The following is a 54982-nucleotide window of genomic DNA, read 5'->3' as shown; positions in this document are numbered from 1 at the left end:
GTCCGCCGGTGCCGGTGCGTCCCCCGGGGCCGAGCCCTGGAGCAGCGCCAACACGGCCGTGGACAGCGGTCCGCGCGGTCGTGGCAACGGTGGTGCGGAGGCGGGGTGGTTCATGCCGGTCCGCCTTCGCCGGAGTGCCGTTCGCGGCGGCGGTGGCTGGTGTCGCACCAGGGGAAGGTACGGCTGCGGCGGCAGGTGCACAGGGCGACCATGAACCGGTCGGAGACCGTCACCTCGCCGTCCTCGCCCACGACTTCGACGGGACCCTCGACCAGCAGCGGCCCGTCGCGCTGGACCCGGGCACGGCGCGGGCGTTCAGGCGAGTTCACCACGGATCACCACCAGTTCTTCCGTCGTGTCGGCGTCGGCGAGGTGCTGTTCGCGCAGCCAGCCGAGCCGCGAGCGCAGCACCGGCCCGTACGGCAGCGAGGTCCGGTCGACGACCCTTGCGCGCAGCCCGGCCCGTTCCAGCCGGGTGAGGGTGGTGTCGATTCCGCACAGGTGCGAGTGGACCATCAGCAGCGTGCCGTCGGGGCGCAGCAGGGTGGGCGCGGTGTCGCAGATACGGTCGATGAACCGGCGGCCGTTGTCACCGGCGTCCCAGGCTCTCGCCGGGCCCTTGGGCGGGACGGGGCCGGGGGCGGGCACGTAGGGCGGGTTGGAGATGACCAGGTCGAAGCGGCGGCCCGGCACGGCCGCTGCCAGGTCGCCGTGGCGCACGCGCAGGGTCAGGCCGTTGAGGAGGGCGTTGGACCAGGCGGTGAGCAGGGCCCGCCAGGAGATGTCCACCGCGGTGACCCGTCCGCCCAGACGGGCCGCCTCCACGGCGAGGACACCGCTCCCGGTGCCCAGGTCCAGCACCTCCGTCCCGGAGGTCACACGTTCGCGGCGCAGCGCCCGGCCGAGGAGCCGGGTGTCGGTCTGCGGACGGTACACGCCCCGGGGCACCCAGTAGCGCAGGGGTGGGGAGATGACGTGGGTGTGGGTGGTCATGGGCTGCCTTTCTCAGCGGGGCGCCGCGGGCCGGTGGCCGGCGAGTCGTCCGCGCACTGCGGGCCGGTGGCCGGCGGCCGCGCCGAGTCCTCCGTCGTCACCGGTTCAGTCCTCGCCCCGGACGATGTTGTCCTCGGAGCCGGCCGAGGTGGACGTCCGGGAGGCCGGGGGCGACACGGCGGGGACGCAGGTGCGGATCGCCTTCCCGCGCTGCTGGCGGGCCTTCGTCCATCCGGTCTCACGTATGGTCAGGGTCTTCTGGTCCAAGGGGCGCGCGGTCACGGCGCTTCAACTTCTCTCTGGAGTCATGGGGAGCCGGTCTCTTCACGGCTCTCGATGGGATGGGGCCCGAGTTCCCGCGATCATGGCCGGGAAACGGGGTTCATGGCTCCCGTTTGGGCAGCGGCCGTACGGCGGGGCCCTGCAGGACCCGGCCGTCCACACCGAACCGGGAGCCGTGGCAGGGGCATTCCCACGCCTGTTCCGCCTTGTTGAAGGCGACGAGACAGCCCAGGTGGGTGCAGCGGGCGGACACCGAGTGGAGCTGTCCGTCCGCGTCGCGGTGGACCGCGCAGTGGCTCGCGCCCACCCGCACCACGGCGCCCTCGCCCGGGGCGATGTCCTCGATGCCGGGCCCGGTCAGCGGAGAGATCCGGTCACCGACGAAGTGCCGCGTCACCTGCGCCTGATGCTTCAGGAACGCCCCGGCCTCGCGCACGACGGTGCCCACCCGGCGGGGATCGTAGAGGCCGCTCCACTCGACCTCGCGCCCCGCCAGCAGGTCGCTGATCAGGCGGCCCGCCATGATGCCGCCGCTCAGCCCCCAGCCGCCGAAGCCGGTCGCCACATAGGTGTGCCGGCCGCCGGGACGGAACGGCCCGACCAGCGGGACGGAGTCGGTGGAGTCGTTGTCCTGGGTGGCCCAGCGGTGCGTGAGTGTGACTCCGGGGAACCGGGACTCGGCCCAGTGCGCGAGCCGCGCGAAGCGCTCCTCGGTGTCGGCGGTGCCGGGGGTGAAGTGCTCCCCGGTGACGATCAGCAGCCGCCGGCCGTCGGCGAGGGGCGCCGAGCGGATCGAGCGGGTGTTCCGGTCGGGGGTGATGTACATGTCCCGGGGGGCCGCTTCCGCGTCCACGGCACCGGCCACCACCAGCTCCCGGCGCGGGGAGAGCCGCGCGAAGAGCAGCGCCCGGTCGAAGACGGGGTAGTGCGTGGCGATCACGACCTCCCGCGCCCGCACCGACCCGCCCGCCTCCGTCCGCAGCACGCAGGGCTCGCCCTCGGTGAGGTCGACCACCCGGGTGCCCTCGTGCACCGAGGCGCCGCGCCGGACCAGGTCGTCGGCCAGGGCCAGCAGGTACTTGCGGGGATGGAACTGTGCCTGTCCGCTCACCCGGACCGCCCCGGCGACCGGGAAGGGCAGCCCGGTCTCCGTGACGAACTCCGCCGGCAGGCCCGCCTCGCGCGCCGCGTCGGCCTCGGCCCGCAGCTCCGCGACACGCCCGGGATCCTCGGCGTACGTGTACGCCGCCGCCTCCTCCCACTCGCACTCGATGCCCAGCTCGGCCACGACGTCGGCGGCGTGCCGGATCGCGGAGTCCTGGGAGCGCGCGTACAGCCGGGCGCCCTCGGGCCCCCGGGTGCGGCGCAGCCGGTCGTAGATCAGGGTGTGCAGGGCGGTGAGCTTGGCCGTCGTGTGCCCGGTGACCCCGGCGGCCAGCCGCCCGGCCTCCAGCACGGCGACCTCGCGGCCCTGGCGCGCCAGTTCCCAGGCCGTGCTCAGGCCCGCGACGCCGCCGCCGATCACGGCGACGTCGACCGTGAGGTCACCGGTGGGCGGGGGCGCGGGCGCGCCGGGCGGCGCGGTATCGAGCCAGTACGAACCCTGCAGATCGGTCTCGGCATTCATGGCGGCCGGGTTCCCCCGTGCCGCCCGGACAAGCGGTCCACGTCACGGGTGAACTTTCAGCGGCGGATTCCCGGGTACCCGGCGTCCCGTACCCGCGGGGCCGACCCGCACGACGAGCGGACCAGGAGGGTTCGATGAGCACGGTCAAGGAAACGGTCGACGTGGAGGTTCCGCTGCGCCGGGCCTACGACCAGTGGACGCAGTTCGAGGACTTCCCGCGGTTCATGGAGGGCGTGGACGAGGTCACGCAGCTCGACGCCCGGCACAACCACTGGACCACCAGCATCGGCGGCGTACGGCGCGAGTTCGACACCGAGATCGTCGACCAGCTCGCGGACGACCGGATCACCTGGCGGACCGTCGACGGCGACACCCGGCAGCGCGGCTCGGTCCGGTTCGAACGACTGGACGACACGCACACCCGAGTCGAGCTCACGATGGACGTCGAACCGACGGGCATGGCCGAGAAGGGCGCCGACGCCCTCGGCATGATCGACCGCCGGATCAAGGGCGACCTGCATCGCTTCAAGGACTACGTGGAAGGCGGCGGCAGCACGGGCGGCTGGCGCGGACGCATCCGCCCGGAGGACCCGGGCGCCACCCTCTGACAGCGAAAACGCCCCGGCCGGACCCACGCCGTCGTGGGCCCGGCCGGGGCTCTTCGCGCCCCGGCACCCGGTCACGGACAGCAAACCGACAACTTGGTCTCCTAATCTTGGGGTTGAAGACGTCGGAGCAGTCCGTACGCACGACCGGGAGGCGATGTTGTTCGCAAGGGGCGCGTGGTTGCTCGTGGTCGCCGTGATCGCCGGCTGCGCGGTACTCGTCGGCCCCAGCGCGCCCGGAGGGGCCTCCGACCAGTCCCGGGCAGCCGCGCGTGACGCCGTGCCCAACCGCGTCATGACGTGGAACCTGTGCAACCCCTGCGACGAGAGCAACGTCGACCGCGCCGCCGAGATCGCCAGGTACGCGCCCCAGGTCATCGCCGTGCAGGAGGCCTGCCAGAACGACGTCGCGAGGATCCGGGAGTACCTGGAGAACCTGCACGGGCTGAAGTACCACGTCGAGTACGGCACCGTCCTGCGCAAGTGGAGCCGCTGCGGCGGAGCGCCCTGGAACCCGGGAGCGTACGGCCAGGCCCTGCTGGCGGCGGCGCCGATGACGGACTTTGAGAAGGTGGAGTACGCCGACGGCGGCTCCGAGGACCGCGGCTACATGGCCGTCACCACCCGGGTCGACGGCAGGGCCGTCCGGGTCTTCAACACCCACCTCGCCGAGCGGCGCCAGGAGGAGATCCGCGCGGACCAGGCGGACGCCCTCGCCAAGGTGGTCGCCCGGCACAAGCGGACCATCGTCCTCGGTGACTTCAACGCGGTACCGGACGCCCCCGAGCTGTCGCCGATGTGGGCGCTGGCCGAGGACGCCGACCCGCAGTGCCACCCCGCGCCCGAGCTCGACTGCGAACCGACCACCGAGTGGCAGAGCAAGTTCGACTACATCTTCCTGCGCGGCTACGCCCCGCTCACCCACCACGTCCGGCAGTCCGCCTACTCGGACCACTACGTCGTCTACGCCGACCTGAAGGCGAAGTGACGGTCAGCGCGGGTCGCGCAACGTCAGGACGTACGCGGCGGTGAGCGCCACGCCCCGGTCCTCGTCCCGCGCCAGCTCGGCCAGGGCCCGGGACGCCGTGGCGCCGGGAATGTCGGCGAGGGCCTGAGCCAGCCGCCGCCTGGCGGCGTCGCCGCTGCCCAGACGCTCGACGAGACCGGCGGCGATCGTCTCGGACAGCGCGGGATCCCCGGCCAGCGTGCCGAGCGCGTCGGCGGCGTCCACGTCGTTCACCTCGTCGACGATCATGTCGATGAGCGTGGGGACCGCCTCGGCCGACCCACGCGCCCCCAGCACCAGCGCCGCGTGCCGCCGCACCGCGGGGTCGGAGCCGGTGAGGGCGTCATGGAGTACGGCGGTCGCGGCGGCGCCCGGCACCTCGGCGACGGCCCGGACGGCCCGCGCGCGTACCTCGGGATCCGGCGAGTCCAGACCCCGCGCCAGCAGCTCCGCCGCCCGGTCCCCGGACTGCGCCAGCGCCCAGCGCAGGGCACCGGCGACATTCGTCTCCGCCTCCTTCAGCACGGCGTCGACCAGGGCCTCCACCGGTACCGGGGTCTCCTCCACCGAGGACAGCGCCGCCCGCTGACGGCGCTGGGCGTTCTCCGAGGTCAGGCCGTGCAGGAGGGAAACGGCCCGGAAGACGTCCTCCCAGCCGTCGGGCTCGGCCGCGTCGATCCGCTGAAGGCGGCCCAGCAGCTCGGTCTCACGTGCGATGCGCTCCCGTGTCCGTCCGATGAGATCGGCGACCAGCTCCGAGGGCCTGAACCCGGGATCGTCCAGGGCCCGCCCGACATCGCGCAGCGACAGACCGAGCGACCGCAGGCTCTCGATGTGGAAGATCCGGCGGATGTCCGCGTCCGCGTACTCGCGGTAGCCGCCCGTCGTGCGTCCGGTGGGCCGCAGCAGGCCCAGTGCCTCGTAGTGCCGGAGCATGCGGGCGCTGACCCCGGACCGCCGTGCCACCTCGCCGATCAGCACCGCCGCTCACTCCTCCTGCCGTCCGGGACCCAGGGCCACCACGCGCTTGGCCTCCTCCAACGCGTACCCGAAGGCGGCGTCCGGGTCGCGCCTCAGCCTCTCCGTCGCGATCGCGTGCTGCCGTACACCGGGGTCGCGGTGGCTCCGCGCCGTGCGCAGGGCGGGCGCGGCGGCCTCCCCGAGGGCGACCAGCGCCCGGCTGAGACTGAGCTGCGTGTCCCGCCCGCCGCGACCGAGCTGGGACGCCAGCACGTCGGCCAAGGCGGGCTTGTCCGCCTCGGGCACGAGTATGACGGCAGCACGCCAGGCGCTCCGCGCCACCTCGTCGCAGGGGTCGGTCAGATGCGCCCGCGTGATCGCCGGCCAGGCCCGTGCGTCGCCCACCTTGGACAGGGTGTGCAGCGCCTGGCTGCGGGCCTGGGGGCGCTCGGAGCCGAGTTCCTCGACGAGCCTCGGGACCGTGATGCCGGGCGGGTGCCTGGTGAGCGCCCACGTGAGCATGTCCCGTACGAAGAACTCGGGCTCCACCGCGCACCGCTCGATCAGCGGGCCGACGTAGTCCGGGTCCGGGGCGGTGCCGACGGCCAGGGCCGCGCCGAGCCGTACGGAGGCGTCGCCGCTGCGCAGCCGTGTGATGTTCGGTGATGACATGGCCGCCAGTGAAGGGCTTGTCATCGTGTCAAGGTCAAGCGGCCGCGTCAGAGGAACGAGGCGAGCCCGTCGAGGAAGCGGTCGACGTCGTCGGCGGAGTTGTACGGGGCCAGGCCCGCGCGCAGCGCCGGGTCGTCGAGCTTGAGCGCGGTGAACGGCTCGTACGCGTAGAACGAACCCGCCGGTGCCACCACGCCCCGCGCCGCCAGGTGCTCCTGGGCCGCGCGGGCGTCACGACCGCCCAGGGACATCAGCAGGGTCGGCGTGCGGTCGGGAGCCTTGGAATGCAAGGTGATCGCGTCACCCAGGGCCTCCAGCCCCTCCTGCAGACGGGCCCGCAGCTCTCCTTCGTGCGCGTGCACGGAGGCCAGGGAGCTGATCAGGCGCTCCCTGCGCGAGGCGCCCGCGCCCGGGTCCAGAGCGGCCAGGAAGTCGACGGCGGCGGTGGCGCCCGCCAGGATCTCGTACGGCAGCGTCCCGAACTCGAACCGCTCCGGCACGGCGTCGGAGGAGGGCAGCAGCTTGTCCGGCCGCACGGTCTCCAGGAACTCGGGCGCCGCCGCGAGCACCCCGCAGTGCGGGCCGAGGAACTTGTACGGCGAGCAGACGAACAGGTCCGCGCCGAGTGCGGGCACGTCGACGAGGTGGTGCGCGGCGTAGTGCACGCCGTCCACGTACACCAGGGCGCCGATCTCATGGGCCCGGTCGGCGATGCGGCGCAGGGGCGGCTTCGTGCCCAGCACATTGGAGGCCGCCGTGACCGCGACCAGGCGGGTCCGGGAGGTGAGGGCGCGCTCGTAGGAGTCGAGGTCGAGTTCCGTCGTCTCCGGGTCGATCTCGATCCAGCGGACAGTCACGTCGGCGCGCTCGGCCGCCTGGATCCAGGGCCGGACGTTGGCGTCGTGGTCGAGGCGGCTGAGCACGATCTCGTCGCCGGGGCGCCACTGCTTGGCCAGGTGGCGGGAGAAGTCGTACGTCAGCTGGGTGGCGCTGCGGCCGTGGACGACGCCGTTCACCGGCACGTTCAGCAGGTCGGCGTAGGCGGCGCGGAAGTCCGCCACGGCGCGTTCGGCGTTGAGCTCGGACGGGCTGACGGTGCCGCGGTTGGACAGCGGGCCGGTCAGGGTGGCGGCGATGGCGTCGGCGACGGGCCGCGGGGTCTGTGTGCCGCCCGGCCCGTCGAAGAAGGCGAGCCCGGTGGCGAGGGAGGGGAAGTGGGCGCGCAGGGCGGGGAGGTCGAGGGGCATGGTCCCTGCTTTCGGTCGAGACTCGTCGAGGTGCCTCTACTGTGGCGGCGCGCTTGCTGCACGTAAAGCGATGGATTACGAAGGGAGAGTTCACGAGTCATGAAGGGGGCGGGATGATCATGAACGGGGAGGGACGAACATGAAGGGGGCGGGATGAAGCCGCAGCCGGACCTCAAGCTCCTGGCCACCTTCCTGGCCGTGGTGCGCCGGGGCTCGATGGCCGAGGCGGCGGTGGAACTCGGCTATGTGCCCTCCGCGGTCTCCCAGCACATCGCCGCCCTCGAACGTGACCTGGGCATTGAACTCATCGCCCGCCGCCCGGGCAGCAGGCTCATCCTCACCGCGGCCGGCCGCTCCCTCGCCCGCGCGACCGAGACGCTGTTCGACGCCACCGCCCGCTTCCAGGACGTGGCCCACGCCATCGCGGGCCGCGAGATCGCCGAAGTGCGGGTCGGGGTCTACCCGAGCGCGATGACGTACTTGCTGCCCCCGGTGCTGTCCGCGCTCAGGACACGAGGAGCGGGACCGGGTATCCGTCTCGTGGTCGTCGAGACCGACGAAGGCGTGCCGCGGGTGCGGTCGGGGGACATCGATCTGCTGATCGCCTACCGCTACCTGCCCGAGGACCCGCCCGCCCCCTCCGAGGGCCTCACCATCAGGGTCCTGGGCCGCGAGCCGCTGCTCCTCGTCGCCGGTGCCGACCCGGAACGGGGACGCCCGCTGAAGCTGGCCGACTGCCTGGAGCGCGAATGGGTCTCCGGCCACGCGAACAACCCCGACCGGCGCCTGCTGCGCCGCTGGGCGGGCGCGCTCGGGGTCGCGCCGCAGGTGACGCTGGAGACCGACGACCTGCACAGCATGCTCGCCATGATCCGGGCCGGGCTCGCTGTCGGTCTGATCCCCGCCACGCTGCTCGGCGGGGCAGGCGACAGCGAGGCCGAGAGGGTGACCCTGCCGGACGGAGTCGCCCCGCTGCACCGGGAAATCCTGGCCGTGGGCCGCCCCGGAGCGCACCCGCCCGTCGTCGACGAACTGGTGACACTGCTGGGCAATGCCGTGGACAGCCTTGGGCTGCCCACGACAGACCGGGGCCGGGGACTTTCAACGGAGGGGTGAGCGCCGCCGTCGGACGGATGACCGCGGCAGGGGTGACAGTGGCCCTGCTGGCAACCGCCGCACCGAGCCCCTCACCCCCTCCGCCCCAGATGTCCGACGCGGATGTGGAACGGGCCGTGGACCGGCTTCTACGGCCTTGTCCGGAACGTGAGTTACGACGACGCGGGACGCCTCCGGATCTCCCGCCAGCCATTCGCCAAGCGAGAGTATCCGCCCGCGGAGCGGTGTTGCCGGTCCAGTTTTCTGCTCGGGTGCTGCACGTATCGTCCGCGTATCGGAATTCGCATACGCCGTCGTGATCCGCCCCCGGCTCCAATGAGGGCATGAATCGCGAGGCGTCAGTGTCAGCGTCATCTCGCCGGGCGCGCCGGATCGTCGTGTGCGGTCTGGCCGTGGTCGGCCTGCTCGCATTGATCGTGGTCCGGCGGCCGCTGCTGATGGCCGCGCCGCAGTGTGTGGCCGGGCGGTGGCACGGGTGCTACGAATTCCGGGAGCTCTCCGACACGTTCGACGCGATGCTCGACCAACTGGAGTCCCACGTCGAGGAAGAGCGCCGGTTCGCCGCCAACGCCTCGCACGAGCTGCGCACCCCGCTCGCCGTCTCCCGTACGCTCCTCGACGTCGCCCGCGAGGACCCCACCCGGGACCGGGGGGAGGTCCTGGAACGCCTGCACGCGGTCAACACGCGGGCCATCGGCCTCGTCGAGGCCCTGCTCCTGCTCAGCCGCAGCGACCGCGCGGGCTTCACCCGCGACAGCGTCGATCTCTCCCTCCTCGCGGAGGAAGCCGCCGAGACCCTGCTCCCGCTCGCCGAGAAGCAGGGCATCACGCTCGACGTCCGTGGCGGGGAGGCGTGGACCAGCGGCTCCCCGGAGCTGCTGCTGCACATGGTGACGAACCTCGTCCAGAACGCCCTCGTCCACAACCTTCCCGCCGACGGCACCGTCACCGTCCGCAGCGAGACGGACGGCGACACCAGTGTGCTGCGGGTCGAGAACACCGGTCACCCGGTGCCGCAGGAACTCGTGCCGACCCTCACCGAGCCCTTCCGGCGCGGTACGGACCGCGTCCGCGGTGACGAGCACGCCGGGGCCGGACTGGGCCTGGCCATCGTGCGCAGCGTCGTCCGCGCGCACGACGGCACCCTCGACCTCGCCGCCCGCGATGCGGGCGGCCTGGCCGTGACGGTCCGGCTGCCCGCAGCGCGGCCGGACGGGGCTCAGGACGCCGCGTCGGGCAGCCAGAGGTCGGGGCCGAAGACCTCGTAGCGGATGCGCTGCGCGGGGACACCGGCGCGCAGCAGCTGGGCCCGGACGTCGCGCATGAACGGGAGCGGCCCGCACAGGAACACCGTGGCGTCCTGGGGGAGTTCGACGCCGTCGAGGTTCATCAGGCCCTCGCGCGCGTTGGGCTCCTCCGGGCCGGGGCGCTCGTACCAGAACACGGTGCGGGCGCCGGTCAGCCGTCCGACCAGTGCGCGGGTGTCGCCGCGCAGGGCGTGCTCGGCGGGGGAGCGGTCGGCGTGCAGGACGAGCACCGGGCGGGTCGAGCCGATGGCGTGGAGGTGGGCCAGGATGCTGGTCATGGGCGTGCCGCCGATGCCCGCGGAGACCAGGACGAGCGGGGTCGTGGTGTCGGCCGGGTCGTCGAGGAACACGTCGCCGAACGGTGCGGAGAGGGTCAGCTCGTCGCCCTCGTTGACCTGGCTGTGCAGGAGCGTGGACACCTCGCCGTCGGGGGTGCCGTCCGCCCCGGTGACCCGCTTGACGGTGATCCGGCGCAGATCGCCGCCGGGGTCGGAGGACAGGCTGTACTGGCGCGGCTGGTGCACCCCGTCGGGCATCCGCACCCGCACGCTCACGTACTGGCCCGCGCGGGCGCGCGGCGCCGGTTCGCCGTCGGAGGGGCTGAGTACGAAGGACACCACGTCCGGGGTCTCGGTGCGGCGTTCGACGACCGTCCACTTCCGCCAGACCTGGCCCGGGGCCACGCCCGCGTCCTGGTAGAGGCGGGCCTCGCGGCCGATCAGCGCCCCGGCCATCAGCCAGTACACCTCGTCCCAGGCGGCGGCCACCTCGGCGGTGACGGCGTCGCCGAGCACCTCCGCTATCGCGCCGAACAGGTACTTGTGGACGATCGTGTACTGGTCGTCCGTGACACCGACTGCGGCGTGCTTGTGCGCGATCCGGTCCAGCAGGGCGTCCGGCCGGGTACCCGGGTTGTCGAGCAGGGCGGTGGCGAACGCGGCGATCGAACCGGCCAGCGCGCGCCGCTGGTCGCCGCTGGCCTGGTTGCCGCGGTTGAACAGTCCGTCCAGCAGTTCCGGTCGGTCGCGGAACATGGTGCCGTAGAAGCGCGTGGTGATCTCGTCCAGCGCTCCGGCCACGGCGGGAAGGGTGGCACGGACCACGGCGGCGGACTCTGGGGACAGCATGAAGCCTCCCGGGCAGGGGTGTGGTGAGGGAAGAGTGCCGCGTCACGTCGGGCGGCACCCCACTGTGTATCAGGGACGGAAGGCCGGTTTCGGGCCGTTTCCCGACACCGGCCGAAGTAGGGCCGAACGGCCCTGTGCATGGGGTCACTTGGCCCTGGCCCCCATGCACAGGGCCCGGCGCCACGGGTCAGACGGCGGTCCCCGCAGCGCGTCCGTAGTACGCCCGGCGCATCAGTTCCCGCATGTCGTCCAGCATCGGCATGCGCGGGTTGGCCGGGGCGCACTGGTCCTCGTAGGCGTTCATCGCCTGCTGCGGCAGTGCGTCGAGGAAGCTCTGCTCGTCCACGCCGACGGCCTGGAACGAGGGCTCGATGCCCACCGCGTCACGGAGCCGTTCCACGGCGACGGCGAGGGACTCGACGCCCTCGGCGGCGGTGGCGGCGGGCAGGCCCAGGGCGCGGGCGATGTCCTGGAAGCGTTCCGGGGCCCGGTAGTTCTCGTACTTGGGCCAGCCGGTGAGCTTCGTGGGGACGGTGCCGTTGTAGCGGATGACGTGGGGCAGCAGGACCGCGTTGGTGCGGCCGTGGGCGATGCGGAAGGTGGCACCGAGCGTGTGCGACATGGCGTGCACGATGCCGAGGAAGGCGTTGCCGAAGGCCATGCCCGCGATGGTGCCCGCGTTGTGCATCCTCTCCCGCGCCTCGGCCGCGTTGTCGCGGTTGTTCACGGCCGCTTCGAGGTTGCCGAAGATCAGGCGTATCGCGTGCAGGGCGAGGCCGTCGGTGAAGTCGTTGGCGTAGACGGACACATACGCCTCGATGGCGTGGGTGAGGGCGTCGAAGCCGCTGTCGGCCGCGAGCGCCGGGGGCAGTTCGGCGGTGAGCAGCGGGTCGACGATGGCCACGCTCGGGGTGAGGGCGTAGTCGGCCAGCGGGTACTTCTTGCCCGTCGCCGGGTCGGAGATCACCGCGAACGGGGTGACCTCGGCGCCGGTGCCGGAGGTGGTCGGGATGCACACCAGACGGGCACGGGACCCGAGGACCGGGAAGCGGAAGGCGCGCTTGCGGATGTCGGAGAACTTCTGCCGCATGTCCGCGAAGTCGATGTCGGGCTGCTCGTACAGCAGCCACATCACCTTGGCCGCGTCCATCGGCGAACCGCCGCCCAGGGCGATGATCGTGTCCGGGTTGAAGTCCCGCATCAGGTCCGCGCCCCGGCGTACCGAGTCGATGCTCGGCTCGGGCTCCACGTTGTCGATGATCTGGAGGGTCACCGGCTCCGGGCGTCGTTGCAGCACGCGGCTCACCCGGTCCACGAAGCCCAGCCGGGTCATCGTGGCGTCGGTGACGACCGTGACGCGGTGCACGTCCGGCATCGACTGGAGGTAGCGGATGGCCTGCGGCTCGAAGTAGATCTTCGGGGGCACCTTGAACCACTGGAGGTTGTTGCGCCGGGTGGAGACCCGCTTGACGTTGAGGAGCTGGGCGGCCGAGACGTTGTTGGACACCGATGTGCTCCCCCAGGAACCGCAGCCGAGCGTGAGCGAGGGCAGCAGCCCGTTGTAGATGCCGCCGATCGCCCCTTGCGACGACGGGGAGTTGACGATCACGCGCACGGTCTTCATGCGCCTGCCGTACGCCTCCGCCAGCGCCCGGTCCTCGGTGTGTACGACCGCGCTGTGGCCCTGCCCGTGGAAGGCGACCATGTCGGCGGCCAGGTCGAAGCCCTGCTCCTCGGAACCGGCGCGCAGCACGGCGAGCACCGGGCACAGCTTCTCCCGGGTGAGCGGCTCGTCCGGCCCTACGTGGTCGGCCTCGACCAGGATGATCGAGGTGTCGGCCGGGACAGTGAACCCGGCGTGCTCGGCGATCCACGCCGGGCTCTGCCCGACGGCCGCCGAGTTGACCTTCGGCTCGCAGCCGCCGCCCGGCGCCTTGCCGGCCGGGAACAGGAACTCCTCCAGCTTCGCCTTCTCCTCGGGGGTCGCCAAGTGGGCGTGCAGGGTGCGGAATTCGGCGAGGGCGGCGTCGTAGATCTCCTCGTCGAGGATGACGGCCTGCTCGGAGGCGCAGATCATGCCGCTGTCGAAGGACTTCGACAGCACGAGGTCGTTGACGGCGCGGCGCAGCTTGGCGCTCTTGTGCACATAGGCGGGGACGTTGCCCGCGCCGACGCCCAGGGCGGGCTTCCCGGCCGAGTAGGCGGCCTTGACCATGGCGTTGCCGCCGGTGGCGAGGATCAGGGAGACACCCGGGTGGTGCATCAGCGTCCTGGTCGCCTCGACGGACGGCTCCTCGATCCACTGCACGCAGTGCTCGGGCGCGCCCGCGGCGACGGCGGCGTCCCGGACGATCCGGGCGGCCTCGGCGCTGCACCGCTGCGCGGAGGGGTGGAAGGCGAAGACGACCGGGTTGCGGGTCTTCAGCGCCATCAGCGCCTTGAAGATGGTGGTGGAGGTCGGGTTGGTGACCGGGGTGACCGCCGCGACCACACCGACCGGTTCGGCTATCTCGACGATGTCCTCGATCTCGTCGCGGGCGATGACCCCGACGGTCTTCATCCGGCCCATGCTGTGCGTGACGTGCTCGCACGCGAACATGTTCTTCGCGGCCTTGTCCTCGAAGATGCCGCGCCCGGTCTCCTCGACCGCCAGCCGGGCCAGCGCGGTGTGCTGGTCGAGGGCGGCGACCGACGCCTTCTTCACGATGTGGTCGATCCGCTCCTGGTCCAGGGACTCGTAGTCGGCCAGGGCCTTGAGCCCGTTGGTGACCAGTCGGTCGACAGCGACGGCGGTGTCGGACGGAGCCTTGGCCTTGGCGGCGGTGCCGGACCGTTCCTTGGTCGGGCCGGCAGTGGCGGTGGCGGTGCGGTCGTGGCGCGTCATGTGTGGCCTCCGTCGTCCCCGTAGCGGCCGCGCGGTCGGCGGCCCGTCAGTGGAGCGACGCTGCGGGGGATCAGCGCCGCTCCACGATCAGCGTCCCGCGGGCACCGCCTCGCCGAGCAGGTCCGCCCGGTACCCGCCCGATGCCCGACCGGCCCCGAGTTCCAGGGCCCAACGGCCCACACTTCCGGGCATGCCCCAGGGACCGAGCACCGAGGGCGGTGGGGCTGCGGTGCTCGGTCTGGGCGGCGTGGGTGGGCGGTTTGCGCGGGCCCGGGTGGTCGTCGGGTCCGGTGGGCGGGCGCGGGCCGCGTCCAGGGCGGGCGCCGAGTGACGTGGTGTCGCGCGGGGTGGTGGCCGAGCATGGGCAGGACGTGCGGCTGCGGTGCTCGGCCTGGGCGGTATGGGTGGGACTGCGCGGGCCGAGGCGGTTTGCCGGGGCCGGTGGCTGGGCTGTGGTGGGTCGGCGCGGTGGCGTTTCGTGCTCGTGCCGCGCGGGTCGGCTGCTCAGTGCGTACGGGTGTCGTGGGGCCCCGCCCGGGGGCTTGTGCTCAGTGGCCGAGTACCGACGGGTGCCGCGTGGGCGACTCGGTGTCGTCGACCCGGTACGTCAGCTCGTTGACCACGCCGACGACGCCGTCCACCCGCCACGTCAGCTGGATGGCGAGCGCGATGTCGCTGCGCTGCTCCACCTGCCCGGCGAGCGTGACCATGCCGTCGTGGACCGAGACGTCGGCGGAGTGCGGCGGCAGGCCCAGGGCCCGGACGAGGACCGCGTCGACGACGTCCCGGCGGATCTCCCCGTCCGTGCGCAGGAAGACGCGCAGCAGGTCACGCCGGGTGGCGATGCCGATCAGCCGGTCCTCCTCGTCCACCACCGGCAGCCGGTTCACGCGGTGGCGCTCCATGACCCGGGCGGCGTCCTCGACGCGCTGCTCCGGGTGCACGGTGATGGCCGGCGACGACATCAGCTCGGCGGCGGTCGTGGCCTGGCCCGCCAGGAAGGCGTCGCGCAGCGGGCGGCGCGAGGCGGGCGTACGGGACCGCCGCGCACCGGCGTGCGCGGACCTGGCCGCCTGGCGGCGGATCAGGTCGGTCTCGGAGACCACGCCCACCACCTTGTCGTCGTCGTCCACCACGGGCAGGCCGCTGATGCGATGGCGGTCCAGCAGCCGCGCCAGCTCCTTGAACGACGTATCCCGGCGTGCTTCGACGACCTCGCTGGTCATCACCTCGCCGACAGTGCGGGCCATCGGGCAACTCCCTTCGTCGTCCGCCGCCCGTGAGGCAAACGGACCGGCGTTGCTCTAGAGCGTCACCCACGCATTGGGCTCCGGGGGAGAGGCCGAGGGTCCCTGGCCGGGGTCCGAATTGCCCGGGCTTGCTCGGTGGCGGCGACCTGGGCCGACCGGGTATCCGTGACCGGTAGGGCCGACAGGCCCTGGCCCTTCGGCCCCGGATGACGCAAGATCAACGACAGACAGGTCCCGTACCGCGCGGCGCGCGCGTGCGGCACGGGCGAGCGGACAGCGCGGAACGAGGTGCATCCCGATGGCGGACGGCGAGCAGCCGGGCCCCGACAACCCGATCCGGGTCTTCCTGCTGGACGACCACGAAGTCGTACGACGCGGAGTGCACGACCTCCTCAACGACGAACCCGACATCACCGTCGTCGGCGAGGCCTCCACCGCCGAGCAGGCCCTCACCCGCGCCCCCGCCCTGCGTCCCCAGGTCGCGGTCCTGGACGTGCGGCTGCCGGACGGGGACGGCGTGACCGTGTGCCGGGAGCTGCGCTCGCGGATGCCGGAACTGGCCTGTCTGATGCTGACCTCGTTCGACGACGAGGAGGCCCTGCTGGACTCGATCATGGCGGGCGCCTCCGGGTACGTGCTGAAGCAGATCAAGGGCTCTGACCTGGTGTCGGCCGTGCGGACCGTCGCCTCCGGCCAGTCCCTGCTCGACCCGAGCGCCACGGCCAAGCTGATGGCGAGGCTGCGCCAGGGCCCGGACCCGGAGCCCGAGCCGGACGCCCTGCCCGGGCTGACCGAGCGGGAGCGGGAGATCCTCTTCCTGATCGGCGAGGGGCTGACCAACCGGCAGATCGGCCAGCGCCTCTACCTCGCCGAGAAGACCGTCAAGAACCACATCTCCCGCCTGCTGGCCAAGCTCGGCGTGGAGCGCCGCATCCAGGCCGCCGTCATCGCCACCCAGGCCCAGGACCGGCTCAAGCAGCAGGGTCACTGACAGCCGTGGGCCGCGGGTCGGCCAGCATCGTCAGCAGCATGACCGTGGGCTCGACGGCGTGCACCGAGTGCGGCATCCGTGCGGGCATGTGGATCCAAGTGCCGGGCTCCGCCTGAGTTTTCTCGTCCCCCAGGACGAGATCCAGGCGGCCCCGGATCACCTGGATCACCACGGGCAGCGCGGAGGTGTGCTCGGTCAGTTCCTGCCCCGCCGCGAAGGCGAAGCCGACCACGCGGAGCCGGTCGTCGCGGTACAGCACCCGGCTGAGGGTGCCGTCCTCGGGCAGGGGGAGTTCCTCGGTCAGGTCGGTGATCACGGTGGCGGTCATGGCGCTGTCTCCTCAGCCGGTCGGGGTGGGGGCGGCGACCAGACTGATCGCGCCCAGATGGGCCTGGTGGCGGCGGAAGACGCGGCGCATCTCCCGCACCCGGCGCCGGGCCACCGGGTCGCGCAGGGCCCGGCCGGTGATGCGTACGGCCCCGGCGAGCCCTTCGTCGGCGACGAGCCGGCGCGGTTCGAGCAGCGCCATCGGCGCCCGGCGGCGGGCGGTGACGGTGAAGCCCTCGGCGGCGAGAAGCGCGGTCCAGTCGGACGGGGTCAGCGGGCGGGCGCCGACGTGGATGGCCTCGCCGAGGTCCCGGGTGACGGCGGCGGCGTGCTCCGCCTCCAAGTCCTCGGGCAGCAGGCACAGTTCGTGGACGGCGTACCGGCCGCCGGTGCCGGCGAGCAGACGGCGGGCCTCGCGTACGATGCGGCGCTTGGCGGGGTCGGGCTGCATGGTCAGCATGGCCTCCCCGTAGACGACGGTGGCGCTGCCGGAGGGCAGTCCGGTGTCCGCGGCGTCGGCCCGTACGGCGGTCACCTCGGTCGCGCCGGGGGCGAGGAGGGCGCCGAGGTGGGCGACGGCCGCGGGGTCACGGTCGACAGCCGTGTAGGCGGCCGGGCGGCGTTCGAGGGTCATCCGGCCGGTGGTGCCGAGTCCCGCGGCGAGTTCCACCACCCGGTCCTCGGGGCCGACGGCCAGGGTGTCGAGCATCCATCGGGTCAGTTCCAGCCCGCCGGGGCGCAGCACCCGCTTGCCGAGGCGGGCCAGCAGCCAGTGGCCGGGCATCCGGGAGGCGTCGAGCCCGTCGCCGGGCAGCGGGGCGGAGTCGGGGAGGGGGTTCGTCGATGCCATGTCGTGCCTCGCTCTCTGCCGGCACCGATGGTTCTTAGGTGAACCTAACCTCAGTCGGGGGCGGGATGCGGGGGCTGAACGTCCCGACTCCGGGGCCGGGCGGACCCGGTCACAGCAGGCTGCTCCAGTACGACCAGAAGCGGGTGAGGACGAGCAGCGCGATCACCCCGTACCAGGCGCCCAGGAGCAGGACGTGCGTGTCCCGGACGACCTCCCACACCGCGCGCGGGACCCGGAGGATGCCCTCCTCCATGCAGTGCACGCTCACGTACCAGAACAGGGCGATGGTCACGGTCCACACGACGACGCAGTACGGGCAGATCTTGTTCAGCTCGTACAGGGACTGGCCGATCAGCCAGTGCGTGAACACCACCCCCGCCAGCGCCCCGCCGCCCAGAGCGAGCCACAGCCCCCGGTGCAGCCGCGCCCCGAACAGCACGGCGACGCCCAGGGCCGCCACGGCGGCGAACGCGCCGAGCCCGAGCAGCATGTTGGGGAAGCCGAACAGGCTGCCCTGCGGGCTGGACATGACGCTGCCGCAGCTGACGACCGGACTGATGTTGCAGGACGGCTGGTAGGAGGGGTCCCGCAGCAGCCGCCAGTCGTCCAGGGTGAGCTGGAACGAGGCGAGCCAGCCGACGGTCCCGGTGACGACCATCACCCAGGCGGTTCGGCGCCGCCCGCCCGTCTCGGCGGGGCGCCGGACGGGCGGGGCGTCGGGGGTGAGCGCGGACCCCTGGCTCATGCGGCCCGCCGGGTCCCGGCCGACTGCGAGGACCGGCCGCCCGGAGCGGGCGCGGCCGCCGTGGTGGCCCGCCGCCGGTAGACCAGGTACGGCCGGGCCAGGTACCCGATCGGGGCGCTCCACACATGGACGAGCCGGGTGAACGGCCAGGCCGCGAAGAGGAGACAGGCGCTCAGGGCGTGGAGCTGGAACAGCAGCGGCGCCTCCGCGATGGCCTCCGGCCGGGGCTGGAGGGCGAACAGGCCGCGGAACCAGACGGAGACGGTCTCGCGGTAGTCGTAGCCGCCGCCGAAGACGTTGTGCGCGGCGGTCGCGGTGATGCCCAGCACCACGGTGACGGACAGCAGCGGGAACAGCAGCTTGTCGCTGCGGTCGGTGCCGAGCCGGATGCTCCGGGTCAGCAGCCTGCGGGCGCACAGCATGCCCAGGCCGGTGACCATGGCGACGCCCGCCACCGAACCGGCCCACACCGCCGTGGTGTGGTACGCGTGCTCGCTGATGCCCACGGCCTCGGTCCACGAGTCGGGGATGGCAAGGCCCACCACATGTCCGGCGATCACCATGAAGGCGCCGAGGTGGAACAGCGGGCTGCCCCAGCGCAGCCACCGGTGCTCCAGGAGCTGGCTGGTGCGGGAGGTCCAGCCGAACTGGTCCTGCCGGTAGCGCCAGACGTGGCCGACCGCGAACACGGCGAGGCAGATGTAGGGCAGGGCGACCCACAGCAGCAGGTCGGCGCCGCTCGTCGAGGCGGCGGCCCAGGAGGTGTCGGCGGCGTTCATCGGGGGCCTTCCGAAAGGGTGGGCGGGGCGGGCAGGGGCGGCACGAAGGTGCCCGGGGGCGCGAACTCGCCGTCCCCGTAGGCGCCGTAGGGGTCGAGGCCGACCTCCTCGTTCGGCGGGCCCTCGGCGGCGAGCTTGGCCAGCGCCGCCTCGTCGGCCTCGGTGGGCGGCGGCAGGAGGGTCAGCAGGGCGGCGAGCACATGCCGGTAGGGGGAGTCGGCGTCGGTCAGCGCGCGGTGGATCAGCTCCAGCCCGCGCCGGTGCTGGCGCAGCGGGGCCTCGCCGCCGGCCGGCCCGGCCAGCGCCGCGAACTCCAGGACGACCGGCAGATGGTCGGGCAGCTCACCGCCGCCGATCTCCCAACCGGCCGCCCGGTAGCGCTGGTTGAGGGTGAGCAGGGCCATGCCCCGGCGGCGGGTGTCGCCGTGCAGGTAGTAGGTCAGGTACAGGCTGCTCTTGCGGCGCAGGTCGAACATCTCGACGTAGTGCCGTTCCAGCGCGTCCAGTTCCTGCCCGGTGAACCAGTCGGTGAAGGCGGCCAGGTGCTCCCTGGCGGGGGATTCGGGCAGCGCCCGGACGGTCGAGGTCAGCACCGCTCCGGAGGCGGCCAGTTCACTGTCCGGGTACTGGAGCGCGAGCGAGCACAGTCGCAGGACCAGGGTGCGTGCCTCGGTCTCCTCGGGGGTGAGCCGCGTCGGGCGGCGCACGGCCGCGCGGACCTTGGTGCGGACCCGGGTGGGGAGCGACGGGGACAGCGGGCTCATGCGTGGCCTCCGGAGGGGGCTTCGGGCGTACGGCGGCGCAGGGTCGGGATGCCGAGCATGACCTTGCGGGGCTCCGGCTCGCCGGAGGTCTCGACCGGGCAGCGGTTCTCCATCGCGGTCAGCGCGGCCGCGTCCTCCTTGTGCGCGGCCGGGACGACGTACCGGTCGTTGTACTTGGCCACCGCCAGCAGCCGGTGCAGGTCCTGCGCCTCGCGCGCGGTGAGCCCGACGGCCTTCAGGGCGGTCTCGTCGCCGTCCTCGCCGAGGGTGCGCTCACGCATGTACGAGCGCAGCGCGGTCAGCTTCATCAGCACCCCGGCCACCACGTCCGTGTCCCCGGCGGTGAACAGCTCCGCCAGGTACTCCAGCGGGATCCGCAGCCGGGTGACGGCCGCGAAGACGTGGTCCGGGTCGTCCTGGTTGCCGCCCGCCGCGTCCACGGCGTCCAGCACCGGCGACAGCGGCGGCACGTACCAGACCATCGGCAGGGTGCGGTACTCCGGGTGCAGCGGCAGCGCCACCTTGTACCGGGACACCAGGGCGTACACCGGGGAGCGGCGGGCCGCGTCCAGCCAGTCCTCGGGGATGCCGGACTCCCGTGCCGCGGCGGCGACTTCGGGATCGTGCGGGTCGAGGAAGACGTTGCGCTGGGCGTCCAGCAGGTCCTTCTCGTCCGGCGTCGCGGCGGCCTCTCCGACGCGGTCGGCGTCGTACAGCAGCAGGCCCAGGTAGCGCAGGCGTCCCACGCAGGTCTCGGAGCAGACGGTGGGCTGGCCGGCCTCGATCCGCGGGAAGCAGAAGGTGCACTTCTCGGCCTTGCCGGTGGCGTGGTTGACGTACACCTTCTTGTACGGGCACGCCGTCACGCACATCCGCCAGCCGCGGCACCGGTCCTGGTCGACCAGCACGATGCCGTCCTCGACCCGCTTGTACATCGCGCCGGAAGGACAGGCCGACACACAGGCCGGGTTGAGGCAGTGCTCGCACAGCCGGGGCAGGTGGAAGAGGAAGGTCTGCTCGAACTCGAACTTGACCTTCTGCGCCCACTCACCGCTGAGGTTGGGGTCCGCGCCCGCGTTCTCGGGCGCCCCGCCCAGGCCGTCCTCCCAGTTGGCGCCCCAGGTGATGGCGGTGGGCCTGCCGGTGAGGACCGAGCGGGGACGCGCGACCGGGATGTCCTTCTGGGCCGGGGCGTTGACCAGGTTGTCGTAGTCGTACGTGACCGGCTCGTAGTAGTCCTCGATGGACGGCAGGTCCGGGTTGGAGAACAGCGACAGCAGCCGCTTGATCCTGCCGCCCGAGCGCAGCACCAGTCGGCCGCGCTTGTCGAGCATCCAGCCGCCCTTCCACTGCTCCTGGTCCTCGTAGCGGCGCGGGTAGCCGACGCCGGGCTTGGTCTCGACGTTGTTGAACCAGGCGTACTCGACGCCGGTGCGGTTGGTCCACGTCTGCTTGCAGGTGACCGAGCAGGTGTGGCAGCCGATGCACTTGTCGAGGTTCATCACCATCGCGATCTGTGCCATGACGCGCATGTCAGTACTCCACTTGCTGGCTGCGGCGGCGGATGACGGTGACCTCGTCGCGCTGGTTGCCGGTAGGGCCGTAGTAGTTGAAGGCGTAGGTGAACTGCGCGTAGCCGCCCGCGAGGTGGGTGGGCTTGAGCAGCAGCCGGGTCAGGGAGTTGTGGATGCCGCCGCGCCGGCCGCTGACCTCGGTCTTCGGCACGTTCACGTTGCGGTCCTGGGCGTGGTACATGTACACCGTGCCCTCGGGCATCCGGTGGGTGACCACCGCTCGCGCCGCGACCACGCCGTTGCGGTTGTACGCCTCGATCCACTCGTTGTCCTTGACGCCGATCTTCTCGGCGTCCGCGAGCGACATCCAGATCGTCGGGCCGCCGCGGGACAGGTCGAGCATGTACTTGTTGTCCTGGTAGTTCGAGTGGATGGACCACTTCGAGTGCGGGGTGAGGTACCGGACGGTGACCTCGGCCCGGCCGTCCTCGTTCAGGTGCTCGTCGCCGTAGTGCCGGGGGGTGTTCAACGGCGGCCGGTAGACGGGCAGTTGTTCGCCGAACTCGGCCATCCAGTCGTGCTGGACGAAGAAGTGCTGGCGGCCGGTGAGGGTGTGCCAGGGCTTGAGGTGCTCGGTGTTGATGACGAAGGGCGAGTAGCGGCGCCCGCCGGTCTCCGAGCCCGACCACTCGTAGGACGTCATCACCGCGCGCGGCTGGGTGCGGGTGTCGGCGAAGGTGATGCGCTCCGCCTCCCGCTCCGAGGCGAGTTCCACCAGCCCCTCGCTGCCGGTCTGCCGCTCCAGTTCGCGGAAGCCCTCGGTGGCGAGGCGGCCGTTGGTGGTGCCGGACAGGGCGAGGATCGCCTCGCACATGTCGGACGCGGTGGCCAGCGCGGGCCGGCCGGCGGCGATACCGTCGCGCACGGTGCCGCAGCGGCGGCGCAGTTCGTCCAGTTCCTTGTCCGGGTGGACGGTGACACCCTTGGTGGTGGTGCCGAGGGTGTCCAGCAGCGGACCCACCGCGCGCATCTTCTCGGCGGTCGCGCCGTAGTCCCGCTCGATGACGACGAGCTTCGGCATGGTCCTGCCGGGGATCGGTTCGCACTCGCCTGTGCGCCAGTCCTTCACGGTCCCGCCGGGCTGGGCGAGTTCGTCGGGGGTGTCGTGCAGCAGCGGCACGGGCAGGACGTCGGTGCGCCTGCCCAGGTGGTCGGCGGCCAGTTCGCTGAACCGGTCGGCGATCGCGAGGAACGTGTCGTAGTCGGTGCGGGCCTGCCAGGGCGGGGCGATGGCCGGGGTGAAGGCGTGCACGAAGGGGTGCATGTCCGTGCTGGACAGGTCGTCCTTCTCGTACCAGGTCGCGGCCGGCAGGACCACGTCGGAGAGCAGTCCGGTGGAGGTCATCCGGAAGTCGATGTCGACCAGCAGGTCGAGCTTGCCCTCGGGTGCTTCCTCCCGCCACACCACGTCCTCGGGGCGGCCCTCCGGCGGGGTCTCCGCGGAGCGCACGGCGGCGTCGGTGCCGAGCAGGTGGCGCAGGAAGTACTCGTTGCCCTTGCCGGACGAGCCGAGCAGGTTGGCCCGCCAGACGGTCAGCACGCGCGGGAAGTTGGCCGGGTCGTCCGGGTCCTCCGCGGCGAACTTCAGCCGTCCCGCCTTCAGTTCGGTCACGATGTGCTCCTGGACCGTACGGCCCAGCGACTTCGCCTCGTCGGCCAGGTCCAGCGGGTTGCGGTTGAAGCCGGGGTGCCCCGGCGTCCAGCCCAGGCGCACCGCCTGGGCGAGCACATCGGCGAACCCCTTGCCCGCGAACCGGCCCTCGCCCAGCGGGGAGGCCAGCTCGTCCGGACCGAACGCCTCGTAGCGCCACTGGTCGGAGTTCAGGTACCAGTAGGAGGTCCCCGCCATGTGCCGGGTCGGCCGCTGCCAGTCGAAGGCGAACGCCAGGTGCTGGAGTCCGGTGACGGGGCGGATCTTCTCCTGGCCCACGTAGTGCGCCCAGCCGCCGCCGTTGACGCCCTGGCAGCCGGTCATCGTCACCAGCGCCAGGAACGCGCGGTAGATGGTGTCCGAGTGGAACCAGTGGTTGGTGCCCGCGCCCAGCGCGATCATCGAACGGCCCTGGGTGCGCTCGGCGTTGCGGGCGAACTCCCGGGCGATCCGGGCCGCCTGCTCGGCGGGCACCGAGGTGACGGTCTCCTGCCAGGCCGGGGTGTACGGCTGCGAGGCGTCCTCGTACGACTCCGGCCACGAGCCCGGCAGGCCCGGCCGCTGCACGCCGTACTGGGCGAGCATCAGGTCGAAGACGGTGGTCACCAGACGTCCGCCCACGCGCCGCACCGGCACCCCGCGGACCATGACCGAGCCGCCCTCGGTGCCGCCCTCGTCGAAGCGGGGCAGGGCGACCGCGACGGTGTCCTCGGCCGTGTCCAGCAGGCTCATCTCGGGCACGGTGTCGCCGAGGTCGAGGTTCCAGCGGCCGGGCTCCGAGTCGCCCCAGCGGAAGCCGAGGGAGCCGTTGGGCACGACCGGCTGTCCGGTGGCGGAGTCGATGAGCACCGTCTTGGACTCGGCGTTCTCGGTGTCGCGGCCCAGGTCGGCGGCGGTGAGGAAGCCGTCGGGCACCAGACCGTGCTCGCGCTCGCGCAGGGTCACCAGGAAGGGGGCGTCGGTGAACTTGCGCATGTAGTCCCGGAAGTACGGCACTTCACGGTCGACCAGGAACTCGCGCAGGATGACATGGCCCATGGCCATCGCCAGCGCCCCGTCGGTGCCGGGGTGCGGGGACACCCACTCGTCGGCGTGCTTGACGTTGTCGGCGTAGTCGGGGCTGACCGCGACGATCTTGGTGCCGTTGTAGCGCGTCTCGGTCAGGAAGTGCGCGTCGGGGGTGCGGGTCACCGGGATGTTGGAGCCCCACATGATCAGATAGCCGGCGTTCCACCAGTCGGCTGCCTCCGGCACGTCCGTCTGGTCGCCGAAGACCTGTGGCGAGGCCACCGGCAGGTCCGCGTACCAGTCGTAGAACGACAGCAGCGTGCCGCCGATCAGCGACATGAAGCGGGCGCCCGCCGCGAACGAGGCCATGGACATCGCCGGGATCGGCGAGAAACCGGCGACCCGGTCCGGGCCGTACGCCTCGATGGTGTGCACATGGGCCGCGGCGATCAGCTCGGTCACCTCGTCCCAGTCGGCGCGCACCAGGCCGCCCTTGCCACGGGCGCGCTTGTAGGCGCGGGCCTTCGCCGGATCGCCGGTGATCTCCGCCCAGGCCGCCACCGGGTCGCCGAGCCGGCGGCGCGCCTCGCGCCACAGCTTCAGCAGCTCGCCCCGCACGTAGGGGTAGCGGACGCGGCTGGGGGAGTAGGTGTACCAGGAGAACGAGGCCCCGCGCGGGCAGCCGCGCGGCTCGTACTCCGGGCAGTCCGCACCGATCGACGGATAGTCCGTCGCCTGGTGCTCCCAGGTGATGATGCCGTCCTTGACGTACACCATCCATGAGCAGGAACCGGTGCAGTTCACGCCATGCGTGGAGCGCACGACCTTGTCGTGTGCCCAGCGGTCCCGGTAGAAGCCCTCCCACGTGGGGTCACCGGCGCCGAACACGGCACGGCCATCGGCCGAAACCTCACGGCGGGTCAGCAGTCTGCGGGCGGCCAGCGGCCAGCCCTCATTGGCGCTCGGCGCCTGACGCCGTGCTGTCTGATCGTTCTCCATGGCCAGGAACCTAGGTCTCGGGCGCCGCGCTGTACCTGGGTCCCGCGGGTCCTCCTGTGACGACCTACCGGCCCTATCCGGCCACCCGCAATAGGGACCATTGGTCCTGGTGAAGGGTCTGCTCGGCCGGGTCGGCGGGCGGGGTCGGCGATGCAGGGTTGGCTCAGACCGAACCGCGTACGGCGCACCGCCCGCCGTTCGGTCCCGCGCAGCCACATTCCGCGCACCGCACCGGTCGGCCCGCACCGGCCGTCACCCGCAGGAGTCCGCCATGAGCTCAGTCAGCCTCGCCTCGGCCCCCGAGGACGCCACCGCCCTGGAAGCCGCCGAGGCCCATCACGCCCGCCTCGCCGGTGAACTGGCCGGACGGGTCAGCATGCTGCTCACCGCGGCGGACCGCGACCCCGGCGCCGCCGCCCGCATCCACGCCGGACTGGTGACCTTCTGCGAGCGCTCCCTGCTGCCGCACGCCGCCGCCGAGGAGGCCGTGCTCTACCCGGCCGCCCACGCCCTGCCCGAGGCCCGCCTGCTCGTCGAGAGTCTGATCGGCGAACACCGCGCCCTCAAGGGGCTCGTCGCCACCCTGCGCGACGCGCCCCGCTCCGCGTCCGTCGCCGCCGACGCGCGCGCCCTGCAGGTCCTCTTCGAGGAGCATGTCGCCAAGGAGAACGGCCTGGTGCTGCCGCTGCTTGCCATGACTCCCGAGGTGTCCCTGGCCGGGCTGCTGGAGGAGATGCACCACCAGCACGCCGATGGCTCCGACACCGCCGAGGGCGAGCCGGAGGAGCGGCAGGGCGGCTGCGGCGGGACCTGCGGCTGCGGCGGCTCCGACGACACCGCGGAGCCCGAGCTCGACGTCCGCGCGGTGCCGCACTCCATCCGGCACGCCACCGTCTTCGGCGCCCTCGCCGCCGTGCCCGCTGGCGGCGCGATGGTGCTGGTCGCCCCGCACGACCCGCTGCCGCTGCTCGCCCAGATCGAGCAGCACAACCCGGGCGTCTTCGCCGTGGACTACCTGGAGCGCGGACCGGAGACCTGGCGGCTGCGGCTCGCCCACCGCTGAACCCGGGACCCACCGAGAGAAGGACGGACAGGACATGGATGGATCGCCCCGCCGGGCCCCCCTCCTGCTCGGCACGGTCGGCGCCGCCCTGGTCGCCGCCGGACCGGTCATGCTGTGGCGCGGACGCAGCGCCAGAAGGGAGATACGCGCCGAACTGGCCGCCCAGAAGATCGCCTTCCCCGAGCGCGGGCTCCCCGTCGAACTCGCCCGGCACGCCGGCCAACCCCTGGAGACGGGACCGCAGGCCCACGCCTACGCCGAGTTCATTCGCGGGAACGTCGCCCACGCCACCAACGGCCGCAGCTACGCGGAGATCACCGCCGAACTGCACGCCGCGGGCGGCGACGACGAGAAGCTCACCGAGCTGCGCCAGACCGCCTTCATGGGCCAGTCCCTGCGCGCTTCCCTGCTCTCCGCCTACCAGGCATGGCAGCTGACCACCCTGGTCACCGGCCTCGGCGCCGCGCTCACCGGCCTCGGTGCCGCCCTGCTGGCCACCGCCGACGCCCTGACGGAGCATCCGGCCCGCCTGCCCTGAGAACGGCCCTGAGAACGGCCCCCCGAGAACGGACCGCTCCGAGAGGGGCTGCCCCGAAAAGGGACCAACGGCCCTGTCCCGCAAGACCATCGGCCGCCGCGCCGACCGCCGCCGCCGGTGGATGCTGACGGCGACCGATCCGGAGGTACCCCCGTGCACGACCACATCGACCGCCCCCGAGGCCGATACCACCGCTGTCGCTCGCGGTGGGCGCCGCGTACGGTCCGGTCCGGTCACCGTCCGGCCGCCCGCCTCGTCTGCCCTGACTCCAGGGCGGCCGGACACAGCCCGTGGGCCCTGGGCAGGGCCGCCCGATGAACACCACGAACCAGACCGCCGTACGGCGTCAGCGGCACGACGCGGGGGAGCGGCCGTTCATCGTCATCTGGGAGTCCACCCGCGCCTGCCCGCTGGCCTGTCTGCACTGCCGCGCCGAGGCCGTGCCCGACCGCGACCCGCGCGAGCTGGACACCGAGGCCGGAAAGGAACTCCTGCGCCAGGTCGCCGAGTTCGGCCACCCCGCACCCCTGTTCGTGATCACCGGCGGTGACCCCTTCCAACGTCCCGACCTGAACGAACTCATCGCCTACGGACGCGAGATCGGCGTACGCGTCGCGGTCTCCCCGTCCGGCACGCCGACCCTCACCCCGGCACGCCTGAAGGCGGTGCACGAGGCCGGCGCCGTGGGCCTCTCCCTCAGCCTGGACGGCTCCACCGCCGACATCCACGACACCTTCCGCGGCGTCCCCGGCGTCTTCCGCTGGACCCTCGACGCCTGGGACGCCGCCCGCGCCCTCGGCATGAAGGTGCAGATCAACACCACCGTCACCCGGCACAACCTGCACGACCTGCCCGACATCGTCCGCCTGGTCGCCGAGCACGGCGCCATGCTGTGGAGCGCCTTCTTCCTGGTGCCCACGGGCCGGGGCCGCGCCCTCGGCGCGCTCACCGCCCAGGAAGTGGAGGACCTCCTCAACTTCGTCTACGACGTCGGCCTGACCGTGCCCGCCAAGACCACCGAGGCCCACCACTTCCGCCGGGTCGCCCTGCAGCGCCAGATCCTCGCCGCCAACGGCGACGACCACACGGCGGTGCTCGGACTGGGCCCGCTGTACCGGGAGTTGAGCGAGGCCGTCGCCGCGCTGGGCCTGGACTCGACGGCACGCCGGGTGCGGCGTCCGCCGCTGGACGTCAACGCGGGCCGAGGCTTCGTCTTCGTCTCGCACACCGGCTCCGTGCACCCGAGCGGCTTCCTCCCGCTCGGCGCCGGGAACGTCCGCGACACCCCGCTCACCCGGATCTACCGCACCTCGGAGCTGTTCACCGGCATGCGGGACGCCGACCGGCTGGGCGGCCGGTGCGGGGCCTGCGAGTTCCGCCGGGTCTGCGGCGGCTCGCGCTCCCGCGCCTACGGCGTGACGGGCGACCCGTACGCGGAGGAGCCGTGGTGCTCCTACGTGCCCGGGTCCTTCCCGCACCAGCGGGAACTGGCCGCCCTGCTGTCCGGCGGGGCGGCCGCGCGGCAGCAGCGAGGAGTGGCATGACCAGCATCGCCAGCGGGCCCACCAGCACGGGCGACGCGCGCTACCCCAGCCGGTTCCGGGAGTCCGGCGTGAAAGCCCGTCATCTGCGCGCCCACGTCCTGGTCGTGGCCTGGCTGGGCCTCGCCCTGCTGGCCGTCGCCGCGCAGGACTCGCTGTCGGTATCCCGCTGGCTGGCCGTGCACATGTTCCTGCTCGGCGCCGTCACCACCGCGATCCTCATCTGGAGCGAGCACTTCGCCGTAGCCCTGCTGCACGCCCGCGTCCCTGACGAACGCTGGGGCACCGCCCGCCTCGCCACCGCCAACATCGCCGTCGCCGGACTGCTCATCGGCGTATGGAGCGCCACACCCGTCCTGACCGCCGTCTTCGCCGTCCTGCTGGTGGCCGCGGCCACCGCCCACCTGGTGATGCTGGTCCGCCTGGGCCGCGGCGCCCTCGGCGGACGGCTCAAGCCGATCGTCTCCTACTACCGCGCGGCCACGGCGGCCCTGATCGCCGGGACCCTGCTCGGCTGGCTGCTGTCCAACGGCGGCGCCGGACCCGACCGGTACGCGGGACTGCGCCTGGCCCACCTGCACGTCACCCTGCTCGGCTGGATCGGACTGCCCGTCCTGGGCACCCTGTTCATGCTGTGGCCGACCGTGCTCGGCGTCCGTATGAAGGAGCGCACCACCAAGGTCTCCCGCTGGGTACTGGCCCTCACCGGCAGCGGACTGCTGGTGGCCGTCACCGCCCTCGCGCTCGGCTGGCGCTGGCCGGCCGTGGCGGGCCTCGCCCTCTACGCGGAGGGCGTCGCCCTCGCCGTCAACCTGTTCGTCCGTACCGTGCGCGGCCATCGGCCCGTCTCCGCCGCCGCGGTGTGGATGCTCGCGGCCGCCACCTGCTGGCTGCTGGTCGCGGTGGCCGCGGATCTCGCCCTGCTGGCCAGCCGGTCCCTCACCGACGCCCAGTCCGGTATCGACACGCTCATGCCGGTGCTGCTCATCGGGTTCGTCGCGCAGATCCTCATCGGCGCGCTCACCTATCTGCTGCCGGTCGTCCTCGCCGGGGGACCCCAGGACCGCGAAGCCGTCCGCGCGGTCCTCGAACGGGGCTGGCTGCCCCGGCTGGTGGTCCTCAACACCGGCATCCTGCTGGCGGCCCTCCCCCTGCCCGGCCCCGCCACCACGACCGGCGTCCTGCTCGCGGCGCTCGCCGGGGCAGCGTTCCTCGGCCTCGCCCTGGCCGTCCTGGCCCGGAGCGGCCGTTCACCCGAGAAGGGCACCTCACACAACCCCGCCCTGTGGGGCACCACGGCGGGCGTCGCACTGACCGTACTGGCCGTGCTCGTCGCCAACAGCGGCGGCGATCCGGGCACCGGGACCAGCGCCTCCGGAACCTCCCACGCGGCCACCGGCGACGTCCGCACCGTCGCCGTCACCCTGGCCCACATGCGGATCAGCCCCGCCCGCGTCGAGGTCGCCCCCGGCACCGCGCTGCGGCTGAAGGTCACCAACGACGATGCCCAGCGCCACGACCTCAAGGTCGAGAACGGCCCCGCCACCCCCATGCTCGGCAAGGGCGACACCCGCGTCCTCGACCTCGGCACCGTCACCGACGACCGCGAGGCATGGTGCACCCTGCCGGGCCACCGGGCGGCCGGGATGAGCATGGACATCGTCGTGAAGGACGGGTCGACCGACTCACCCGACGGGCACAGCGGGCACACCACCACGGCCACCGACGGCGCCCTCGACCTCGGCGCCGACTTCTCACCCGGCTGGCAGGCCCGCGACGCCGAACTCGCCCCCGCCCCCGGCGGCAGGCTCCACAAGCTCGACCTCCACGCCGGCCACACCACCGTGGAGGTCGCCCCGGGCGTGCGCCAGCAGATGTGGACCTTCGGCGGCACCGCACCCGGCCCCACCCTGCGCGGAAGGGTCGGGGACGTCTTCGAGATCACCCTCGTCAACGACGGCAAGGAAATGGGCCACGGCATCGACTTCCACGCCGGCTCCCTCGCCCCCGACCGGCCCATGCGCACCCTCCAGCCCGGCGAACGCCTGGTCTACCGCTTCCGCGCCGAGCGGGCCGGGGCCTGGCTGTACCACTGCAGCACCGCCCCCATGCTCCAGCACATGGGCAACGGCATGTACGGCGCCGTCGTCATCGACCCGCCCGGCCTGCCGAAGGTCGACCGCGAATACCTCCTGGTCTCCTCCGAGCTGTACCTCGGCACCCCCGGCAGCACTGCCCAGGTGACGAAGATGCGTCAGGGCGACCCGGACGCCTGGACGTTCAACGGCGTCGCCAACCAGTACGCCAAACAGCCGCTGAAGGCGAAGACCGGGGAACGGGCCCGCTTCTGGGTGGTCGCCGCCGGTCCCACCGACGGCATCGCCTTCCACATCGTCGGCACCGTCTTCGACACCGTGTACAAGGAGGGCACCCACCTCCTCAAGCCCGGCGACGCGGGCGGAGCGCAGGTGCTGGACCTCGCCCCGGCGCAGGGCGGATTCGTGGAGACCACCTTCCCCGAGGCCGGTCACTACGCCTTCGTCGACCACGACATGCGCCACGCCGAAGCGGGCGCGCACGGCATGGTGGAGGTGACCGACTGATGGACACCGTCGGCTGGTGGTCCCTCATCCGGTTCGCGCACGTGGCCGGCGCCGCCCTGTGGGTCGGCGGCCAGCTCGCCCTCTCCCTGGTGATCCTGCCGCTCGCCCGCCACCTGCTCGCCCCGGAGGCCAAGGACACCTTCACCGCCGCCGCGGGCCGCCGCTTCGGCATGCTCACCGGAGCGGTGTTCCTGCCCGTGCAACTGGCCACCGGCCTGGCCATGGCCTGGCACAAGGGCATCACCTGGGGCTCCCTCGCCGAACCCGGCTACGGCCGCACCTTCGCCACCAAGCTCGCCCTGTTCGTGGTGGTCATGCTCGCCGCCGCCGGACACGGCATCGCCCACTCCAAGGGCCGCACCGACCTGGCCCGCTCCCTGGCGGTCGTCTCCCTCGTCGGCTCCCTCGGTGTGGTCCTGCTCGCCACGGCCCTGCCCGCCACCTGACACCGACCGGCTGACGGGCTCCCACAAGGACAACAGAACACCGAGGAGGCATCATGCGTGCCCAAGCCGTGCTGGACGCGGCCACCCTGGAGTCGCTCCTGGCGGCCGCGGTGGCCGCCCCGTCGATCCACAACACCCAGCCCTGGCGCTTCCGCCTCGACCCCGACACCCAGGTGCTCCAGGTCCGCTCGGCACCGGAGCGCACCCTGCCGCTGGCCGACCCGGTGCACCGCGCCCAGTACCTGTCCGTGGGCGCGGCGGTCTTCAACCTCCGCCTCGCCGCCGTCCACTGGGGCTGGCGGCCCGAGGTACGGCTGCTGCCCGACCCCAACGACCCCGGCCTGCTGGCCGCCGTACGCCTGGCCGATCCGCTGCGCGCGGACGAGCGGCGCTCCGACCCCGGCCTGTACGAGGCCATCCAGCGCCGCCACACCAGCCGGATGCCGTTCACCGGCCGCCCGGTGCCCGAACCGGTCCTGGCGGAGATGACCACGGCCGCGCACGCCGCGGGCGCCCGCCTCCACCTGCCCGACTACGGCGGCACCCGCCGGCTGCTGCGGCTGACCGCGGCGGCCGAGGAACGCAGTCACGTCCACCCCGACCGCGCCGCCGAGACCCGCTCCTGGATCACCGCCCCCGGCGCCGACACCCCCTACGGCATCCCCGTCACCGCGCTCGGCCCGCCGGACGCGGGCCGCCGCCTGCCGATGCGGGACTTCACCGGCCCGCTGCCCGGCGTGCACCGCCCCGCGGTGTGGTTCGAACGGCATGTGCAGCTGGCCCTGCTGTGGACGACGCACGACCGCAGGCAGGACTGGCTGCGGGCGGGCCAGGCCCTGCAGTACGTCCTGCTCACGGCCACCGCCCACGGCGTACGCACCTCCCTCATGCACCAGGCCATGGAGTGGCCCGACCTGCGCGCCGCCGCGGTCCTCGCCCGGCACAAGCGGTGCCATCCGCAGATGCTGATCCGCTTCGGCTACGGCCCCGAGGGCCCCCGGACACCACGCCGCGACCTCGGGCTCTCCAAGGGGACGGGACTTTAGGCCCACCGGTCCGGGACTGTCCGGCCGGGGGCAGGGACCGGTGGCCCATCCCTCGCGTGACCGCTGGTGCGGAGAGTGGTGATGGGACACCGCCCAGCAGGCATCGGCCAGGTGGGGGAGGCGTGTCCAGGGTGGCGCAGTACCACCTGCACAAGACGAAAGGGACGGACACATGGTCCAGCCGTTGAAGTCGCAGAGCGGCGATTCGCCGTCAGGAGCACCGGCGTCGGTGCCCGGCCGGGCATGGCTGATGCTGAGCCTGGCCACGGTCGGCTTCGCCGTGAACTTCTGGGCGTGGGCGCTGCTCAGCCCGCTCGGCCCCCGGTTCAAGGACAGCCTCGACCTGTCGTCGTTCGAGCAGTCCCTGCTCGTCGCGGTGCCGGTCGTGGTCGGCTCCCTGGGCCGCATCCCGGTGGGCGCGCTCACCGACCGCTACGGCGGCCGGGTCATGTTCCCGATCGTGTCCGCGGCCACCATCGCCCCGGTGCTCTACCTGGGCCTGGCCGGACACGACTCCCTCGCCGCCCTGCTGATCGGCGGCTTCTTCCTCGGTATCGGCGGCACCGCGTTCGCCGTCGGCGTGCCCCTGGTCAACGCCTGGTTCCCGCCCGCCCGGCGCGGCCTCGCCATCGGCGTCTTCGGCGCCGGCATGGGCGGCACCGCCATCAGCGCGCTCACCACGGTCAAGCTGGTCGACGCGGGCGACATGGCCACCCCGTTCCTGATCACCGCCGCGGTCCTGGCCGTCTACGCCGCCGTCGCCGCGCTGCTGCTGCGGGACGCGCCCGGCCGCACCGTCCCGACCGAACCGCTCGGCCGCCGGCTGGCCGCCACCGTCCGGCTGCCCATCACCTGGCAGGCCTCCGCCCTGTACGCGGTCGCGTTCGGCGGCTACGTCGCCTTCTCCGTCTACCTGCCGACCTACCTCAAGACCGGCTACGGCCTCACCCAGGCCGACGCCGCCAACCGGATGGCCGGGTTCGTGATCCTCGCCGTGGCGATGCGCCCGATCGGCGGCTGGCTCTCGGACCGGCTGGGCCCGGTACGGGTCCTGGCGGGCTCGCTCGGCGTGGTCGTCCTCGGAGCGCTCGTCCAGTCCTTCACCCCGCCCCTGGCACCGCTGGGCACGATCGCCTTCCTCGCCATGGCCGCCGCGCTCGGCGCGGGCAGCGGCGCGACCTTCGCCCTGGTGGCCCTGCTCACCCCGGGCAACCAGGTCGGCTCGGTCACCGGTGTGGTCGGCGCCGCGGGCGGCCTGGGCGGCTTCCTGCCCCCGCTGGTGATGGGCTCGCTGTACGGCGAGTACGGCACCTACGCGGCCGGTCTGGTCCTGCTCGCCGTCGTGGCCACCGCCGCCCTCATCTACACCCTCACCGGGGTCAGGGCCGCGGCGGAGGGCGACGGCGCGCCCAAGGCGCGCGGCGGACGCCGGGCCGAGGCCCGTACCGCCGACACCACCGCGTAACGGCACCCCAGGAAGAGAGGACACGACCGGTGTGCGAGTACTGCGGCTGCCAGGCCCTGGAAACCATCGACGAACTCACCCAGGAACATGACGAAGTCGTCCGGCTCATCAGCCACCTCCGTGCCGCCCACGAGCGGGGCGGGGTGGCCCGGATGGCGGAGATCGCCCGCGAGATAGCGCGCGTGCTCGGCCCGCACACCCAGGTCGAGGAGCACGGGCTGTTCCCCGCCCTGGCCGGGGACTTCCCCGACCAGATCGCCGCCCTGGAAGCCGAACACCGCAGGATCGAGGCGGTCCTGGCCCAGGCCAACGGTGCCTATCTGGCCGACCCGGGCTGGCCCGACCGCCTGATGGACGCCATGGCCCTCCTGCGGGACCACATCCTCAAGGAACAGGACGGCGTCTTCCCGGCCGCACTGGCCAACCTCGACACCGAGGACTGGGAAGCCGTAGAGACGGTCCGGGCCCGGGCGGGCAGCACCCTGTCCCGCCCGGCGGCCTGAGGGCCACGGAAGGGAGCCGGACGTACGGGCCGACCCGTACGTCCGGCTCCCGCCTGCGCTGCCGGTGCCGTCGAACGTCATGGTCAATTCCGCGCGAAATTGGTTAGGTTGCTGTTCTCCCGCCCGCAGTCAGCCGAAGGAGAGTGGCGGCCCATGAGCGAGCTGCGGAAGACCTTCCGCGCCATCGACATCGGCGACGGAACGGACGGGCGCTGGGCCACCCACATACGCCCCATGTGGCCGCTCGCGGAAAGCTGGATGACGCAGGAGAGCCGAACCCCGGAAGGCGCCGCCCGGGCACGGCAGTTGTTCGAGACGCACCTGCCGGAACTGGTCCCGGTCCTGGACCGCCTGGCCGGGCAACTGGACCGTCCCGGCGGCGAGACCTTCCTCACCCTGGCCACCCTGCGGCCCTTCTTCTCGGGCTGCACCCAGATCGGCGCCGACGGCACCCTCCTGCGCAACTACGACTTCGCTCCCGACGACTGCGAGGGCACGATCGTGCGCTCGCACTTCCTGCGCCCGGTGATCGGTATGCAGGACGGGGGCTGGGGCCTGCTGGACGGCATGAACGACGCCGGGCTCGCCGTCTCCCTCACCTTCGGCGGCCGCTTCGTGCACGGCCCGGGTTTCGCCATCCTCATCGTCCTGCGCTATCTGCTGGAAACCTGCGACACCGTCGACCAGGCCGTCGCCAAACTCCGGACCGTCCCGATAGCCATCCCGCAGAACGTCACCCTCGTGGACCGGGAACGAGCGGTCACGGTCCACGTCGGCCCCGACATCCCCCTCACCGAGACCCCGGACGCCTGCGCCGCCAACCACCAGCACCTGCCGGTCCCGGAGGAACAGGAACGGTTCTCCCGCACCCAGGAACGCCTGCACACCATCCGCGCGGCCGGACCGGACGTGGCGGCGATGCTGAAGCCACCGCTGTACCAGACCGCGTACGACGAGGGCCTCGGCACGGTCTACACCGCCCACTACCGCCCCGCCGAGGGCCGCCTGACCTGCTACTGGCCGAACGACAGCTGGGAACAGTCCTTCGCCCGCTTCACCCCGGGCTCCCGCACGGTGACGCTCGGACAGCCGACGTGACGGACGGATACGACGCCGCCTCCAACGATCCCCGGGACGGAAGGCCCCGCCCTGCGCGATCATGAGCCGGATGGACACACGATTCCTCGGCATCCCCGAACTGACCGAAGTCCCGTCCGTGGCCGTGGTGGTGGACGTCATGCGTGCCTACACGGTGGCGGCCTGGGCCTTCGCGCAGGGCGCGGAGAAGATCGTCCTCGCCGGGTCACTGGACGAGGCCCTGGCCCTGAAGGCCGCGCACCCGACCTGGGTCGCCCTGAAGGACGGCCCGCCCGCTCCGGGCTTCGACACAGTCAACTCACCCGGCCTGCTGCGCTCGACCGACCTCGGCGGCCGGACCGTCGTACAGAAGACGACGGCGGGAACAGTGGGCGCACTGGCGGTGAAGGACGCGTCCCTCGTGCTGTGCGCGAGCTTCGTGGTGGCGGAGGCCACCACCGAGGTCCTCCGCACGCGCGGGGGCGACAGCATCACATTCGTGGTGACCGGCGAGGACGGCCGCGCCGACGAGGACCTGGCGTGCGCGCAGTACATCGCGCGCCGAGCGGCCGACCCCCGAACCGAGGCGACCGAGTACCTGACCCGAGCCGCCGACTCACGCGCGGCCCATGAGCTGACGGAGGGCATACGCGAGGGAGTCCACCCGGACGACGTATCCCTCTGCCTCGAACTCGACCGCTTCCCCTTCGCGATGCTGGCGACCTCGGAGGAATCGCTCATGACTCTGCGCAGGTACGAGGGGAGTACACCGTAGGCCGTCGGCCGGGACCTGCGACGAAGCGCCACCCGCTCGGCCCCGTGACCTGACAGGATGTCGTGTCCGCGCAGCATGTGAGATGCAGACCGTTGTCGAAGACCAACCGCAGTGAGCCTGACTTGAAGGCCACGGCGGACAGGATTGTGGCCCCGGTGAGTTCCGAGATGCTAGTTGGCTGCTGCGGGTCAGGCGCGCTGAGGGGACCCGGGGCAAACGGGTTGATCCTTTCAGACGGTTATCCGGACCATATCGCCATGCGCCGAGCCCTGGGCCGTCCCAAGGACCGCCGGCGTGCGGACGAACTCGTGCGACTGCGCCACTGAGTGACCCGCCGGGTACGGTCGTTGGCATGATCCCGATCGAGAAGGAACCCGGTGTGCAGCAGGAGGCGCTCGCGGTTGCTCGCATGGACGGAGCAGCCGCAGCGCAGGCCGTCGACGAGCTGCGGCTGATCTACGCCGAGGTGTTCGCCGAGCCTCCTCACAACGAGACCGAGGACGACGTCGTCGCCGCGTTCCGCAGGTTCACCGTGCAGGCCGCGCGGCCTGCCTTCCGTGCGGTGCTGGCCCGTACCGGGGACGGTGAGCCGGTCGGTATGGCGTACGGGTGGTCGTTGCCGGCCGACACGCCCTGGTGGGACGAGTTCACGGAGCCGGTGTCCGAGGACATGCGGCGGGAGGACGGCCGTCGCACCTTCGGTCTGATGGAACTCGCCGTCCGCCGCGCCTGGCGTGGCTGGGGCGTCGCACGGCGGTTGCACGCGTCGTTGCTCGACGGACTGGAGGCGGAGCGGGTCATGCTCAATGTGAATCCGGAGAACGCGGCAGCGGCCGCCGCCTACACGGCGTGGGGCTACCGCGTGATCGGGCAGGCACGCCCAGCGGCAGCCGGTGCCGAACTGCGCGACGTCATGATGCTCAACCTGCGCTGAGGACGCAGAACTCGTGGCCCTCCGGGTCGGACAGGCACGTCCACGGCACGTCCCCCTGTCCGACATCGAGGTCCGTCGCGCCCAGCGCCCGCAGTCGGGTCACCTCCGCCGCCTGTTCGCCGCCGGGGGAGGGGAGCAGATCCAGATGGACGCGATCGGGCACGGTTTTCGCATCAGGCGTACGGATGAATTCGAGGTACGGACCGGCATCGCCGCCCGAGCGGAACGACGCACCCTCGTCCGAGACTTCGCGCAGCGTCCAGTCCAGCGCCTCGCCCCAGAACCGCGCCATGGCCCGTGGGTCCGCGCAGTCGACGACCACCGCGGCGACCGGACCGGTGTCCCGGTACATCTCCCGGGGCTCCAGTACGCAGAACTCGTTGCCCTCGGGGTCGGCGAGGACCGTCCAGGGCACGTCCCGCTGACCGATGTCGACCGGAGTCGCCCCGAGGCCCCGCAGACGGGCGACCAACTCCTCCTGATGGGCGGGGGAGGTGGTCGCCAGATCCAGATGCACCCGGTTCTTCGTCGCCGCCCTCGCCTCCGGGACAGGCACGAAGTCGAGGCCGACGAAGACCGGGTCCGGCCAGACGAGGCCGCCCGGCGGGCCGACGTAGGTCGTCACGCCGGGCGAGTACGCCGTCCAGCCGAGCGCCTCCGCCCAGAACCGGCCGAGCGCCGAGGGGTCGAGGGCCTTGATGTTCACCATCACCGGTCGCAGCGCCATGCCGGTGATCCTAGGTCGTGTCCGTGAAGTCCCGTCCGTCGCCGGGCTAGACGTGCGGCGCGGCAGTCGGAGGTGGTGGCGCCTGCGCGCCGTGGACCGCGCCGTTGACCGTGCCGTGGTGCGGTGCGTGGTGGTGGTGCGGGATGCCGTGGGTGCGGGCCAGTTCGTGCATGGCCTGGTGCAGGGCGAGTTCCAGCGCCTCGGGTGTGTTGAGGGTGCCGCTTCCGTCGGGCGGGCAGATCCAGCGCAGGTCGCCCCAGCGGCAGTGGGGCGCGGGGGTGGCGATCCAGCCGCCTCTGGTGAGGTAGCGGATGTCGTGCCCGGCCCAGACGCTGGAGGGCGCGGGCGGCAGGAAGAAGCCGATGTGCTGACGTCGGCTGTCCAGCAGTGCCGGGCCCGGTTCGAGCCGGGGCAGATCGGCCAGGATGTCGGCCGCGTGCAGACCGAGGCAGGCCGGGACGATGAGGACGTCCCAGAACCGTCCGGCGGCCAAGAGGTGGACGCCTGTCGTACCGCGCTGCCAGTCGTTCTTGCAGGACCGGGGGTCGGTCGCGGCGGCGGCCAGCCACTCCATCGCGTTCGTCCACTGTGCCAGTGCCATCACAAACCTCCTGCGTCATGTCGGGCCCGAGGTCCCGGCAGGTCAACGTCTGATCCGACGATGCGTGTGTGTTGGTGACTTGCGTTGAAAGCGAGTGAGAGCTCAGTGAAACGGGGCGCATGAGGTACGACCAGGGGACAAGCGCGCAGTTCACCGCATGGGGCGAGCGCCAGCGCACACAGGGGGGCAGATATATGCAGGCAAGCGCTCGCGCGAGCCCCTCGCGCCCGCGCACCGCATCACGATCACTGCTCCCCGCCCCTTGAGAAGAAATCTTTGCATAGATATCTTCTCATCATGTCCAGCTCCGACCCCGGCTCCCCACCGCGCGTACTGACCGACATCGCCGCGCTCAAAGCCCTCGCCCACCCCCTCCGCCAGGCCCTGCTGACCAGGCTCCGGCGCCAAGGCCCCGCCACCTCCGCCGACCTGGCCGCCGAGTTTGCCGAGGACCGTGGCGCGACCAGCTACCACCTGCGCCAACTGGCCCGGTTCGGCTTCGTGGAGGAGGACACGGCACGCTCGGCCGGGCGCCGCAAGTACTGGCGGGCCGTACCCCAGGACGTACGACTGCCGCGCGAGCCGAGCGACCCCGAGATCGACGCCGCTGCCGAGGAACTCGGCCGGCAGTGGGTGGCGGGCGCCGAGCGCGAACTGGCCGCCTACCTGTCCGACCGGGACTCCTACGGCGAGTTCGCCACCGCTGCCATGCACTCCTTCGGCGGAACCACGCTCACCGCCGAGGAGTTGGCGCAGTTCGGCGAGGAGTACATCGCCTTCCTCGCCCGCTGGCACCGCGACCCGGAGGAGGCGCCCCCCAACAGCAGGCACATCTCCGTGGTGTTCCACGCCTTCCCCACACCCGCCCCGGGGGCGGACGCCGAATGACCCCACCGTCCACCCAAAAGACCGGCGCACCGCGGTCGTTGTGGCGCAACCGCGAGTTCGTGGCGCTGTGGAGCGGTCAGGTCGTCTCCACCCTGGGCGCCCAGACCAGCGGAACGGCGATGCCGCTGCTCGTCCTCGGGACCACCGGATCACCGTCCGACGCCGGAATCGTGGCGGCCTCCGGCACCCTTCCGTACCTCATCGCCCACCTCCCCGCAGGCGCCCTCGTGGACCGCTGGAACCGCCGCACCGTCCTGCTGGTCAGCGAACTCTGCGCGGGCCTCGCCCTGTTGACCGTGCCGGCCGCCCTCTGGCTGGGCCGAGTCACGGTCGCGCACCTCGCCGCGGTCGCCTTCGTCCAGGGCCTGTGCTTCGTCTTCTTCGGCCTGGCCGAACGCGCCGCCCTGCCCGGGATCGTGCCAACATCCCTGCTGCCCACCGCGATCGCCCACAACGAGGCCCGGGCCCGCGGCGCCGCACTGGTCGGCCCACCCCTGGGCGGCGCGCTCTTCGGCATCAGCCGCACGCTGCCGTTCCTCGCCGACGCCCTCTCCTACTTCGCCGCCTGCGTCGGACTGCTCTTCATCCGAACCGACCTGCGGAACCGGCCGACCACCCCGGCGGAATCCCTCTGGCGGTCCACGACCGCGGGCCTGCGCTGGGTCTGGCGCCACCCCCTCATACGCGCGGCCCTGTTACTGATCGCCCTGAGCAACCTGGTCTTCCACGCGCTCGTACTGATCCTCGTCGTCCTCGCCCGACACCACGGCGCCACACCCACCGCCATCGGCACCATGCTCGGCATCTACAGCGCCGGCGGCCTGGCCGGTGCCCTCGCGGCGACCAGGCTCCACCGCCACTTCACGCCCAGGTCCGTCATCATCGGCGCCAACTGGATCTGGGCCGCCCTGCTCCCCCTCTTCTCCTTCACGTCCGACCCCCTGCTGATCGGGGCCATCGGCGCGGCCACCGCCTTCGTCGGACCGCTGTGGAACGTGGTGATCATCAGCTACGGGACCGTCCTGGTCCCCAGTGAACTCCTGGGCCGCGTCAACAGCGCCGCCATGACCCTGTCCTGGGGCGTCATGCCGGTCGCCTCACTCGGCGCCGGGTACCTGCTCACCACCGTCGGACCGGTCGGCGCCGTGTGGGCGCTGGCCGCGTTGATGCTCGCAGCGGCGATCGCCGCCACGGCCAGCCCGGCGGTCCGCAGCGCCCCACCGCTCCCGACCACCGAGGAGAGCGCCCCGCGCCCGTCGATCTCCGCATATGCTGTGGCGGCTGTCGAAGGGGAGGACGACATGGCGGAGACGCAGCTGACGCACAAGCAGGCACTCGCAGCGGTGATCCAGGCGCTGGGCGGCACCTGGGACACGGAACGCGCGGTACTGGCCCTGCGGGTCGCCGGGTACGAGCCGACCGGCGACGAGGCGGCCGGCAAGGAGGCCCGGCGCAACCTGCGGGAACTCGCCGAGGACGGCCTGATCGAGAGGCCGGACCCGGAGCAGGCCGTCTACCGGCTGGCGTGACCGGGGCCGCCGAGCTGTCGAGCCGCACCATGACAAACGACATCGAACTGATCAGCGACGGTGATGGCCTGGCGGTCATCGGAAGCCCCTCGGCCGTCGAACGCTTCCTCGTCTCCGAGAAACTGCCGTCGAAGGACCTCGGTCTGTCGCGGCTCGGGTCCGCGTTCCGCACGCTGGCCGGAGCCGCGCAGACGGGCGCCGACATCGCCGAGCACTCGGGACGCTGGGTCAGGCTCACCGAGCAGTCCGCCCAGGCACTCAAGAAGTACGAGCTGATGAAGGGCTCGAACCCCGGTGCGGCCCGAGCCGTCCTGACGGAGAAGGGCCAGATCAAGGGCCTCCTCGAAATCGTGCGGACGCCAGGAGCGCTCGCGGGCAGTCCCGCGCTGCTCTCCGGCGCCGCCGGACTCATGGCCCAGCTCGCGATGCAGCAGGCCATGGAGGAGGTCACCGCCTACCTCGCCGCGATCGACGAGAAGGTCGACGACGTACTCCGCGCCCAGAAGGACGGCGTGCTGGCCGACATGATCGGCGCGGGCCTGGTCATCGACGAAGCCCTGACCGTCCGCGAGCAGGTGGGCCGGGTCTCCGAGGTCACCTGGTCCAAGGTGCAGACCATGTCGATGGTGATCGCCCGGACCCAGGCGTACGCACTGCGCCAACTCGACGCGCTCACCGAGAAGATGGAGGAGAAGAACAAGATCGGCGAACTCGCCAGGGCCTCCAGGGACGCGGAGTCCGCGGTACGGGAGTGGCTCGCCGTACTGGCCCGGTGCTGCCAACTCCACGACGCCCTCGCCGTACTGGAGCTCGACCGGGTCCTGGACACCACACCCGACGAACTGGACCGGCACCGCCTCGCGCTGAAGACCGCGCGCCAAAAGCGCAGGGAACTCATCTCCGGCACCACCGAACGCCTCCTGTCCCGCGTCGACATGGTGGCCGACACGGCCAACACCAAGGTCCTGCTGCACCCTTCCGCCTCCCCGTCCGTGGTGCGGTCGAGCAACCAGGTGGCCACCGCCGTGGTGGACTTCCACGGCCACCTGGGGATCGAGCAGGGACGGCAGTCCCTGGACGCGAGGCGCTGGAAGGAGGCGGCCGCGGAGGCGAGGGCCAAGGTGATCGAGACGGGCGCGGAGGGTGTGGACGCGGCCCGCCGCCTGCGCAACCAGTCCCTGGACCGGGCACGATCGGTCACGGGCATGCTCTCCACCGGCATCGCGGAGCGCGTACGCCGACGGCGCGGTGACGAGGAAACGGCCGAGTGACGGACCACGGCTTCCTGGCGATGGCGCCGCAGTACACGACGACGGGCGACCTGCTGGCGGCGTCGGCACACCGCCGGGGCCTGGACGTACACGTGCTCCCCACGCGGGGCGGCACAGGCGCGCTGCGGGGCAGGCGGGGAGCCCACTACCACGGCGGCCCCGCCTTCGCGGCACGCGTCGCGGACGACCTGGACGTCGCCCTCCTGGAACCGGCGGACGACTGGCTGACCACCCTGCCCCACCAGTACACCGGCCGACGGATCTCCCTGACCACCCTCGCCGAGGCACGTGCGCTGTCCCACCCCGCCTTCGTCAAGCCCCCTACGGACAAGAGCTTTCCGGCCGCGGTCCACACCGACGGCGCCTCCCTCCCCACCGGCCTGCCCCCGGAACTGCCGGTACAGGTGAGCGAGGTGGTCACCTGGGCGGCGGAGTTCCGCCTGTACGTCCTGGACGGCGAGGTCCGCACGGGTTCCCAGTACGCCACGTACGGCAGCCTCGACGCGCGGCCCTTGGAGCACCACCTTCACCGGGAAGCCGTACAGGAGTTCGCGCACGACCTCCTTACCAACCGTGGCGACGGCCTGCCCAGCGCGGTGGTTCTGGACGTCGGTCTGCTCACCGGCACCCGCGACACGTGGGCGGTCGTGGAGGCGAACATGGCCTGGTTCAGCAACTGTTACGCCGCCGACCCGGACCGCGCCCTGGACGTCGTCCTGCGCTCGGCGGGCCCACGGGAGCAACTGGCCGAGCGGGACCGCCGGTTCTGCCGGGACGGACAGCAGCAGGCGGTGGCCGACCGTCAGGGGGCCGGATCGCCGTAACCCGGCCGTCCGCCTAGGGTCTTTCGTATGACGACCGACTCCGCGCCCGCCGACTCACTGTTCAACTCCCTGCGGGCACACGCCCTCACCACCCCGGAGCAGCTCCACGCGTTCTACCCGGAGCCCGGTCCGAACGCGCTGCGCAAGCAGATGGACCGGTTGACCGAGCAGACGCGGGCGTTGATCGGGTGCTCCTCGCTGGTGTTCGTCGGGAGTGCGGACGCCGAGGGGCGGGCGGACGTGACGCCGCGCGGTGGGCCACCGGGGTTCGTGTCGGTGCTGGACGAGCGGACGCTGGCGATACCGGACGCGACCGGCAACAGGCGCCTCGACACCCTGCACAACATAGTGGCGACCGGACGGGTCGGGCTGGTCTTCCTCATCCCCGGCCGGCCGACCACGCTCCGGGTCAACGGGCGCGCCTGCGTCACGGCCCACCCCGAGCTGCTCTCCCGGCTCACCCCCGTGGGCAGGCCGCCCGTCACCGCGATCGTCGTGCGGGCCGAGGAGGTCTATCCGCACTGCCCGAAGTCGCTGATCCGGGCCAACGCCTGGAAGCCGGAGCAATGGCTGCCCGCGGACGCCCAGCCCACCAGCGCCGAGGTGACCCTCGCCCAGCTGAACCTGCCGGACCTGACCCTCGACGACGTCGAGCGGGCGGAAGAGGAATCCTTGAGGCTGCGCTACGAGTGACCCGGGCCCGGGTGCCTCTCGGTGGTTGGGCGGGCGTCCACGGGATACCCGGCCGGAATGGTACGCACGCTGAGACGGCATGGCAGGCACGGGCACGACACGGCTGAGACCGGGCCGGACGCGCAGGTGGAGCGGGAGCAGCCGGACAGCCCGACCGACCTGCCCAAAAGCTCATGGAAAGCGGTGCTCAAAGGCACCCTGAAGGAATTCAGGAAGGACGAGCTGACCGACCGGGCCGCGGCGCTGACCTACTACGGCATCCTGGCCCTCTTCCCGGCACTCCTCGCCCTGATCTCCCTCCTCGGGGTGGCCGGGGAGTCGGCCACCCGGGAGGCGCTGGACACCATCGAGAAGGTGGCTCCGAGCGCCGTACAGGACGTCCTGAGCGACGCCGTGCGGCAGCTTCAGGGAAGCGCCGGTGTCGGATCCCTGATGGCCGTCCTCGGCCTGCTGCTCGCCGTGTGGTCGGCGTCCGGGTATGTCGCGGCGTTCATCAGGACGGCGAACGCGGTCTACGACGTGCCCGAGGGCCGCCCGGTCTGGAAGGTGCTGCCCGTACGCGTCGGCGTCACCGTCGTCCTCATGGTCCTGGCGGTGATCAGCTCGGTGATCGTGGTGTTCACCGGCAGCCTGGCCGAGGAGGTCGGCTCCGCCCTGGGCATCGGCGACACGGCCCTGACGGCATGGTCGATCGCCAAGTGGCCGGTGCTGGTCGTCCTCGTCACGATCATGATCGCGATCCTGTACTGGGCGACACCGAACGCCCGCGTGCGCGGCTTCCGCTGGATCACCCCGGGCAGTGTCCTCGCCCTGCTCATCTGGCTCCTGGCCTCGGCGGGCTTCGCGCTGTACGTGGCGAACTTCGGCTCCTACAACAAGACCTACGGCACCTTCGCGGGCGTGATCGTCTTCCTGGTGTGGCTGTGGATCACCAACCTGGCCATCCTGCTGGGCCTGGAGTGGGACGCGGAACTGGCCCGTCAGCGCGCCGTCGCCGGCGGCCACCCGGCCGGGCAGGAGCCCTATGTCCGGCCCCGCGACACCCGTAAGTGGGACGAGGAGGACCGCCGCCGCCTGGCGGAGACCGCGGACAGCGGTACGTCCCGGGACGAGCGGTGAGGCCCGCCCGGCACGGGGTACCCGGGAGCCGATCCGACCGAGACCGCCGAACAGGAACGGGTGAGCATCCATGACGGCAGACAGGGCCCACCACTCAGCGGCCGGAGCCCAGGAATCGGTGGGCGAGCTGGTGCAACGTGCCTCGCAGCAGTTGTCGCAGCTGGTCCGCGACGAGATGCGCCTGGCGCAGCTGGAGATGACCGCGAAGGGGAAGCGCTTCGGCAAGGGCGGCGGCCTGTTCGGCGGCGCCGGACTGATGGGCGTGATCACGCTCCAGGCACTGGTGGCCACAGCGATCGCCGCACTGTCGCTGGCGAGGGACGTGTGGGCCGCGGGTCTGATCGTCACCGGCGTGCTCGCCGTCATCACCGCGTTGATGGCGATGCTCGGCAAGCAGCAGATCAACAAGGCAACCCCGGCGACACCCGGCCAGGCCATCGACGGCGTCAAGGCCGACATCGCCGAGATCAAGGAGAAGGCACACCGATGACCCACGACAAGCCCCAGGACGACGCGCCCGCGACGCCCTCCCAGGAGGAACTGCGCAAGCAGGTCGACGAGGACCGCGAGGAACTCGGCGAGACCATAGAGGCCCTCGCGGCGAAGACCGACATCAAGGCCCGCGCCCAGGAGAGGACGGCGGCCGCCAAGCAGCAGGCCGCGGAGAAGATCGCGCTGGTCAGGACCCAGGCCGCGGAGAAGACCGCGCAGGTCAAGAACCAGGCCGCGGAGACGGCCACGCAGGTCAAGAACCAGGCCGCGGAGACGGCCACGCAGGTCAAGAACCAGGCCGCGGAGACGGCCACGCAGGTCAAGACCCAGGTGCTGGCCAACCGCACCCCGCTCCTCGCCGTGGGAGGCGCGGCGCTGACCCTGCTCCTGCTGCTCCGCTGGCGCAGGCACAGGTGACAGCACGGCAGTCGGCCCCGCCGTGTGCGCACACGGCGGGGCCGGTCGGGGGAACCGTTCAGCTCAGTGGTTCGATCCAGATGTCGCGGAACTGGACCTTGTTGCCGTGGTCCTGGAGCCGGATCGCCCCCGCCGCAGCACTCTCCGGCGCGCCTCCGCCCGTCGGGGACGCGAGGGCGACGTCGTCGTGGACGGTCCGGCCGTTCCACTTCACCGACACCCGCGCGTCGGCGGTCTTGTTCCCGGCGTCGTCGTAGCGCGCCGCGTGGAAGACGATGTCGTACGACTGCCAGGTCTCCGGCGGCAGCGCCGCGTTGACGTCGGCCGCCTTGCGGCTGTAGATCGACGCTGCCTCGTTGTCCGCGAGGTCCGTGTCGCCGTAGGAGTCCAGGATCTGAAGCTCGTAGCGGTCCTGGAGATAGACGCCGCTGTTGGCGCGGTCCTGGCCCGTCACGTCCGGCGGCAGGTTCGGCAGCCGGAACTCCACATGCAGCCTGAAGTCCTGGTAGGCGGTCTTGGTGCGCAGATCGCCGCAGCAGACCTCCATGCCGCCGTCCGGGAGCAGCGGCCACTGCGCGGCCCGGCCCGAGGTGTGCTGCCACAGTGACCGGTCCGCCCCGTCGAACAGGGTGACGCGCTTGCCGGACCTGTGCACGGTGATCAGGTCCAGGTTGACATGCCCGTCGTCGCCGGCGTCGTGCCGGTAGGCGATGGTGTTCGTACCGGCCCGCAGGGTGAGCTTCTCCGTCTGCGTGGACCAGGTCTCCCAGTCACCCGTACTGAGCAGCCGGGTCTGCTTCACCTTCGTGCCGTTGACGTCGACGCTGATCGTCTTGGTCCCCTGGAACGGATTGGGGCCGTTGGAGTAGCGCAGTCCGACGTCGTACGTACCCGCCTTGGGCACCTTCACGGTGAACGTGGTCGTGGCACCCTCGGCTCCGTAGCCGTCGACGAACGACGCGCCCGAGTAGCCGGAGTGGTCGGTGTTGGTACCGGCCCCGCCGCTGCGGGCGGCCTCCTCCGCCTCGTACAGGGTCGCCGACCCGGGCTGAGCGCCGGGGAGGTTGTTGAGCGTGTACCACGCCTCCGTGCTCCACAGCGACTCACCCGAGTCCGAGCCGAACGGGCGCGGCGAGCGGACATGGACGACACGGCCGGGCTTCAGGCCCGCGATGGCCAGCCGCACCTTCTTGCGGTCCTTGGAGAGTTTCGCGGAGCGGACGGTGAGGGGCTCCTCGTCCACCTTGGGGCCGCCGTAGGCCGGGGTGGGCACATAGCGCCACTGCTTCACCCGGTAGCGGGCCGCCAGGTTCTGTGCCGTCTCCTGCGACAGCGGCTGGGTGTACTGCAGCTCGAAACCGCCGTCCACGGCGCGCATCGCCAGGATGTCGAAGGCGTTGCCCCCGTTGGGCGTCAGCTTCTGCAGCCCGTACGTCAGTTTGCCCTCCTGGCCCCAGTTGCCGCCCGCGCCGAGCCCACCGGCGTAGATCGCGCCGTCCGGTCCGCGGCTGATGCGGTTGACGCCCGCCTCCAGGCCCTGGGTGTGGCGGAAGACGGCGCCCTGGTACAGGCCCTTGACCTTCTCCAGGTACGCCCGCTGCAGCCCGCCGTAGGTGACGTCACCGAACAGCATCTGACCGGCGTAGCGGCCCTTGGTGACGTAGAGCGGAGTGCTGGGGGAGTTGGCGATCTCGTTCTGCGGCAGCCACAGGACGGGCTGGGTGACGGGGTTGGTGTCGAACGGGCCGTCGGGGTTGGTGTAGTGGTTGAAGAAGCGGTCCTGCTTGATGTGCACCAGCTTGGAGGCCGGCAGCCAGCCGCCCTGGTTGTCGGTGACGAAGAGATCGCCGCCGGGGCCGAAGCCGATACCGTTCGGGGTGCGCAGACCGCCCGCGATGTAGGACACCTTGCCGGTCTTGCGGTGGACCTTGATGGTGGTCCCGCGGTTCTGCGCGGGCTGCGGATCGGTGGTGGCACCGCCGTAATTGATGGCGACGGAGAGGTTCAGGTAGAAGTACCCGCCCTTGTAGAGCAGGCCGAAGGCGAACTCGTGGAAGTTGCCGCCGTACGGCCAGGTCGCCACCGTGCGGGTCCGGTCGATGACGTCGTCGCCGTCGGTGTCCGTCAACTCGGTCAGCTCGTGCTTCTGCGAGACGTACAGCTTCCCGTCGACGTACTTGACGCCCATCGGCTCCTTGAGCCCGGAGGCGATCTTCTTGACGGTCACCTTGTCGGGGCCGGTGGCGCCGGTGGCGTTGTCCAGCAGGTACACCTCGCCCGCCGTGGTCTGCGAGCCGCCCCACGTGGTGACGGCGAGCCGCCGGTCGGGCAGCCAGTCCATGGCGGTCACCTGCGGTTCGAAGCCCGGGGGACGCAGGTTCGTCAGGTCGTAGTCGGGGTGCACCTCGGTGAGCGGCAGGCCGTCGCCCGGCGTGTCGAAGGCGCCCTCGCACTCCTTGCGTCCGGGCGCCGTCACGCGCACCACGTCCGCCTCCGTGCTCAGCACCGAGGTGGGCACGAGCGTGAAGTCGGAGGCGCCGGGCGGCCGCCAGTCCAGGGTGACCTGCTGCCCTCCGCCGCGCTCGAAGTGCTCGATGCGCAGCGCGTGGTAACCCGCCGTCAACTCGACCGCGCCGTCCTTGGGTTCGGCGCCGTGCAGCCCGTCGTGGTCGATGACAACCTTGTCATCGATGAGCAGACGGGAGCCGTCGTCACTGGTCAGCCGGAACGTGTACGAGCCGTCCTGCGGCACGTTGACGTTGGCGGTGATCTCGCTGACGAAGTTCGACTCGAAGCCGAAGTCCTCGGCCGACGAGAAGTCGATGACCGGCCTCAACCTGTCGACGTTCGGCGTCTGGCCCGGCTTGAGCGTGCACAGCTTGTCCAGCGGGACCTGCACGTCGAACACGCGCAGGGTGACGCCCGGTTCCTGCGGAGGCAGTTCATCGGCCGCCCGCGGCTGCGCACCGGCCGGGAGGGCCGACAGCCCCAGGGCCGCGGTGCAGCAGATCAGTGCGGTGGTCAGGGATCGGTGGAGTCCGCGTCTTCGCGCGGGCCATGTGCTCATACGTCCTCCTCACGGCTCGTATCGCATACGGAGCCGGGCTGCGGGTGGCGGGTGCAGCGGGTGGGTGGAGCAGAGTGCTGTGGCGCGCGGGAAACGTTAAAAGACTTCTTCCGGTGCGTCCATAGCTTTGTACACAAGAAGTACAAAGATTGATTGATCCCCGAAGAAGTCGCGGTGTCAGTGGTGTGTGGTTTTCTACTGACGTGACACAGGACTTGGAGACCGTCGTCTTCGGCACCGCCGAGGACTTCGAGACATGGCTGGCGAACAACCACGCCTCCTCGCCCGGGATTTGGCTCAAACTGCGCAAGAAGGCGCCCGGAGTCGCCGCGTTGACCTACGCGCAGGCGGTGGAGGTGGCCCTCTGCTACGGCTGGATCGACGGCCAGAAGGCCAAGTTCGACGACCAGTGGTGGCTTCAGCGGTTCACCCCGCGCACGGGGCGCAGCAAATGGTCGAAGATCAACCGGGAGAAGGTGGCCGCCCTGATCGAGAGCGGCCGGATGCGTCCGCCGGGGCAGGCCGAGATCGACCGCGCGAAGGCCGACGGCCGCTGGGACGCGGCCTACGACAGCCCCAGCACCGCCGAGGTTCCGGACGACCTGGCCGCCGCCCTGGACGCCGAACCCGCCGCGGCGGCCTTCTTCGCCACCCTCAACAGCCAGAACCGGTTCGCCATCCTGCACCGCGTCCACGACGCCAAGCGCCCCGAGACCCGGGCCCGCCGGATCGAGAAGTTCGTGGCGATGCTGGCGAAGGGGGAGAAGCTCTACCCGTAGCCGTGCGGCGACCGAGCTACAGGCCGCTCAACGTCTGCATCGCCTCCCGTTCCACGCGTGCGATGTCGTGCAGGAGCGAGCCCGCCTGTTCGAGGCAGTGCGCATCGCCCGACACACCGGCCTTGGTGATGAGTTCGGCGACCTCGGTCCACAGGGTCGCCGCCTCCGCGTACAGTCGATGGCCGGTGCGCAGGCGTTCGCTGTCGAGCAACTCGGCGCATTCCGCGAGGAAGTCGCGGTAGAGGTTGCGGAACAGCGCACCGCCCGTGCCCGCCCGCTCCATCAGGAGTGCCGCCTGCGGGAGGTCCCGGTCCGGACGCTCGGTGCGCCGCAGCCATGTGCGCACCAGCTTCCCCGCCTTGTCGATGCCCCGTTGCCCGAGGTTGGCGATGGGCGGGTTGAGGAACGCCTCGGCGCAGGCCGTGACGGCGGGGACGATCCGGTCATGGAGAGACGGCGGTTCCGGGGGAGCGGTGAGGGTGAAGGAGCGGTGCTTGGCCGCCATGGGGCCGCGCGCCGCGCGCGCCTCGGCGAGGCTCGCCAGGCTGGTGGTGACCGCACCGCCCTGCTGCTCGGTGTCCACCAGATAGGCGTCGGTGTCGTCGTAGCCGTACAGGGCGACGACATGACCGGCGAAGTGCACCTTGGACGAGAAGTAGTCCAGGTAGTAACTGTCGAGTTGCAGCCCGACTGGGCGGCCCGCGTCGATGCGGGCCGCCACATTCTCCCAAGCCCTGCGAGGCGAGGTGGTCTCCTGCACAACCAGCTCAAGACCGAGTCCGTCGGCGAGATTCCGGGTCAGCTCGAACGGCTTGACCCGGCCCCCGAGAAAGGGGAAGCCCATGTTCTTGCTGTCCCAGTAGACGAAGGACAGACCCGAACCGAGGCCGAAGAGCATGGGCTCGGACAGATCGAGTCCCTGCTGCCGCAGCAGGACCCCTGACGCCGTCGTCTCGCAGTGCTGCGTACCGCGGACATCAATGCCTCGTACGGTGGCCATGTCCCTGCTTCCCTGGACGGATCAGATCGGCCGGGGGCATGGACTCCTACTCCTTCTCCTTGTCCTTGTCCTTCGGCTTGGCCTCCGGGGCGGTGTAGAAGACCGACTTCCCCTGCTTGCTGCGCTCCGCCTGGCTCTTGGCCACGAGCCCTTCCAGTGTCGTACGTACGACCGTGGTCTTGACGTTGCGCTCGGGGTGCTGCCGTCCCAGTTCGGCGGCGATCTCCGTGGCGCTGCGAGGCTCGCTCTGGCCCGCCAGGTGTGCGCGGACGAGGTCGACCAGCGTGGGCGAGGCCGACGTCGCGGGCTTGGCCGTGGCGGCCTTCTTGGTGCTGGTCCGCTTGCGCGTGGCGGTGCCGGTCTTCTTGGCCTTGACCGTCTTGGCGGTGCTCGCCCGCTTGGTGCGCGGGGCGGGCACCTTGGCGGCGGGAGCGGCCTCGGAGGTGACTGCCGGCTCCTCGGGTGCCGTCGGCGCCGCGGTGTCGGCCGCGGTCTGGGTGACGTCGGCCGAGGAGTCGGTGACATCGGCCGCGGTGTCGGTGACATCGGCCGCGGTGTCGGTGACATCGGCCGGTGCCGAAGCGCTCAGTGCCTGCTGGATGTTCACCAGGACGGCGTGGTCGTGGCGCAGCGCGGCGAGCTGCGTCTGCAGTGCCTCGATCTCGCCGCTGATGCGTTCCTGTTCCTTGAGGTTGCGTTCGAGGTCGCCGGCCACCTGGGCGCTGTACTGCGACGTCAACCCGCTCGATTCGGCGGTGGTATTGGACACGGTGCTCACATCCTTGTTCGGCGCCGGGTCTGCACGAGGCAGTGACTTCCGGCGTATGCGAAGTCCAACGCGTCTGACTGTTCTGCCTGGTCCCATGTCAGCAGTAGCGGTTACTGCTGCAAGTGGTGCCGTAGCGATAGTACGTACATGAGCTGTGTCCTGCTTGACTTCCCGAGTTGAACTGTCGGCGGCCCGCCCTGACGATCCGTGGGGAAAACCGGTGCCGTCGCCGATCATGCCTCCGTAATGTTCAGGCTCATGGACGACACCACCGAGCCGCCGCGGTTGACCCGACTCACTTTCCACGGCCCCCTCTCCGAGGAGCGGGCGCACAGGATGATCCGCCGACTGTCGGCACCGCACACCTCGGCACCGCCGACATCAGTGCTCGACATCGGCTGCGGCTGGGGCGAGTTCATGCTCCGCCTCCTCGAAGCGACACCCGCCGCGACCGGGATGGGTGTCGACCTCAATGAGGACGACCTGGCCCGCGGACGCGCCAACGCCGAGTCCCGCGGGCTGGCCGAACGCGTCGGCTTCGTACAGGAGTCCGCCATCGACGGCACCCTGGAACCCGCCGACGTAGTGCTCTGCCTCGGTGCCAGTCAGGCCCTCAGTGATGCCCGGCCGCCCGAGCACATCAAGGCCGCCCTGCCCGCCCTGCGCCGTCTGGTCAATCCGGGCGGCCGAGTCGTCCTCGGCGAGGGGTTCTGGCAACGCCCGCCCACCGACGCTGAGTTGGCCACGATGTGGCCGGACGCCTCGGCTGCCGAGTTCTACGACCTGGCGGGGCTTGTCGACCTGGCCGTTGCCGCGGGCTTCCGTCCCGCCTGGATCGAGACGGCGAACAACGACGAGTGGGAGGAGTTCGAGTCGGCCTACCAGGCCGATGTCGAGGAGTGGCTGGCCGCCAACCCGGATCACCCCCTGGCGAAGGAGACCCGGGACCGCGTCGAGCGGCACCGCGCTACATGGCTGCGGGGATACCGGGGTGTCCTGGGCCTGGCGTACCTGACTCTCGTCCCCGTGGGCTGAGCACCACGGCGGCTGCACCCACCCGCTGATCCACCGGCTCGGTGTCACCGACTCGCGGGGCACGCGTCACGGGTGCCCCGCCCGGGGTGTGTCAGGCCGGTTCCGGCGTGAAGGGATGCATCTCGTCGGCTCCGGCGTGGACGACGCCGTATGTGCTCTCGGGGACCTCGTGCCATGCGCCCGGGAGGTCACCGAGGGGTTCGGAGACGATGAGGCGGGTGTCGTCGGAGACCTCGCGCAGGAACCCGATGTCCGGGTGCAGTTTGCGCAGGGCGTCCACGCGGGTGCTGTAGAACAGCGAGCGGGAGGCCCCCTCGGTCGAGTAGCGGAAGGCCCACAAGCGTTCGCCGTTGGACACCGCGATCGTCATCTGCATCGGGTGCCGAACGCCGTGGTTGCGTCCGCTGCGTTCCACCACGCCCACCATGCGGGCCACGGCGCCCGGCGGGTCCTTGTCGAGGCCGAGGGTGAGCGCCAGATAGAACATCGTCTCCGAGTCGGTACTGCCCTCGATGGCGGAGTACAGCGCGGGGTCGACGAGCATGGCCAGCTCGCGGCGCATGAGGTGGAAGTCCTCGATGGCGCCGTTGTGCATCCACATCCAGCGGCCGTGCCGGAACGGGTGGCAGTTGGTCTGCTGCACCGCCGTGCCGGTCGAGGCGCGGATGTGGGCGAAGAACAGCGGGGAGCGGACATGGCCCGCGACTTCCCGCAGGTTGCGGTTGTTCCAGGCGGGGCCGATCTCCCGGAACAGGGCCGGGGAGTCGAGGTGCTCCTGCGCGTACCAGCCGATGCCGAAGCCGTCGCCGTTCGTAGTCTCGACGCCCAGCCGGGAGTGCAGGCTCTGGTCGATCAGTGAGTGGGAGGGCCGGTAGAGGATGGTGTCGAGCAACTGGGGCGTGCCGGAGTAGGCGAGCCATCGGCACATGGGCGATCACCTGCGCTTGATCGGGTCTCCGGGCAGGGCAGTCCCATTCTCGCCGCCCTCGGGCCGGGCCGCCATGGCGACCAGGGGACACGGGCCGGGCCCGGAACCGCGCGGGGCGGACAGCGGCAGCCGCGTCACGTCCGCCCCGCGTGCGCGGGTCGCCGGCTACGCGGCGGGAGTCAGTTCGGCGCGGCCGAACAACAGCGCGTAGCCGGAGGGGAGTTGCCGCAGGATACGGGTCACCAGGTCGGGGCCCGCGTGGGCCGAGACGGCGGCGAAGACGGATCCGGTGTCCCAGCGGGTGGTGGCCAGGGAGGCACCGGTGCGGGTCGCGAGGTCCTTGACGAAGGCCCAGCCGCCGAGGGGCTGGGTGTCGGGTATCTGGGCGGTGAGGATACGGGCGGCTTCGTGGGGCAGGCGTGCGGCCAGTTCGACGCGTTCGTCGCCGGTCAGCTGGCGCCCCAGTCCCGCGAGGACGAGGCGGACGGCCTCCTCGGCCCGCTCGCGGGTGGGATAGGCGCCGTCGTAGCGGACCTTCTCCAGCATCTGCTCGTAGGCGCGGCTGTAGGTCGGCTGCTGGAGCGATGAGCGTGACTCGGACATCACTGCGGTGGTTGCCTTTCTGTCACCGGGTTCGGGGTGCCGCCGTGCGGGCACCGGGGGTTGCGGTCGGTCAGGCGGGCTGGGGACGGCCGAAGAGCAGGTCGTAGCCCGCGGGGAGCTGGAGCAGGATCTCCTTGAGCAGATCGTCGTCGGCGGCGTCGGCGACCGTGCTGAGGACGGCTCCGATGTCCCAGGCGGCGGTCTGCTCGGTGGCCCCGTCGATCCAGGCCGCCGTCGCGCGCACGAAGCGCTCCGAGGACAGCGGCTCGGCGCTGCGCAGGGGATTGCGCAGAACCTTGGCGAATTCCTCCGGCAGGCGTGCCGCCAGCCGGTTCCGTGCCTGGCCGGCCAGGTGGGCGCCCAGGAGGGCGAGCACCACACGGGCCGCGCGGTCGGCCTCCTGCCAGGTGTCGTATCCACCGCGTTCCCGCACCGTGTCGAGGAACGCTTCCCGCTGGAGAGTCGTCACGTCTGCCGCCACCCTTCTGGGCCGGAGGGAAGCGGGGGACGGGCACGGGGGAGATCAGATGCCCGTCCTCCGCTGCTTGCTGCTCTCGTCCGCCCTGATCAGCCGGTGATCTCCTTGCGGTCGGAACCGGACCGAATGGCGATCTTGCGCGGCTTGGCCCGCTCGGTGATCGGGATGCGCAGGGTCAGCACACCCGCGTCGTAGTCGGCCTGGATGTTCTCGGTGTCCAGGGTGTCGGCGAGCATGATCTGCCGCGAGAAGACGCCCAGCGGCCGTTCCGACAGCTCCGTCTTGACGCCGTCCTTGGTCGCGGGGCGACGCTCGGCCCTGACGGTCAGCATGTGCCGTTCCACGTCGATGTCGATCGCGTCGGGGCTGACGCCGGGGATGTCGAAGGCCACCACGTACTCGTCGCCCTCTCGATAGGCGTCCATGGGCATCGCGGTGGGCCGCGACCAGGTGCCCGGACCCATCAGCTGCTGAGCCAGCCGGTCGAGCTCACGGAACGGGTCGGTGCGCATCAACATCGGAAGAACACCTCCTGGTTGGTCGTGGGCAGTTACTGCCAATGCGCCTCAATAACGTTGTAGCATGTCATCGAATGGATGACAAACAAGATGTCGTCCAAAGGATGACACTGCTCACCGTGACACCGAGAGGGAGGTGCCATGACCCCGGCCGACCGGACGGCCCCGACCGGCGCCGACGCGAACCGTCCGGCGTCGATCCTCGCCGCCGCGACAGCCCTGGAGACCATCGACGAAGTCCTTCGTGCCGCCCGGCAGCAGGGGCCGGAGGACACGGCGGGCCATGAGATCGGCCTGGAGCAGGCCCTCGCCTCCCTGCTGCTGCTCCGGCAGGTCCGCGAGCAGCTGGCGGGCTGGGAGACCGGGCTGATCGAGGCGGCCCGGGGTGTCGGCGCCAGCTGGGCCGATCTGGCCGACCCGCTGGGCGTCGCCAGCCGCCAGGCCGCGGAGCGCCGCTATCTGGCGGGGGCGGCCGGCCCCCGGGAACCA

At 71.7% G+C, this 54982-nt stretch carries 55 protein-coding genes and 1 pseudogene (1 of these 56 cut by a window edge); 28 read left to right on the top strand and 28 right to left on the bottom strand.

Annotated features, from left to right (window positions below):
• The 5 genes from GA0115233_RS20195 to GA0115233_RS20180 form a co-directional block, all read right to left on the bottom strand.
• Positions 1–114, bottom strand: the start of a protein-coding gene (locus tag GA0115233_RS20195) for an iron-containing redox enzyme family protein (RefSeq protein ID WP_093721658.1). The gene continues 882 nt to the left of window position 1, outside the view; 114 of the gene's 996 nt are visible here — the first part of the coding sequence; the start codon lies at positions 112–114; its stop codon lies off the left edge, out of view.
• Positions 111–332, bottom strand: coding sequence for a CDGSH iron-sulfur domain-containing protein (locus GA0115233_RS20190; RefSeq protein WP_176711877.1), 222 nt, complete (start codon positions 330–332; stop codon positions 111–113). The genes GA0115233_RS20195 and GA0115233_RS20190 overlap by 4 nt, the downstream gene beginning before the upstream one ends.
• On the bottom strand, positions 316–993 hold the full coding sequence (locus tag GA0115233_RS20185; RefSeq protein ID WP_093721656.1) for a HemK2/MTQ2 family protein methyltransferase: 678 nt from the start codon (positions 991–993) through the stop codon (positions 316–318). Before GA0115233_RS20185 ends, GA0115233_RS20190 begins: the two co-directional genes overlap by 17 nt.
• A gap of 105 nt (positions 994–1098) precedes the next feature.
• Complete coding sequence (locus tag GA0115233_RS41115; RefSeq protein WP_176711876.1) at positions 1099–1275, bottom strand: hypothetical protein; 177 nt, start codon at positions 1273–1275, stop codon at positions 1099–1101.
• A gap of 100 nt (positions 1276–1375) precedes the next feature.
• Positions 1376–2902 (bottom strand): FAD-dependent oxidoreductase, encoded by a 1527-nt coding sequence (locus tag GA0115233_RS20180; protein ID WP_093721655.1) that lies wholly within the window; start codon positions 2900–2902, stop codon positions 1376–1378.
• Positions 2903–3036: 134 nt separating this feature from the next.
• On the opposite strand from GA0115233_RS20180, the gene GA0115233_RS20175 reads away from it, so the two are divergent.
• Together GA0115233_RS20175 and GA0115233_RS20170 are read left to right on the top strand one after the other, a co-directional pair.
• Positions 3037–3510, top strand: a complete 474-nt coding sequence (locus GA0115233_RS20175) for an SRPBCC family protein (RefSeq protein WP_093721654.1) — start codon at positions 3037–3039, stop codon at positions 3508–3510.
• 154 nt (positions 3511–3664) lie between these two features.
• Positions 3665–4495: an endonuclease/exonuclease/phosphatase family protein gene (locus tag GA0115233_RS20170; RefSeq protein WP_093721653.1), complete on the top strand. Its 831-nt coding sequence runs from the start codon at positions 3665–3667 to the stop codon at positions 4493–4495.
• Between the two features lie 3 nt (positions 4496–4498).
• Here GA0115233_RS20170 and GA0115233_RS20165 read toward each other — a convergent pair whose 3' ends face one another.
• The 3 genes from GA0115233_RS20165 to GA0115233_RS20155 are packed head-to-tail and all read right to left on the bottom strand — an operon-like array spanning position 4499 to position 7392.
• Entirely contained in the window at positions 4499–5494 is a 996-nt protein-coding gene (locus tag GA0115233_RS20165) for a HEAT repeat domain-containing protein (RefSeq protein ID WP_093721652.1), read from the bottom strand.
• Positions 5495–5500: 6 nt separating this feature from the next.
• Positions 5501–6145 (bottom strand): HEAT repeat domain-containing protein, encoded by a 645-nt coding sequence (locus GA0115233_RS20160; RefSeq protein ID WP_255310272.1) that lies wholly within the window; start codon positions 6143–6145, stop codon positions 5501–5503.
• A gap of 47 nt (positions 6146–6192) precedes the next feature.
• Positions 6193–7392, bottom strand: coding sequence for a cysteine desulfurase-like protein (locus GA0115233_RS20155; RefSeq protein ID WP_093721650.1), 1200 nt, complete (start codon positions 7390–7392; stop codon positions 6193–6195).
• Between the two features lie 153 nt (positions 7393–7545).
• Here GA0115233_RS20155 and GA0115233_RS20150 point away from each other — a divergent pair, with 153 nt between their 5' ends.
• Together GA0115233_RS20150 and GA0115233_RS20145 are read left to right on the top strand one after the other, a co-directional pair.
• Complete coding sequence (locus GA0115233_RS20150) at positions 7546–8508, top strand: LysR family transcriptional regulator (RefSeq protein ID WP_093721649.1); 963 nt, start codon at positions 7546–7548, stop codon at positions 8506–8508.
• Between the two features lie 341 nt (positions 8509–8849).
• Complete coding sequence (locus GA0115233_RS20145) at positions 8850–9776, top strand: sensor histidine kinase (RefSeq protein ID WP_304363116.1); 927 nt, start codon at positions 8850–8852, stop codon at positions 9774–9776.
• Here the strand turns inward: GA0115233_RS20145 and GA0115233_RS20140 are convergent.
• Positions 9728–10942 carry a globin domain-containing protein gene (locus GA0115233_RS20140; protein WP_093721648.1) on the bottom strand — a complete coding sequence of 405 codons (1215 nt, stop codon included), beginning with the start codon at positions 10940–10942 and terminating at the stop codon, positions 9728–9730. The genes GA0115233_RS20145 and GA0115233_RS20140 overlap by 49 nt on opposite strands.
• A gap of 187 nt (positions 10943–11129) precedes the next feature.
• A complete protein-coding gene (gene adhE, locus GA0115233_RS20135) occupies positions 11130–13826 on the bottom strand; it encodes a bifunctional acetaldehyde-CoA/alcohol dehydrogenase (protein WP_093721647.1) in 2697 nt (898 codons plus the stop codon).
• Between the two features lie 190 nt (positions 13827–14016).
• Here adhE and GA0115233_RS41110 point away from each other — a divergent pair, with 190 nt between their 5' ends.
• A complete protein-coding gene (locus GA0115233_RS41110) occupies positions 14017–14157 on the top strand; it encodes a hypothetical protein (RefSeq protein ID WP_176711875.1) in 141 nt (46 codons plus the stop codon).
• Between the two features lie 217 nt (positions 14158–14374).
• Here GA0115233_RS41110 and GA0115233_RS20130 read toward each other — a convergent pair whose 3' ends face one another.
• Positions 14375–15076, bottom strand: coding sequence for a CBS domain-containing protein (locus GA0115233_RS20130; RefSeq protein WP_176711874.1), 702 nt, complete (start codon positions 15074–15076; stop codon positions 14375–14377).
• A gap of 298 nt (positions 15077–15374) precedes the next feature.
• On the opposite strand from GA0115233_RS20130, the gene GA0115233_RS20125 reads away from it, so the two are divergent.
• The gene (locus GA0115233_RS20125; RefSeq protein ID WP_093721646.1) at positions 15375–16067 is read left to right on the top strand and encodes a response regulator; all 693 of its coding nucleotides are present in this window, start codon (positions 15375–15377) and stop codon (positions 16065–16067) included.
• Here the strand turns inward: GA0115233_RS20125 and GA0115233_RS20120 are convergent.
• From GA0115233_RS20120 to GA0115233_RS20090, 7 genes are all read right to left on the bottom strand, one after another.
• Positions 16048–16395, bottom strand: coding sequence for a cupin domain-containing protein (locus tag GA0115233_RS20120; RefSeq protein ID WP_093721645.1), 348 nt, complete (start codon positions 16393–16395; stop codon positions 16048–16050). The genes GA0115233_RS20125 and GA0115233_RS20120 overlap by 20 nt on opposite strands.
• A 12-nt stretch (positions 16396–16407) precedes the next feature.
• Positions 16408–17244: a class I SAM-dependent methyltransferase gene (locus GA0115233_RS20115; protein ID WP_093721644.1), complete on the bottom strand. Its 837-nt coding sequence runs from the start codon at positions 17242–17244 to the stop codon at positions 16408–16410.
• Positions 17245–17353: 109 nt separating this feature from the next.
• Positions 17354–17989 carry a vitamin K epoxide reductase family protein gene (locus tag GA0115233_RS20110; RefSeq protein WP_255310271.1) on the bottom strand — a complete coding sequence of 212 codons (636 nt, stop codon included), beginning with the start codon at positions 17987–17989 and terminating at the stop codon, positions 17354–17356.
• Positions 17986–18768, bottom strand: a complete 783-nt coding sequence (gene narI / locus GA0115233_RS20105) for a respiratory nitrate reductase subunit gamma (protein ID WP_093721643.1) — start codon at positions 18766–18768, stop codon at positions 17986–17988. Before narI ends, GA0115233_RS20110 begins: the two co-directional genes overlap by 4 nt.
• A complete protein-coding gene (gene narJ / locus GA0115233_RS20100; protein ID WP_093721642.1) occupies positions 18765–19532 on the bottom strand; it encodes a nitrate reductase molybdenum cofactor assembly chaperone in 768 nt (255 codons plus the stop codon). Before narJ ends, narI begins: the two co-directional genes overlap by 4 nt.
• Complete coding sequence (gene narH, locus GA0115233_RS20095; RefSeq protein WP_093721641.1) at positions 19529–21064, bottom strand: nitrate reductase subunit beta; 1536 nt, start codon at positions 21062–21064, stop codon at positions 19529–19531. Before narH ends, narJ begins: the two co-directional genes overlap by 4 nt.
• Before the next feature lies 1 nt (position 21065).
• A complete protein-coding gene (locus GA0115233_RS20090) occupies positions 21066–24764 on the bottom strand; it encodes a nitrate reductase subunit alpha (RefSeq protein ID WP_093721640.1) in 3699 nt (1232 codons plus the stop codon).
• 271 nt (positions 24765–25035) lie between these two features.
• On the opposite strand from GA0115233_RS20090, the gene GA0115233_RS20085 reads away from it, so the two are divergent.
• The 10 genes from GA0115233_RS20085 to GA0115233_RS20040 all read left to right on the top strand — a co-directional run bounded on the left by GA0115233_RS20085 (position 25036) and on the right by GA0115233_RS20040 (position 35821).
• Positions 25036–25827, top strand: a complete 792-nt coding sequence (locus GA0115233_RS20085; RefSeq protein ID WP_093721639.1) for a DUF2249 domain-containing protein — start codon at positions 25036–25038, stop codon at positions 25825–25827.
• Between the two features lie 34 nt (positions 25828–25861).
• On the top strand, positions 25862–26365 hold the full coding sequence (locus GA0115233_RS20080) for a hypothetical protein (protein WP_093721638.1): 504 nt from the start codon (positions 25862–25864) through the stop codon (positions 26363–26365).
• Positions 26366–26679: 314 nt separating this feature from the next.
• A complete protein-coding gene (locus GA0115233_RS20075; protein ID WP_093721637.1) occupies positions 26680–27909 on the top strand; it encodes a TIGR04053 family radical SAM/SPASM domain-containing protein in 1230 nt (409 codons plus the stop codon).
• Positions 27906–30509: a multicopper oxidase domain-containing protein gene (locus GA0115233_RS20070; protein ID WP_093721636.1), complete on the top strand. Its 2604-nt coding sequence runs from the start codon at positions 27906–27908 to the stop codon at positions 30507–30509. The genes GA0115233_RS20075 and GA0115233_RS20070 overlap by 4 nt, the downstream gene beginning before the upstream one ends.
• Positions 30509–30955 (top strand): hypothetical protein, encoded by a 447-nt coding sequence (locus GA0115233_RS20065; protein WP_093721635.1) that lies wholly within the window; start codon positions 30509–30511, stop codon positions 30953–30955. Before GA0115233_RS20070 ends, GA0115233_RS20065 begins: the two co-directional genes overlap by 1 nt.
• 53 nt (positions 30956–31008) lie before the next feature.
• Positions 31009–32001: an Acg family FMN-binding oxidoreductase gene (locus GA0115233_RS20060; RefSeq protein WP_093721634.1), complete on the top strand. Its 993-nt coding sequence runs from the start codon at positions 31009–31011 to the stop codon at positions 31999–32001.
• A gap of 250 nt (positions 32002–32251) precedes the next feature.
• Positions 32252–33466 carry an MFS transporter gene (locus tag GA0115233_RS20055; RefSeq protein ID WP_176711879.1) on the top strand — a complete coding sequence of 405 codons (1215 nt, stop codon included), beginning with the start codon at positions 32252–32254 and terminating at the stop codon, positions 33464–33466.
• 29 nt (positions 33467–33495) lie between these two features.
• A complete protein-coding gene (locus GA0115233_RS20050; protein WP_093721632.1) occupies positions 33496–33969 on the top strand; it encodes a hemerythrin domain-containing protein in 474 nt (157 codons plus the stop codon).
• Positions 33970–34122: 153 nt separating this feature from the next.
• Positions 34123–35067 carry a C45 family autoproteolytic acyltransferase/hydolase gene (locus tag GA0115233_RS20045; RefSeq protein ID WP_093721631.1) on the top strand — a complete coding sequence of 315 codons (945 nt, stop codon included), beginning with the start codon at positions 34123–34125 and terminating at the stop codon, positions 35065–35067.
• A gap of 70 nt (positions 35068–35137) precedes the next feature.
• On the top strand, positions 35138–35821 hold the full coding sequence (locus GA0115233_RS20040) for a 2-phosphosulfolactate phosphatase (protein ID WP_093721630.1): 684 nt from the start codon (positions 35138–35140) through the stop codon (positions 35819–35821).
• Here the strand turns inward: GA0115233_RS20040 and GA0115233_RS42405 are convergent.
• Complete coding sequence (locus tag GA0115233_RS42405; RefSeq protein WP_369691375.1) at positions 35784–36047, bottom strand: DUF6188 family protein; 264 nt, start codon at positions 36045–36047, stop codon at positions 35784–35786. The two genes, GA0115233_RS20040 and GA0115233_RS42405, sit on opposite strands and share 38 nt — an antisense overlap.
• Before the next feature lie 126 nt (positions 36048–36173).
• On the opposite strand from GA0115233_RS42405, the gene GA0115233_RS20035 reads away from it, so the two are divergent.
• Complete coding sequence (locus tag GA0115233_RS20035) at positions 36174–36755, top strand: GNAT family N-acetyltransferase (protein WP_255310270.1); 582 nt, start codon at positions 36174–36176, stop codon at positions 36753–36755.
• Here the strand turns inward: GA0115233_RS20035 and GA0115233_RS20030 are convergent.
• Positions 36742–37482 carry a VOC family protein gene (locus GA0115233_RS20030; protein WP_093721629.1) on the bottom strand — a complete coding sequence of 247 codons (741 nt, stop codon included), beginning with the start codon at positions 37480–37482 and terminating at the stop codon, positions 36742–36744. The genes GA0115233_RS20035 and GA0115233_RS20030 overlap by 14 nt on opposite strands.
• 46 nt (positions 37483–37528) lie before the next feature.
• On the bottom strand, positions 37529–38083 hold the full coding sequence (locus GA0115233_RS20025) for a hypothetical protein (protein WP_176711873.1): 555 nt from the start codon (positions 38081–38083) through the stop codon (positions 37529–37531).
• A 297-nt stretch (positions 38084–38380) separates the two neighbouring features.
• Between GA0115233_RS20025 and GA0115233_RS20020 the strand changes: the two genes are divergently transcribed.
• The 8 genes from GA0115233_RS20020 (at position 38381) to GA0115233_RS19985 (ending at position 45316) form a co-directional block, all read left to right on the top strand.
• Complete coding sequence (locus GA0115233_RS20020; protein ID WP_093721628.1) at positions 38381–38971, top strand: ArsR/SmtB family transcription factor; 591 nt, start codon at positions 38381–38383, stop codon at positions 38969–38971.
• Positions 38968–40500: an MFS transporter gene (locus GA0115233_RS20015; RefSeq protein ID WP_093721627.1), complete on the top strand. Its 1533-nt coding sequence runs from the start codon at positions 38968–38970 to the stop codon at positions 40498–40500. The genes GA0115233_RS20020 and GA0115233_RS20015 overlap by 4 nt, the downstream gene beginning before the upstream one ends.
• Before the next feature lie 29 nt (positions 40501–40529).
• A complete protein-coding gene (locus tag GA0115233_RS20010; RefSeq protein WP_093721675.1) occupies positions 40530–41771 on the top strand; it encodes a hypothetical protein in 1242 nt (413 codons plus the stop codon).
• Between the two features lie 20 nt (positions 41772–41791).
• On the top strand, positions 41792–42595 hold the full coding sequence (locus GA0115233_RS20005; protein ID WP_093721674.1) for an ATP-grasp domain-containing protein: 804 nt from the start codon (positions 41792–41794) through the stop codon (positions 42593–42595).
• A gap of 27 nt (positions 42596–42622) precedes the next feature.
• Positions 42623–43288, top strand: coding sequence for an MSMEG_1061 family FMN-dependent PPOX-type flavoprotein (locus GA0115233_RS20000; protein WP_093721626.1), 666 nt, complete (start codon positions 42623–42625; stop codon positions 43286–43288).
• A gap of 57 nt (positions 43289–43345) precedes the next feature.
• Entirely contained in the window at positions 43346–44407 is a 1062-nt protein-coding gene (locus GA0115233_RS19995; protein ID WP_093721625.1) for a YihY/virulence factor BrkB family protein, read from the top strand.
• A 70-nt stretch (positions 44408–44477) separates the two neighbouring features.
• The gene (locus GA0115233_RS19990; RefSeq protein ID WP_093721624.1) at positions 44478–44897 is read left to right on the top strand and encodes a phage holin family protein; all 420 of its coding nucleotides are present in this window, start codon (positions 44478–44480) and stop codon (positions 44895–44897) included.
• Positions 44894–45316, top strand: coding sequence for a DUF3618 domain-containing protein (locus GA0115233_RS19985; RefSeq protein WP_093721623.1), 423 nt, complete (start codon positions 44894–44896; stop codon positions 45314–45316). The genes GA0115233_RS19990 and GA0115233_RS19985 overlap by 4 nt, the downstream gene beginning before the upstream one ends.
• Positions 45317–45374: 58 nt before the next feature.
• Here the strand turns inward: GA0115233_RS19985 and GA0115233_RS19980 are convergent, their stop codons facing one another.
• Positions 45375–48383 carry a family 16 glycoside hydrolase gene (locus tag GA0115233_RS19980; protein ID WP_093721622.1) on the bottom strand — a complete coding sequence of 1003 codons (3009 nt, stop codon included), beginning with the start codon at positions 48381–48383 and terminating at the stop codon, positions 45375–45377.
• A 185-nt stretch (positions 48384–48568) separates the two neighbouring features.
• Between GA0115233_RS19980 and GA0115233_RS19975 the strand changes: the two genes are divergently transcribed.
• Entirely contained in the window at positions 48569–49162 is a 594-nt protein-coding gene (locus GA0115233_RS19975; RefSeq protein ID WP_093721621.1) for a YdeI/OmpD-associated family protein, read from the top strand.
• A 16-nt stretch (positions 49163–49178) separates the two neighbouring features.
• On the opposite strand, the gene GA0115233_RS19970 is transcribed toward GA0115233_RS19975, so the two are convergent.
• Together GA0115233_RS19970 and GA0115233_RS19965 are read right to left on the bottom strand one after the other, a co-directional pair.
• A complete protein-coding gene (locus tag GA0115233_RS19970) occupies positions 49179–50162 on the bottom strand; it encodes a BtrH N-terminal domain-containing protein (RefSeq protein ID WP_093721620.1) in 984 nt (327 codons plus the stop codon).
• A 46-nt stretch (positions 50163–50208) separates the two neighbouring features.
• Positions 50209–50931: a hypothetical protein gene (locus GA0115233_RS19965; RefSeq protein WP_093721673.1), complete on the bottom strand. Its 723-nt coding sequence runs from the start codon at positions 50929–50931 to the stop codon at positions 50209–50211.
• A gap of 258 nt (positions 50932–51189) precedes the next feature.
• Here GA0115233_RS19965 and GA0115233_RS19960 point away from each other — a divergent pair, with 258 nt between their 5' ends.
• On the top strand, positions 51190–51966 hold the full coding sequence (locus tag GA0115233_RS19960; RefSeq protein WP_093721672.1) for an SAM-dependent methyltransferase: 777 nt from the start codon (positions 51190–51192) through the stop codon (positions 51964–51966).
• 91 nt (positions 51967–52057) lie between these two features.
• On the opposite strand, the gene GA0115233_RS19955 is transcribed toward GA0115233_RS19960, so the two are convergent.
• From GA0115233_RS19955 to GA0115233_RS19940, 4 genes are all read right to left on the bottom strand, one after another.
• Entirely contained in the window at positions 52058–52894 is an 837-nt protein-coding gene (locus tag GA0115233_RS19955) for a class II glutamine amidotransferase (RefSeq protein WP_093721619.1), read from the bottom strand.
• Between the two features lie 165 nt (positions 52895–53059).
• Positions 53060–53497, bottom strand: a complete 438-nt coding sequence (locus GA0115233_RS19950; RefSeq protein WP_176711872.1) for a DUF2267 domain-containing protein — start codon at positions 53495–53497, stop codon at positions 53060–53062.
• Between the two features lie 70 nt (positions 53498–53567).
• Positions 53568–53966, bottom strand: coding sequence for a DUF2267 domain-containing protein (locus GA0115233_RS19945; RefSeq protein ID WP_093721617.1), 399 nt, complete (start codon positions 53964–53966; stop codon positions 53568–53570).
• Between the two features lie 98 nt (positions 53967–54064).
• The gene (locus tag GA0115233_RS19940) at positions 54065–54493 is read right to left on the bottom strand and encodes an Hsp20/alpha crystallin family protein (protein WP_093721616.1); all 429 of its coding nucleotides are present in this window, start codon (positions 54491–54493) and stop codon (positions 54065–54067) included.
• Positions 54494–54634: 141 nt separating this feature from the next.
• Between GA0115233_RS19940 and GA0115233_RS19935 the strand changes: the two are divergent.
• Positions 54635–54982 (top strand): annotated as a pseudogene (locus GA0115233_RS19935) (type III effector protein); the annotation flags it as partial.

The sequence above is a fragment of the Streptomyces sp. DI166 genome (genome assembly GCF_900091315.1).
Lineage (GTDB): Bacteria > Actinomycetota > Actinomycetes > Streptomycetales > Streptomycetaceae > Streptomyces > Streptomyces fuscus.
The sequence above is the reverse complement of the archived record's forward strand: the minus strand, read 5'-3'. Positions and strand labels throughout refer to the sequence as shown.

Bases quoted from the DNA above. Each gene is read 5' to 3' on its own strand.
- GA0115233_RS20180 (WP_093721655.1), bottom strand. From the start codon at position 2,902: ATGAATGCCGAGACCGATCTGCAGGGTTCGTACTGGCTCGATACCGCG.
- GA0115233_RS20115 (WP_093721644.1), bottom strand. From the start codon at position 17,244: ATGGCATCGACGAACCCCCTCCCCGACTCCGCCCCGCTGCCCGGCGAC.
- GA0115233_RS20125 (WP_093721646.1), top strand. From the start codon at position 15,375: ATGGCGGACGGCGAGCAGCCGGGCCCCGACAACCCGATCCGGGTCTTC.
- GA0115233_RS20070 (WP_093721636.1), top strand. From the start codon at position 27,906: ATGACCAGCATCGCCAGCGGGCCCACCAGCACGGGCGACGCGCGCTAC.
- GA0115233_RS20015 (WP_093721627.1), top strand. From the start codon at position 38,968: ATGACCCCACCGTCCACCCAAAAGACCGGCGCACCGCGGTCGTTGTGG.
- GA0115233_RS20080 (WP_093721638.1), top strand. From the start codon at position 25,862: ATGGATGGATCGCCCCGCCGGGCCCCCCTCCTGCTCGGCACGGTCGGC.
- narH (WP_093721641.1), bottom strand. From the start codon at position 21,064: ATGCGCGTCATGGCACAGATCGCGATGGTGATGAACCTCGACAAGTGC.
- GA0115233_RS20045 (WP_093721631.1), top strand. From the start codon at position 34,123: ATGAGCGAGCTGCGGAAGACCTTCCGCGCCATCGACATCGGCGACGGA.
- GA0115233_RS19990 (WP_093721624.1), top strand. From the start codon at position 44,478: ATGACGGCAGACAGGGCCCACCACTCAGCGGCCGGAGCCCAGGAATCG.
- GA0115233_RS20060 (WP_093721634.1), top strand. From the start codon at position 31,009: ATGCGTGCCCAAGCCGTGCTGGACGCGGCCACCCTGGAGTCGCTCCTG.
- GA0115233_RS20035 (WP_255310270.1), top strand. From the start codon at position 36,174: ATGATCCCGATCGAGAAGGAACCCGGTGTGCAGCAGGAGGCGCTCGCG.
- GA0115233_RS20030 (WP_093721629.1), bottom strand. From the start codon at position 37,482: ATGGCGCTGCGACCGGTGATGGTGAACATCAAGGCCCTCGACCCCTCG.
- adhE (WP_093721647.1), bottom strand. From the start codon at position 13,826: ATGACGCGCCACGACCGCACCGCCACCGCCACTGCCGGCCCGACCAAG.
- GA0115233_RS20075 (WP_093721637.1), top strand. From the start codon at position 26,680: ATGAACACCACGAACCAGACCGCCGTACGGCGTCAGCGGCACGACGCG.
- GA0115233_RS20065 (WP_093721635.1), top strand. From the start codon at position 30,509: ATGGACACCGTCGGCTGGTGGTCCCTCATCCGGTTCGCGCACGTGGCC.
- narI (WP_093721643.1), bottom strand. From the start codon at position 18,768: ATGAACGCCGCCGACACCTCCTGGGCCGCCGCCTCGACGAGCGGCGCC.
- GA0115233_RS20020 (WP_093721628.1), top strand. From the start codon at position 38,381: ATGTCCAGCTCCGACCCCGGCTCCCCACCGCGCGTACTGACCGACATC.
- GA0115233_RS20005 (WP_093721674.1), top strand. From the start codon at position 41,792: ATGGCGCCGCAGTACACGACGACGGGCGACCTGCTGGCGGCGTCGGCA.
- GA0115233_RS20120 (WP_093721645.1), bottom strand. From the start codon at position 16,395: ATGACCGCCACCGTGATCACCGACCTGACCGAGGAACTCCCCCTGCCC.
- GA0115233_RS20010 (WP_093721675.1), top strand. From the start codon at position 40,530: ATGACAAACGACATCGAACTGATCAGCGACGGTGATGGCCTGGCGGTC.
- GA0115233_RS20055 (WP_176711879.1), top strand. From the start codon at position 32,252: ATGCTGAGCCTGGCCACGGTCGGCTTCGCCGTGAACTTCTGGGCGTGG.
- GA0115233_RS20160 (WP_255310272.1), bottom strand. From the start codon at position 6,145: ATGTCATCACCGAACATCACACGGCTGCGCAGCGGCGACGCCTCCGTA.
- GA0115233_RS19955 (WP_093721619.1), bottom strand. From the start codon at position 52,894: ATGTGCCGATGGCTCGCCTACTCCGGCACGCCCCAGTTGCTCGACACC.
- GA0115233_RS19970 (WP_093721620.1), bottom strand. From the start codon at position 50,162: ATGGCCACCGTACGAGGCATTGATGTCCGCGGTACGCAGCACTGCGAG.
- GA0115233_RS20000 (WP_093721626.1), top strand. From the start codon at position 42,623: ATGACGACCGACTCCGCGCCCGCCGACTCACTGTTCAACTCCCTGCGG.
- GA0115233_RS20040 (WP_093721630.1), top strand. From the start codon at position 35,138: ATGGACACACGATTCCTCGGCATCCCCGAACTGACCGAAGTCCCGTCC.
- GA0115233_RS20150 (WP_093721649.1), top strand. From the start codon at position 7,546: ATGAAGCCGCAGCCGGACCTCAAGCTCCTGGCCACCTTCCTGGCCGTG.
- GA0115233_RS19985 (WP_093721623.1), top strand. From the start codon at position 44,894: ATGACCCACGACAAGCCCCAGGACGACGCGCCCGCGACGCCCTCCCAG.
- GA0115233_RS20130 (WP_176711874.1), bottom strand. From the start codon at position 15,076: ATGGCCCGCACTGTCGGCGAGGTGATGACCAGCGAGGTCGTCGAAGCA.
- GA0115233_RS19980 (WP_093721622.1), bottom strand. From the start codon at position 48,383: ATGAGCACATGGCCCGCGCGAAGACGCGGACTCCACCGATCCCTGACC.
- GA0115233_RS19995 (WP_093721625.1), top strand. From the start codon at position 43,346: ATGGTACGCACGCTGAGACGGCATGGCAGGCACGGGCACGACACGGCT.
- GA0115233_RS19950 (WP_176711872.1), bottom strand. From the start codon at position 53,497: ATGTCCGAGTCACGCTCATCGCTCCAGCAGCCGACCTACAGCCGCGCC.
- GA0115233_RS19940 (WP_093721616.1), bottom strand. From the start codon at position 54,493: ATGTTGATGCGCACCGACCCGTTCCGTGAGCTCGACCGGCTGGCTCAG.
- GA0115233_RS20140 (WP_093721648.1), bottom strand. From the start codon at position 10,942: ATGCTGTCCCCAGAGTCCGCCGCCGTGGTCCGTGCCACCCTTCCCGCC.
- GA0115233_RS20090 (WP_093721640.1), bottom strand. From the start codon at position 24,764: ATGGAGAACGATCAGACAGCACGGCGTCAGGCGCCGAGCGCCAATGAG.
- GA0115233_RS20185 (WP_093721656.1), bottom strand. From the start codon at position 993: ATGACCACCCACACCCACGTCATCTCCCCACCCCTGCGCTACTGGGTG.
- GA0115233_RS20025 (WP_176711873.1), bottom strand. From the start codon at position 38,083: ATGGCACTGGCACAGTGGACGAACGCGATGGAGTGGCTGGCCGCCGCC.
- GA0115233_RS20110 (WP_255310271.1), bottom strand. From the start codon at position 17,989: ATGAGCCAGGGGTCCGCGCTCACCCCCGACGCCCCGCCCGTCCGGCGC.
- GA0115233_RS20085 (WP_093721639.1), top strand. From the start codon at position 25,036: ATGAGCTCAGTCAGCCTCGCCTCGGCCCCCGAGGACGCCACCGCCCTG.
- GA0115233_RS20155 (WP_093721650.1), bottom strand. From the start codon at position 7,392: ATGCCCCTCGACCTCCCCGCCCTGCGCGCCCACTTCCCCTCCCTCGCC.
- GA0115233_RS41110 (WP_176711875.1), top strand. From the start codon at position 14,017: ATGCCCCAGGGACCGAGCACCGAGGGCGGTGGGGCTGCGGTGCTCGGT.
- GA0115233_RS20170 (WP_093721653.1), top strand. From the start codon at position 3,665: ATGTTGTTCGCAAGGGGCGCGTGGTTGCTCGTGGTCGCCGTGATCGCC.
- GA0115233_RS20175 (WP_093721654.1), top strand. From the start codon at position 3,037: ATGAGCACGGTCAAGGAAACGGTCGACGTGGAGGTTCCGCTGCGCCGG.
- narJ (WP_093721642.1), bottom strand. From the start codon at position 19,532: ATGAGCCCGCTGTCCCCGTCGCTCCCCACCCGGGTCCGCACCAAGGTC.
- GA0115233_RS19960 (WP_093721672.1), top strand. From the start codon at position 51,190: ATGGACGACACCACCGAGCCGCCGCGGTTGACCCGACTCACTTTCCAC.